This window comes from Halopseudomonas sp. Lyrl_26, assembly GCF_051948695.1.
Lineage (GTDB): Bacteria > Pseudomonadota > Gammaproteobacteria > Pseudomonadales > Pseudomonadaceae > Halopseudomonas > Halopseudomonas formosensis.
On the sequence record NZ_JAYJLH010000002.1, the window covers coordinates 115152 to 172039 of the forward strand.

The window sequence follows — 56888 nt, forward strand, 5'->3', positions numbered from 1 at the left end:
GGTGCCCGCACCAGCGAATCGCAGATCCACCGGGAGCTGGTCAGCGGCCTGGGCATGGCGGTGGGGTTCAAGAACGGCACCGACGGCAGCATGGGCATCGCCATCGATGCCATGCGCTCGGCGGCCGCCGCCCACCAGCATTTCGGCCTGGACGAGCTGGGCCGCCCGGCGCTGGTCGAGACCCGGGGCAACCCGGACACCCACCTGGTGCTGCGTGGCGGCAACCAGGGGCCGAACTTCGACGCCGCCAGCGTGGCCGCCGCGCGGTCAGCGCTGGATCAGGCCGGGGTGGATGCGGCCATCATGGTCGACTGCAGCCACGCCAACAGCGGCAAGGATCCCCTGCGTCAGCCCGCGGTGCTGCATGAGGTGATCGACCAGCGTCTGGCGGGAAATGACCGCCTGCGGGCGGTGATGCTCGAGAGTCACCTGTTCGACGGCAATCAGCCGTTGTCCGGCGAACTGCGGTATGGGGTGTCCATTACCGATGGTTGCCTGGGCTGGGCCGGGACCGAGCAGCTGTTGCTGGAGGCAGCGCAGCGGTTGCGGGGCTGAGCTGGGGCGCCGTGCTCCGGCTCGAGTCCTTCGCGCCGGGGGCGGCGCTCCTACAAAACCGAGCCATGGAGCACATTCACTGTGCGAGTGCCTTGGCGGGGAAAAAATACCAGCCCCCAGGCCAGAGCCTGCCAGCCGGCAGGCTCCCTCAGTAGTGATACCAGCGCAGCTGCAGCATCACCTCGTTGCGCGGCGTATCCAGCTGGCTGAACTGGCGCCGGGCGCTCAGGCGCAGGCCCAGATTGCGGTCCAGCTCCAGCTGCTGGGTCAGGCCGATATGGCGGCGGATCTCGCCGTTGTGAAAGTAGTCGGCGCTGGCCTCCAGCAGCAGGTTGCCAGCGCCATTGCGCCACAAGAGCCCCGCGTCAAAACCGGCGGCCGGGCTCAGGGCAGCAGCAAAATCCTGATGATGCTCGACCCGCAGGGTAGCCAGACTGTAGGCGAGCAGCTCGTCGTTCAGCCTCCAGCTGAAGCCTCCGCCACCATTAAGATGGCCCACCAGGCGCTGTCTGCCGTCCTTGCCGGCTACCCGCTCGAGCCCGGTTTCCACCTGCCATGACCAGGGCTTGAGCAGGGCGTGGCGCGGGGTCAGGGAGCGGATGCTGATCAGCCCGAGCTCCTGCAGTTGCCAGTGGTTGCCCTCGTACTGGCGAACCCGCAGTTTGCCCAGCTCGATCTGGGCCCCTAGCGGGAAGCCATCCAGATTGTCGTTGAGATCATGGTAGGCCATGCGCAGGCCGTACTCGGCAAAGTCCCGGCCATCCAGGCTGCCCAGTGCCAGTTGCCAGGTGCGTGACTCGTGACCGTCCTCGGGCAGCGGTGGGGTGGGGATCTCCAGTCGCGGCGGCGGGTTGCGGTTGATCGCCTGCAGCAGCTGGTAGCTGCGCGCCGCGTTATCCGAATCGCGCTCGCGGTTGACCGCCTGATAGCGCAGCAGCCGATAGCTGGTTTCCTGAATCAGCGCCTGCCGCTCGGCGGGCAGTTGCTGAAAGGCCGGGTCCTCCAGCAGCGCGGTATCCGCCGCCAGCTCCCGGGCCAGTACCAGCTCGCGGGATGACAGCGGCTGGGCCCGGGCCAGCAGTTCCTTTTCCCGGGAGGGACGGTAGTTCACGCTGCTGATCATGCCGGCGTCCTTCACTGCGCGTACCGTGTCGGCGGGAATGGCAGTGAGCGGGAACTGATCGATCAGCCGCAGCCCCGGCCGGGCGATTTCCAGCAGCTCCAGCAGCCGGTAGGAGCAGTTCTCGTCGAAGAAGAAATAGTCGAAGCGGATCTGCCGCAGTTCCCAGACATGCTCGACCAGGCGGCCGGTCTCCTCCGGGGTGAGATCGAGCCGGTATTCCCAGAGGTCGCGGTTCTCCAGGCTGCTGTATTCGCTGATCTTGTCCCGGTACGGCAGCAGCGAGAACTGGCCGGGATAACCGCCGGCCAGTCCCTTCCAGGCGTACAGCATGCTGTTGTCCATCTGCTCGACCATGGCGCCGAAATTCAGCGCATAGCTCAGCAGGGCGGTGCCGTTGTCCTGCATGTCGGGCGAGTCGATACGCAGCAGGGTATGCCCGAACATGGAGGAGGGGCTGTTCAGATAGGCGTCGGGAAACACCAGCACGGTACTGTGCGGGTCGATATCGGCATACCAGGCCGCATACTCGGCGCAGGTCACCGCGGGCAGCTCGGTCAGTGCCAGTTGTTCGCGCAGCCAGCGGGTGCGCGATGGGTAACGGCACTGGGCATGCTGGTCAGCCAGGCCAGGGTCGGCATGAAGCGCCTCCAGCGTGGCCTCGAGCTCCGCCAGTGGAGAATGTTCGCCCTGGTCAGAAAGGAAGAAGTCGGGGTCATCCACATAGCTGCGCCAGCCGCCGATCAGGGGCTTTTCATAGTGCCCCAGGGCAATCCAGTAGGGGTGTTCGGCAAGGGACCGCAAAGTGGCCGGGTCGGGATGGGGATTGGCCTGTGCGATGAGACTGCCAAAGGCCAGCAACAGGGAAAACAGGGCTCTGAACATGCGCACCGCTGAAAAACAGGAGGGGGCATCATGGCCCCGGACGGCCCTGCCCGTACTGCAGGCAGGGCGCAGGCGGGCCGATCAGGCCTGGTCGGCGTACTTGGCCAGAACCTCGTCACGCTCCATCACGGCCAGGGTGGCAGTGTAAACCTGCTCGGCGGTGACGTCGGCGGAGCTGAAGATCTCGTTGAAGTGCTCGCTGGTCACGGCGGCAAAGCGAGCGCGATCCTCGGCGGCTACACCCATGACGACGGCGTAGGTGGTCAGTGCTTCACCCTCACCGCGGGCCATGTCCTCGGACAGCTCGTTCATGATGCTGCTCAGTACCAGCATGGACTTGCCGTGGTAGGCCAGCTTGCCGCTGGTGTCACAGCCGTTGGTGCCGGAGGTCATGCCGAAGGTGGCGTTACCGGAGGTACCGTTGGTGATGGAAGCCACCAGGTGCGAGGGCAGGCCGCTCTGACCTTCGAACAGCATGTTACCCCAGCCGCAACCCGGGCCGCCCGGGGCGGTAGCGAAGGCGTTGAGGGAAGCGGCAGCCAGCAGAGATCCAATGAGAAGGCGTTTCATGACAGTTATCCATCTGTAGGGAAGAAGTCCAGAATCTAGCAACGCGCTTCGCTTATTGCAATTTGATTGCCGTCGTATGTGACAGGGCGGTCGGCAGCACCCCGGCTTCTGTGAAATGGATCACGTAGTGCCACCCTGCGATTTGTCTATGACGGCGCATACGGCTACTGGATTGCGCTTTGCTGATCGCGCTGGGAGAGTTAGGGTCAGGCTATCAATAACAACAATGAATCACCTGGAGGCGTGGTATGGCCGAGACTGCTCATCTACCCTGGCTGGACTCCTACCCCGAGAGCCTGCGCTGGGATACCGAACTGGCCACGGGGCCGGTGAACGAACTGCTGGACCAGAGCGCCCAGCGCTTCGCCGACAACCCCGCGATCGATTTTCTGGGCCACAAGATCAGCTACCGCGAGCTGGACCGACTGGTCAGCCGGGCCGCTGCCGGCCTGCAGCGACTGGGCGTCGGGCCGGGGGTGCATGTGGGTCTGTTCCTGCCCAATTCCCCGCACTACTTCATCGGCTTTTTCGGCGTGCTGCGCGCCGGTGGCACCGTGGTCAACTATTCCCCGCTGGACGCCGAGCGCACCCTGGCGCACAAGATCGAGGACAGCGAAACCGACATCATGCTGACGCTGGATCTGGAGTCGCTGTATCCGCGCATGGCCGGCATGCTGGGGAGCAGCCGCCTGCGGCATCTGGTGGTCGGTCAGCTTACCGAGTTCTGCGGCCCGGTCAGCGCGGCGGCGGCCGGTCAGCTCGGCCCGTCGGTGCCGGTGGCCATGGATGCGCAGACCCTGTCCTTTGCCAGCCTGCTGGACAATGACGGCGACTACCGGGCGCATCCCCAGGGGGATCCGGCGTCCAGCCTGGCGGTGCTGCAGTACACCGGCGGTACCACCGGGGTGCCCAAGGGCGCCATGCTGACCCACGCCAACATCACCGCCTCCTGCTCGCAGCTGGAAGCCATTCTGCGTGATGCACTGGAGCCGGGGCGCGAGCGGGTTCTGGCCGTGCTGCCACCTTTCCATATCTACGCGCTGATGGTGAACATGATCTTCGGCGTACGCATGGGGTCCGAGGTTTACCTGCATCCGCGTTTCGATGCGGAAAGCGTGCTGCGCGAGATCCATGACAACCGCATCACCACCTTCCCCGGGGTGCCGACCATGTTCATCGGGCTGGCGGCGCATCCGCTCACCGAGCAGCTGGACCTGACCTCGCTGAAACTGTGCAACTCGGGCGGCGCGCCCCTGCCGCTGGAAGTGCAGCAGCGCTACTCACAGATGGCCGGTTGCGCACTGCGCGAGGGCTGGGGCATGACCGAGACCACCACAGCGGGCACCTTCACCCCGCGCGATGGCGAACCGCGCCCCGGCTCCTGCGGCCTGCCGATCCCCGGCGCGATCATCCGCATCGCGCCGCTGGACGGCTCCCCCGGCAGCCTGCCGCCGGGCGAGTGCGGCGAGGTCTGCATCGCCGGCCCCAACGTCACTCCCGGCTACTGGAAACGGCCGGATGCCACCGCCGAGGCCATGACCGAGGACGGTTTCCTGCGCACCGGTGACGTCGGCTACATGGACGAGAAGGGCTGGGTCTATATCGTCGACCGCACCAAGGACATGATCCTGTGCAGTGGCTACAACGTGTATCCGCGGGTCATCGAGGAAGCCATCTACGAGCACCCCTCGGTGGAGGAGGTGGCGGTCATCGGGGTGGATGATCCCTGGCGCGGCCAGTCGCCCAAGGCCTTCATCAAGCTGCGCAGCGGTGCGCCCCGGCTGAGCTTCGAGGAGCTGCAGCGTTTCCTCGAAGGGCGTCTGGGCAAGCATGAGCGCCTGTCGGCCATGGAGCTGCGCGATGCCCTGCCACGCACGCCGGTGGGCAAGCTGTCGAAGAAGGATCTGGTGGAGGAAGAGCGGGCCCGCGCCAAGGCCAGCTGAGCGTTGGGGTGGGGCGGACTGACCGCTGATCCGGCGTATCGGTGAATGCGATCAGCTGCGGTATAATGTCGCAACTGATCGCCCTCCCGGTCCGGGCGACAGGCAGCTACAGAGTCAGGAATCACCCATGCTCGCCCAGCAGTCGGTACAACACATACCCTTTGCGCCCGGCCCCCTGCTCATTTCCCGATGCTTCGAGGAAGCGGCGGCCACGCTCAACGGCAACCTGTCGGAGTCACGTACCGTGCGTCCGCAGCGCCGTGGCGCCCATGCGGATATCCGCTTCACCCTGCGCCACCTGCCGAACATCAAGCTGTTCGGCGCCTACTGGGGCGAGGAGGCGGTGGCCGTCAGCTCGACACCGCTGAGTTCCTGGCACGGCATACTGCCGCTGGCCGGCGGCATCCGCGATCTGCACAGCGGGCAGCAGGTCAAGGCCGGTGAGATGGTCCTGTTCACCCCCGGCCATGAGATCGATATCGTCTGGGCGCCCGGCACCAAGGCCATCGTTGCCTCGCTGGAAGACCAGTTGCTGCGTAATCACGTCGAGTCCGCCTATGACATGAGCATGCCGACCCTGCCGGAGCGGGTGCTGCGCATCGAGCAGGAGCATCCGGCGCTGGTGAGCATGGACAACCTGCTGCGTCTGACCGATGCGGAATTTCGCCAGGGCGGTGGTCTGTTCGGCCTGCCGGTGGCGCAGCAGCAGTTGCAGTCGCTGTTCTGCGAGAACCTCCTGCAGCTGCTGCCGGTGCATCATCGGCTGAACGAGCGTCGTCTGCTGCCCCGCGCCCTGAAGCGGGCACTGGAATACATCCACGAGCATCTGGAACAGCCCTGGTCGATGGAGGAGCTGGTGCAGGCCAGCGGCGTGAGTCGCCGCAGTCTGGAGCAGGCCTTCCGCGACAATCTGCAGACCAGTCTGCTGCGCTATCTGCAGCAGTGCCGTCTGGAGCTGGCACGCGACTGTCTGCGCCGCGCCCGCCCGGGTGACCTGCAGCTGGTGGATCTGGCGCACCGCCTGGGCTTTGCCCAGCCCAGTCATTTCACCACCGCCTATAAGCAGGCCTTCGGCGAACTGCCCTCGGAAACGCTGGCACGCTGGTGATACCGTCCTGACCGTGTTGGTAATACGGAAAAACCTCGTTTTTTGGCGGTTCAGTGCCGGCCTCTGCGTCGATACGCCCCTGCCACGACACGCCGTGAACCCATCCATGGGGGCTCGTTGATGTCATCCCTGACATCAAACGGTCGTGTCAGGGGCGTCTCAACGCAACGGCGGAAACTTCTGAGTTGCTGTAAGAAAAAACCATCAGCGGCTCAGAAGTTTCCAGGCGGTCTGGGGTGCAGGGTTGTGCCGACCGTCGGTTTTCAGGGATGAAAACCGCGAGCCTACATGGAAGTATTCACGGCGTGTCGGCACGGCCCTGCACCCCAGCAAGCCCTCCCCAGTCTCTCAACATAACTGACACACCAGCGGCGCTTTGCAATAAACGCGCAAAAGAAAAGGGCTGGCCGGTGACCCGGACAGCCCTTTCTGGTCACCGCGCGCTGGATGTCTTACTTGAAGCAGCGGTCGTACAGGCAGGTGTCGAAGCCGTAGCGCAGATCGAACTCGCCCATCAGCACGTTGTTGCGTGCCACGTAGGCTTCCCAGTCCTTGAGCAGCTCGGCCAGCTTCTCCGGATGCCTGGCAGCCAGGTCGCGGCTCTCGGTCGGATCCTCGGCCAGGTTGTACAGCTGCCACTGGGCGGTGCCGTAGGGCGGGTTCATGTTGGCGATCTTCCAATCACCCTTGCGCAGTGCCTTGCGGCCGAACAGTTCCCAGCCGATGGCGCGCTCGGGCATGGCCTTGCCCTCGAGGATCGGGCGCATCGAGATACCTTCGATGGCAGCCACTTCCCGGCCGTTGAATGTGCCGGAGGGCTGCTCGATGCCGGCCAGTTCGAGGAAGGTCGGCATCACGTCCATGACGTGGGCCACTTCATGGGTGATGGTGCCGGGCTGGCTGACCTGCGGAGCGCGGATGATCGCCGGTACCTGGATACCACCCTGGCTGGTCAGGCCCTTGAAGAAGGGGAAGGGTGCGGTGCTGACCTGGGCCCACTGGGGACCGTAGGCGATGTAGGAGCCGCGGCGGCCCATGTTCTCCAGGCTGTTGTCGAAGTTTTCCTTCATCCACACATCGTTGCCGGGCAGGTCCTCGGGGTTGTTGCCGTCGGCGCCGTTGTCGGAGAAGAACAGGATGAAGGTGTTGTCGTATTCGCCGGTCTTCTTCAGGTAGTCGATGACCCGACCGATATGGTGGTCCATGTTATCGACCATGGAAGCGTAGAGCTCCATGCTGCGTGCTTCACGACGCTTCTGTTCGTCGGTCAGCTGATCCCAGCTGGGCAGGGCGCCGTCCATCGGTACGTTGGCCTCGACATTGGCCGGCAGCAGGCCCATTTCCTTCATGCGCGCCAGACGCTCCTGGCGGATGGCCTCGTAGCCGGCGGCGTAGCGGCCTTCGTACTTGTCCAGCCACTCGTCCGGCACATGCAGCGGCCAGTGGGGAGCGGTGTAGGACAGCAGGGCGAAGAAGGGCTTGCCGTTGCTGCGGCCCTGTTCGATGTACTCGAGCATGGTGTCGGTGTAGAACTGGCTGGAGAAGAAGCCCTCGGGTGCGCTGACCTGCTTGCCGTTCTCGCGGTAGATCGCCTTGGGATCGTTGCCGATGATGGCGAACTGGTCGTCGAAGTGGCTGGCGCCGCCCTGAACCAGGATGTAGGAGCGGTCGAAGCCACGGGCGGCGGGGCTGGTTTCCTCGGTGCGGCCCAGATGCCACTTGCCCACGGTATAGGTGTTGTAGCCACCGTCACGCAGGACCTCGGCCAGGGAGGCCACGCGCTCGTTGAGGTAGCCTTCGTAGCCCGGCTGGTTGCGCTGGAAGGGCTGGATCAGCTCACCCATGTTGCCCAGACCGGCCATGTGGCTGTCGGTACCGGACATCAGCATGGAGCGGGTCGGCGAGCAGGTCGGTGCCGCGTGGAAGTTGGTCAGCCGCACGCCCTCGCTGGCCAGGCTGTCGATGTTCGGGGTGTTGATCTCACCGCCGAAGCTGGTGATGTCGCTGTAGCCCAGGTCGTCGGCCAGGATGATCAGGAAGTTGGGCTGTTTGTCCTCGGCCTGGACGGCGGTGCCGACCAGGGCAGAGAGGCACAGGGCCCAGCTGAGTCGTCTGATGTTCATGGTTGTTTCCTCAGTTGCTGTATCAGATCGGCGGTACATGGCCGCCGGTGGCTGTTGTTGTTCAGAAGCGCATCGCGGTGCGCACTACCAGGGTGTTGTTGTCATGCCCGCCGGCGCGGGTGATCGCCCGTCCTGCTGCCAGGTGCATGGCATGCAGGTCGATGTTGAAGTTGGCGGTCGGCTGCCAGCGACCGGTGAACTGGTAGGTGGTGCCGATTTCCCGCGCCGAATTGTTCAGGGTGCCGGCCAGCGGACGCACGCCGGGGAGATAGACGTAATCATCGGTGGCATGCCGCCAGGTCTGCAGGATCGAGGAGTACACCTCGATGGTGCGCGCCGGCTTGAAGTTGAATGAGGGGCCGGCCAGGATCAGGTTCGACATGGTGGTCAGGTTGGCCTCCCCATAGGTGCCGTTGCGCGGGTAGAGGGCATCGAAGGTGCGGCTCTGCGAGGCGGACAGCGGATCGCCGCCGCTGGCCACATCCAGATGCAGGCCGAGCCGCGGGCGCAGACGGTTATCAAAGGTATAGCCGCTGTCGCTGCGGATAGCCCAGGCGCGGATATCCCGACCGGCATGTTCGCCGCCCTGCAGCATCAGGTCCCAGTTCCAGTCCAGCTGCTGCTGGCGGCCGAACAGGCGGGTGCCGAGGGTGTAACGCTCCTCCCGGCCGACGAAGCCCTGGAAGTTGCGCTCGTCCATGTCCCGGGCGAAGGCATAGAGATCCACGCCGCGCTGCGGGGCGAGATTCAGGCTGGCATAGAGGCCGAGCAGGCGGGTGTTGTTGTCGCTGCTGTCATCGAAGTTGTCTCTGTCGTAGAGGATCGGTCGCAGGGCCAGCAGGTCCACCTGGTGCTTGCCGGGCGTGGTCAGGCGCAGTATCGCGCCGTCGAAGGCCTGACGGATGTTCGGCTGCTCGCCGATATTGAGCAGCGCGCCCTGGCCGTACTGGATCTCCTGGCGACCGATACGGGTGGTTGCCTGCAGCGGGCCGAGGTCGAAGCGGGTATCGATGAAGGCCTGGGCCACATCGTTGCGGCTGCCGTCACGGGGCGCGGGAAACTGCTGATTCCAGCTGCGGGTGTTCTGCAGCTGGACGAAGGTGCGCACCCGGTTGTCCCACAGATGCAGGCTGGCATGGGCCTGGGCACGCTGCTGGATGTAATCGTCGTCGCCCTGGCCGCTGAGGTCGAAGGTGACGTTGTCCGCATGGGTAAAGGCGTAACGCAGTTCGCCCCCCAGCTGTAGCCAGGCGCTGTCGCCAAGGCGGTGGTAACGCAGCTCGTCGAGCGGATCGGTACGCCGGGCCGGGTCGTCGAGGAAGCGGTAATCCTCCAGTTGCCGCGAGGGGCCGGCCGGGAAGGGTCTGCTGTGCTCCATCGGGTTGGCGGACGGAGTATGGGCGTGACTGGCCGGGCTGATAGCAGAGGTGATCAGCAGGGCGGGCAGTGTCAGGGCTGTGATCAGTGTGCGCATGGGACAAACCGAGGTTGTTGTTATTGGCAGGCCAGTATCCGCAGACCAATGCAGCGACCGGTATCGGTATAGCGCAGGGGCTTGTGTGACAGCGCAGATTTTTCTGCGCCCGGGGTCGAAACCGCGGTGTCAGCCGACGAAATGCGGTAGGGTCGGGAATATTTCCCGAGCAGCGCAGCGTTGCTTCTGCCGGGATCGGGCCTTAAAGTCGCCGATAACCTTGTAGCCTGGCGCTGCGTCCCTACCCCGACAATAACTGGATCTGAACATGGCGGTACCCGGAAATGCCCCCCGCAGACGCTGGCGCTGGTTTGCGCTTGCCGTCGTGTTGCTGCTGGCTGCGGTGGTCGGCCTGCTGATCAGCCAACAGCCCCCGGGGCCGCCGGCGGCTCCTGCGCCCACCCCCCAGATATCGACGCCGGCACGACCGGCACCGCCGGTGACCGCCGGGTTTGTCGGCAGTGACAGTTGTGCCGGCTGCCACAGCGAGCAGCACAGCGCCTGGCGCCAGTCCCAGCACCATCACGCCATGGCCCATGCCGGCCCGGATACCGTGCTCGGCGACTTCGAGGACGCCCGCTTCGACTACGCTGGCGTGACCACCCTCTTTACCCGGCGCGGCGAGCGCTATTTCGTCACCACCGATGGCCCGGACGGCGAACTCGAGGAATTCGAGGTGCTCTACACCTTCGGGCTGGATCCCATGCAGCAGTACCTGGTGGATCTGGGCCAGGGCCGGCTTCAGGCGCTGTCGATCGTCTGGGATACCCGCCCGGCGGAGCAGGGTGGCCAGCGCTGGTTCCATCTGTACCCGGATGACGAGATCGGCCATGGCGACCCCCTGCACTGGACGGGCGCGGCGCAGAACTGGAACTTCATGTGCGCCGACTGCCATGTGACCGACTACCGCAAGGGTTTTGACGCAGACAAGGGCAGCTTCTCCCCGGCCTGGTCGGAGCTGGGCGTCGGCTGCGAGGCCTGCCATGGCCCCGGCAGCCAGCATCTGGCCTGGGCCGAGGGTGAGCACGGTCTGGCAGACAGGGGCCTGACGGTGTTGCTCGATGAGCGCCGCGGCATGCACTGGCTGCACGAGCTGGAGCGGGTCACTGCCCGGCGCAGCGAGCCGCTGCTCAGTGACCGGGAACAGCAGGTCTGTGCCCAGTGCCATTCCCTGCGCAGCGCCGTTGCCGAGGGCTATCACGCCGGGCTGCCGCTGCTGGACTTCTACCGGCCCGAGCTGCTCAGCGACCCGCTGTACTTCGCCGATGGTCAGCAGCGCGAGGAGGTCTTCATCACCGGCAACTTCGCCCAGAGCCGCATGCATGCGGCGGGGGTCACCTGCAGCGACTGCCATGAACCGCACAGTCAGGCCCTGCGGGCCAAGGGTAACGCCCTGTGTGGCAGCTGCCATCTGCCCAGCAACTTCGATCGCCCGGAACACCATCAGCATCCGGCAGGCTCCAGCGGCGCCCAGTGCGTCAACTGCCACATGCCGGAGCGCACCTACATGGTGATCGACCCCCGGCGGGACCACGGCATCAGCATTCCCCGTCCCGATCTGGGGCAGGCGCTGGGCATACCCGATGCCTGCAGCAGCTGTCACAGCGACCGGAGTGCCGACTGGGCGGCGCAGCAGGTCGCGGACTGGTTTCCCCAGGGCCGCTGGCGCCAGCCCTCCCACGCGAGTGTCATCGCCGCAGCGGATCAGGGCCAGCCGGCGGCGCAGCAGGATCTGGTCAAGCTGCTGGCGCAACCTGAGCTGGCGGCCATCGTGCGTGGCAGCGCGGCACAGCGACTGAACCCGGCGTTCGGGCCGGACCAGTTGCGCGCACTGGGGCAGGGATTGGCTGACAAGGATCCGCTGGTGCGTCTGGGCAGCCTGCGTGCCTTCGAGGACGCGGCACCTGAGCTGCGTGCCCGTTTCCTGGCCCCCCTGCTGGAGGACCCCCTGCGCAGCATCCGCAGCATGGCGGCCAGTCAGCTGGCGGATGTCACCCTGCCGGCCGAGCAGCAGCCGGCCTTTCAGCGCGCGCTGGAGGAATACGAAGCGGAGCTGGCGCTGCATGCCGACCGTGCCAGTCATCTGGGTCAGCTGGGGCTGCTGCGGCTGCGCCAGGGGCGGGTCGGGGAAGCCGAACAGGCCTGGGACAGGGCCATCCGTGCGGAACCTCGGGCCTCCGGCAACTATCTCAATCTGGCCGATCTGTACCGCCTGCAGGGACGAGAGAAGGCCGCCGAACGGTTGCTGCGTGATGCGCTGGAGCTGATGCCCGGCGACGGCATGCTGCATCACGCGCTGGGCCTGTCGCTGATCAGGCAGCAGCAGCGCGACGCTGCACTGGAGCACCTGCGTCGAGCCTGGGAGTTGCAACCGGAGAACCCCCGCACCGGCTATGTACTGGCCGTGGCGCTGGAGCCGAGCGCACCGCAGCAGGCCCTGGAGACACTGCGCAGCGGCATGGACCTGCACCCCCAGGATCGGGATCTGCTGTGGGCCGGCGCCAGCTTCGCCATCCGTCACGGCCAGCTCGAGCTGGCCACGGAGTTTGTCGATGCGCTGCTGCGCCGGGATCCCGTTGACCGGGAAGCGCGGCAGTTGCATGAACAACTCGGTCAGGCGGTCCGCTGATCAGCAAGGGCCGCAGGCGATGCACCGACCCGCCTGTCGGTCGCTTGCCCTGGCGCGGTGATTTTGCCGCTTCAGCGTCCGCGGGCATCTGGCTCCGGAAATGACTTTCACCCATACTGTGCGACCTGATCAGATTCGCTACTGCAGACACCAGTCCAGGAGATCATCCGAACACCATGAACGACGCTCTGTCCCAGACTCCGCAGCACAAGCCCCGCCCCTTCGTCGACCTGCTGGTCAGTATCGTGATCCCCTCGGTCATCCTGATGAAGTTCAGCGGCGAGGCCCACCTGGGGCCGCATCAGGCGCTGATCATGGCACTGGCCTTCCCGCTGGGCTGGGGGCTGTTCGAGCTGATCCGCTACCGCAAGTACAACTTCATCGCAGTGCTGGGCGTGGTCAGCGTCTTCCTCACCGGCGGCATCGGCCTGCTGCAGCTGGACCCGCAGTGGCTGGCGGTCAAGGAGGCAGCGGTGCCGGGGGTGATAGGGCTGGGGGTGCTGTTTTCCACCCGCACGCGCTTCCCGCTGATCCGCACGTTGCTGTACAACGAGAAGGTGCTTAACGTGAAGCGCATCGATGAGCGGCTGAAGGAGCGGGGTGTCAGCGAGGTGTTCGAACAGCGGCTGCTCAGGGCCACCTATTTCCTGGCCGGCACCTTCTTCTTTTCTTCCTTCATGAACTACATCATCGCCAAGTGGATAGTGGTCAGTCCCGCCGGTACCGAGGCCTTCAATGCGGAGCTCGGGCGCATGACCCTGGTCAGCTACCCGATGATCGCCATCCCCTCGATGATCATGATGATGGGCATACTCTTCTATCTGTGGCGGACCATCCATGGTCTGACCGGGCTGAAGATGGAAGAGATAGTCGCCCAGCCGCCGAAACAGGACTGAGGTGCTGCCCGGCCGGGCAGCGGTTCAGGCGGGCAGTGTCTGCAGTGCGTCACGCAGCCGCTGTACTGCGCCCTCCACGTCCATCAGCTTGTCCAGGCCGAACAGGCCGATCCTGAAGGTCTTGAAACCATCCGGCTCGTCGCACATCAGCGGCACGCCGCTGGCGGTCTGCAGCCCCTGCGCGGCGAAGGCGCGGCCGCTGTGGATGCCATCATCGGCGGTATAGCTGACGACCACGCCGGGGGCCTGGAAGCCGGGCGCCGCCACGCTGGCGAAGCCACGCTCCTGCAGCAGGTTGCGCACCGCCTGACCCAGTGCCAGCTGCTGCTGGCGCAGGCGTTCGAAGCCGTAATCCGCGGTTTCCCGCATGGTGTCGCGGAAGCGCTTGAGCGAGTCGGTGGGCAGGGTGGCATGGTAGGCGTGGCCGCCGTCTTCGTAGGCGCGCATGATCTGCAGCCACTTCCTGAGGTCGCAGGCGAAGCTGTTGCTGCTGGTATGTTCGATGCGCTCCAGAGCCAGAGTGCTGAACATCACCAGGGCGCACCCGGGTGAGGCGCTCCAGCCCTTCTGCGGCGCGCTGATGAGCACATCCACGCCGCAGGCCTGCATGTCCACCCAGAGCGCGCCGGAGGCGACACAGTCGAGAACAAAGAGGCCGCCCACCCCGTGCACGGCATCGGCCACCGCGCGCAGGTAATCGTCGGGCAGCAGGATGCCGGAGGCGGTTTCCACATGGGGAGCGAAGACCACGGCCGGCTTCTGCGTGCGTATGCTGGCGACCACCTCCTCGATGGGCGCGGGGGTGTAGGGTGCCTGGGCGCCGGGGCCGGTCGGACGGGCCTTGAGCACCAGCTCCTCGCTCGGCAGCTCTGCCATCTCGAAGATCTGCGACCAGCGATAGCTGAACCATCCGTTGCGCAGCACCATGCAGCGTTGGCCCCGGGCGAACTGGCGGGCTACCGCCTCCATGCCGTAGGTCCCACCGCCCGGCACCAGTGCCACGCCATCGGCGCCATAAACCTGGCGCAGGGTGGCGGAGAGGTCGCGCATGACCTGCTGGAACTCGACGGACATGTGATTCAGCGAGCGGTCGGTGAACACCACCGAGTATTCATACAGACCTTCGGGATCGATACTGGGAACCAGGCGGGACACGGGCAACTCCTCGGCAGAAAAGGGCATCGCCGGGCGAGCCGGCGATCTTATGGAACCCTACCCCAACGCCCCGGGAAAGCAAGTAGCTTCACTGGCGCTGCAGGTAGAAGACGTTGTGACCCTTCGTTTAACTGGTTGATGAAACACGGCACCCCGAAGGGTGCCGCAGGTTCAGGCCGGTGTGCGCTGGCGGCTGGTTTCTTCCGGTGGCGGCAGCTGACTGCGCTTGTCGGCGCGCCGGAAGATGAACCACACCAGCAGGGTAAATATGGACACAGCGAACAGGATGACACTGGCGATGGCGTTGATCTCGGGCTTCACGCCCAGGCGCACCGCTGAGAAGATCTCCATCGGCAGGGTGGTCGAGCCGGGCCCGGAGACAAAGCTGGCCAGTACCAGGTCATCCAGCGACAGGGTAAAGGACAGCAGCCAGCCCGCCACGATCGACGGCGCGATCATCGGCACGGTGATCAGCAGGAAGGTCTTCCACGGCGGGGCGCCCAGATCCATGGCTGCCTCTTCGATGGACTGATCCAGCTCGCCCAGGCGGCTGCTGACAACGATCGCCACATAGGCCACCGAGAAGGTGGTGTGGGCAATCCAGATGGTCAGCATGCCGCGGTCGAAGGTAACGCCGAGGAAGAACTCCAGTACCTGGGCCAGCGCCACGAACAGCAGCAGCAGTGACAGGCCGGTGATCACCTCGGGCATCACCAGCGGCGCGGTGACCATCCCCGAGAACAGGGTGCGACCGCGGAACTGCTGGATGCGGGTCATGGCAAAGGCCGCCAGGGTGCCCAGCGCCACCGCCGCGGTGGCGGTGTAGAAGGCGATCTGCAGACTGCGTTTGACCGCATTCATCAGCTGGGTGTTGTCCAGCAGACCCAGATACCAGTGGATCGACCAGCCACCCCATACCGTCACCAGCCGCGAGGCATTGAAGGAGTAGATGACCAGGATGACCATCGGCAGGTAGATGAACAGCAGGCCCAGCCACAGGACGACGCTGGAGAAATCGGGACGTCTCATCACTTCTTCTCCATCTCGCGAGCCTGGTTGTAGTGGAACAGCGTGATGGGGATCAGCAGTATGGCCAGCATCACGATTGCCAGCGCCGAGGCCACCGGCCAGTCGCGGTTGTTGAAGAACTCCTGCCACAGCACCTTGCCGATCATCAGGGTTTCCGGGCCGCCGAGCAGTTCGGGCACGACGAACTCGCCGACCACGGGAATGAACACCAGCATGGAGCCGGCGACGATACCGGCACGCGACAGCGGTACCGTCACTTTCCAGAATGCCTTGATGCGGCCGGCGCCGAGATCCTGCGCCGCTTCCAGCAGGGTCGGATCATGCTTGACCAGGTTGGCGTACAGCGGCAGCACCATGAAGGGCAGGTAGGCGTAGACCAGGCCGATATAGACCGCGGTATTGGTGTTGAGAATCTGCAGCGGCGTGCTGATCAGTCCGAGCGACATCAGCGTCGAGTTGAGCAGGCCGTTGGCGCTGAGAATGCCCATCCAGGCGTAGACGCGGATGAGGATCGCCGTCCAGGTCGGCATCATGATCAGCAGCAGATAGATCAGCTGGCGGTCCCGCGGCGCACGGGCGATGGCGTAGGCCATGGGGTAGCCCAGCAGCAGGCACACCAGGGTGGTGATCAGGGCGATCTTCAGCGACCCGAGGTAGGCAGCGTAGTAGAGGCTGTCCTGGGTCAGGAAGATGTAGTTGCCCATGTTCAGCACTATGGTCAGTGCCTGGTTGCTGTACTCGAACAGCCGCTCGTAGGGCGGGATGGCAATGGCCGCCTGGGAGAAGCTGATCTTCAGGACGATGACGAAGGGCAACAGGAAGAACAGGAACATCCACAGGTAGGGGATGCTGATGACCAGTGTCTTGCCGTTGGGCAGGGGCAGGCGTCTTCTCATGTCGGCAGTACCACGCCCCCGTCGTCATCCCAGCTGATGTAGACCTGATCTTCCCAGGTCGGGCGGGGCAGACGACGTTCCGAGTTGGCGAAGAAGGCCTGGACTATCTTGCCGCTGTCCAGCTTGATGTAATACATCGAATGGCCGCCCAGGTAGGCGATGTCGTGCACCACGCCGTGGGCCCAGTTGTATTCCTGTTCCGGCTGTTCGGTGGTGACGAAGACCTTTTCCGGGCGTACCGCGAAGATGGTGCTCTTGTCCTCGGCGCGGGTAGAGACCCCGTGGCCGATGTAGATATGCCGACCCAGCTGCGGACATTCGATGATTACATGGTCTTCCATGTCGGTGATGATCTGGCCCTCGAAGATGTTCACGCTGCCGACGAATTCAGCGACGTGGCGGTTGACCGGGCTCTCGTAGATGTCCATCGGCGTGCCGACCTGGACGATCCAGCCCTGATCCATGATGGCGATGCGCTGGGCCATGGTCATGGCCTCTTCCTGATCGTGGGTGACCATGATGCAGGTCACGCCGACCCGCTCGATGATCTCCACCAGCTCCAACTGCATCTGCGAGCGCAGCTTCTTGTCCAGGGCGCCCATGGGCTCGTCGAGCAGCAGCAGCTTGGGCCGCTTGGCCAGGGAGCGGGCCAGGGCCACGCGCTGCCGCTGGCCACCGGACAGCTGGTGCGGCTTGCGCTTGGCAAACTTGCTCATGTGCACCAGCTTGAGCATCTCGGCAACGCGCTCGGTGATTTCCTGCTTGCTGAGCTTGTCCTGTTTCAGTCCGAAGGCAATGTTCTGTTCCACCGTCATGTGCGGGAACAGGGCGTAGGACTGGAACATCATGTTGATCGGCCGCTTGTGCGGCGGCAGGTCGGTAATGTTCTGCCCATCCAGCAGGACCCGACCCTCGGTGGGTTTCTCGAAACCGGCGAGGATCCGCAGCAGGGTGGACTTACCCGAGCCGGACCCGCCGAGCAGGGCAAAGATCTCGCCCCGGTTGATGGTGAGGGTGACGTCATCCACGGCGACCGCATCATCAAACTGCTTGCTGACGCGCTCGATCTTGACGAACTCCACCTGCTCCTTCTTGGCCATGGCCTGCTTCATGGCCCCTGCTGCACCCACCATAATTCACTCCCCGGCAAAAGAGGGGCTGCAGTGCAGCCCCCGGTAAGGTTCAACGGCCCGACTTGATCCTGTTCCAGGCGCGGGTGATGATCCGTTGAGATGCCAGCGGGCGGGGTTTGGCCACATAGAGCTTGGCCATGACCTCGTCGGTGGGGTAGATCGCCGGGTCGTTCAGCACCTCGGGGTCAACAAACTCGTTGGCCGCCAGGTTCGGGTTGGCGTAGGCCACGTAGTCGGTGATCGGCGCTACCACCTCAGGACGCAGTATGTAGTTGATGAAGGTGTGGGCGTTGTCCGCGTTCGGCGCATCCTTCGGAATGGCCATCATGTCGAACCACAGGGCGGTACCTTCCTTGGGAATGGTGTAGCCGATGTTCACGCCATTCTCCGCTTCCTCGGCGCGGGCGGCAGCCTGGAACACGTCACCGGAGTAACCGGCGGCGACACAGATCTCACCGTTGGCCAGGTCGGAGATGTAGCGCGAGGAGTGGAAGTAGGCCACATGACCGCGCACGCTCATCAGCAGCTCTTCGGCCTTCTTCAGGTCATCGGCATCGTTGCTGTTGGGGTCCAGGCCCAGATACTGCAGGGCGGAGGTCAGCATCTCATCGCCGGAGTCGAGCATGGAGATACCGCAGCTGGCCAGCTTGGCCGCCACTTCCGGGTCGAACATCAGGTCCCAGGAGTCCAGCGGCGCGTCATCGCCGAGGATCGCCTGCACCTTGTCGATGTTGTAGCCGATGCCGTTGGTGCCCCACATGTAGGGGATGGAGTACTGGCTGCCCGGATCGATGCTTTCCATGTCATCCATCAACTCGGGGTTGAGGTTCTTCATGTTCGGCAGCTTGCTGTGGTCCAGCTTCTGGTACACGCCCGCTTCGATCTGCTTGGTCAGGTAGTGGTTGGAGGGCACCACGATGTCGAAGCCGGAGCGGCCGGTCAGCAGCTTGGCGTCCAGTACCTCGTTGGAATCGTAGACGTCATAGGTCACCTTGATGCCGGTTTCCTTCTCGAAATTGGCAATGGTGTCCTCGGCAATGTAGTCGGACCAGTTGTAGATTTTCAGCTCGCCCGCTGCATGGGCAGCTCCAGCGAACAGTCCGGTAACGGCCAAAGCCAGCAGAGTCTTGTGCAATGTCGGTTTCATGCGTTCTCCTTACGAACACCGTCCAGGGTGGACCGGTCAGTTCTCAATCGGGCCGATCGGACCGGCCGTTATCGGTGGATCAAACAACTTCCGGAAATATCCGGCATATCACTGGGAACCTTCCTTGCAGACGCTGGTTCGCCAGCGCCTAGTGTATTCAAGCTGTGTTCGCGCGGATAGGGGTACGGACCCCAATCAGCGCAGCTCTTCGGCAGCCATGTTCAGGGTGCGCCAGGCCTTGTCGAACAGCTCATCGATTTCCTGCGGTTGAATGACCAGCGGCGGTGACATGATCAGGGTGTCACCCACCGCTCGCATGACCAGACCGTTGCGGATGCACAGGTCGCGGCACAGGGTGCCGGCGGCGCCCTTGCCGGGAAAACGCTCGCGGGTGCGCTTGTCGCGCACCAGCTCCAGGGCGCCGAGCATGCCGACGCCGCGGACCTGACCCACCAGCGGGTGCTCGGCCAGGGCGGCGATCTTCTGCTGCAGATAGGGCGCGGCCTGTTCCCGGGCGTAGTCGACGATCCCTTCCTCGCGCAGGATGCGCAGGTTCTCCAGCCCCACGGCGGCGGCGACCGGGTGGCCGGAATAGGTATAGCCGTGGAAGAATTCGCCGCCCTGATCGATCAGGCAGGAGGCGACCCTGTCGCCGACGATCACCCCGCCCATCGGCAGGTAGCCGGAGGTCATGCCCTTGGCGATGGGCATCAGGTCCGGGCGGATGCCGTAGTACTGGCTGCCGAACCATTCGCCGGTACGGCCGAAGCCGCAGATCACCTCGTCGACCACCAGCAGGATGCCGTACTGATCGACGATGCGCTGGATCTCCGGCCAGTAGGTGGCCGGGGGCACTATCACGCCGCCGGCACCCTGGATGGGTTCGGCGATAAAGGCTGCAACCCTGTCCGCACCCAGCTCGAGGATCTTCTGCTCCAGCTGGCGCGCGGCCCAGAGGCCGAACTCGCCCTCTTCCATGTCGCCGCCCTCGCCGTACCAGTAGGGCTGGGGGATATGGACGATACCGGGAATCGGCAGGTCGCCCTGTTCGTGCATGGCGCTCATGCCGCCGAGGCTGGCCCCGGCGACGGTGGAACCATGGTAGCCGTTGATGCGGCTGATCACCGTCTTGCGCCGGGGCTGGCCCTGCAGGTCCCAGTAGCGGCGCACCATGCGCAGCACGGTATCGTTGGCTTCCGAGCCGGAGCCGGTGAAGAACACCCGGTTCATGTGTGCCGGCGCCTGTTCGGCGATGGCGCTGGCCAGCTCCACCGCCGGGGGATGGGTGCACTGGAAGAAGCTGTTGTAATAGGGCAGCTCGAGCATCTGCCGATGGGCCGCGTCGGCCAGCTCCCGCCGGCCGTAGCCGATATTCACGCACCAGAGCCCGGCCATGCCATCGAGCAGTTTGTTGCCCTCACTGTCCCACAGGTAGACGCCGGAGGCGCGCTCTATGATGCGGGTGCCGCGCCCCCCCAGGTCCCGGTGATCGGTGAAGGGGTGCAGGTGGTGGGCTGCGTCCAGCGCCTGCAATTGGGCCGTGTTGCGTTTGCCTGCTGTCATGCTCGGTACTCCCATGATCCGCGCCCCCGGGGGCGATGCCTAGACGGTGAGCAAAAGGAACTCCCGCTCCCAGGAGCTGATTACTCGCTTGTAGTTCTCGTTCTCCACCCGCTTGACCGCGATATAGCCGCGGCAGAACTTCTCGCCCAGCACCTCTTGGACATCCCGGCACTGTTCCATCCGCTCCAGCGCCGACTCGAGGGAGAAGGGCAGGCGCAGGTTGCGGCGCTCGTAGGCGCGGCCCTGCACCGGGGCGGAGGGGGCGATGCGCTTGACCATTCCCAGATAGCCGCACAACAGGCTGGCGGCAATGGCAATGTAGGGGTTGGCATCGGCGCCGGGCAGACGGTTCTCCAGGCGCATGTTTTGCGGCGTGGAATCGGGCACCCGCAGTCCGGCGGTGCGGTTTTCCACGCCCCATTCGACGTTGACCGGTGCCGAGGTGTCAGGCAGGAAGCGACGGAAGGAGTTCACGTTGGGAGCGAACATCGGCAGTACTTCCGGGATATAGCGCTGCAGCCCGCCGATATGGTTGAGGAACAGCTCGCTCATGCTGCCGTCGGGGTTGGAGAAGGTGTTCTCCCCGGTCCTGGCATCGACGATGCTCTGGTGCAGGTGCATGGCGCTGCCCGGCTCGTTGGTGATGGGCTTGGCCATGAAAGTGGCGGTCACGTCGTGCTTGAGCGCCGCTTCGCGCATGGTGCGCTTGAATACCAGTACCTGGTCGGCCAGGTGCAGCGGATCACCGTGACGGAAGTTGATCTCCATCTGCGCAGTGCCTTCCTCGTGGATCAGGGTATCCAGATCCAGTCCCTGGGCCTCGCTCCAGTCATACATATCCTCGAACAGCGGATCGAACTCGTTGGCAGCATCGATGGAGAAGGACTGGCGCCCGGTCTCCTGGCGCCCGGAACGACCGACCGGCGGCTGCAGCGGCAGGTCGGGATCGTCGTTGCGCTTGGTCAGATAGAACTCCATCTCCGGTGCCACCAGGGGCTTCCAGCCCTTTTCGGCGTACAGCCGCAGCACCTTCTTCAGCAGATTGCGTGGTGACATCTCGATCGGCACGCCGTGCTTGTCGTAGCAGTCGTGGATGATCTGGGCGGTGGGCTCGATGGCCCAGGGCACCAGGTAGATGCCGTCATCATCGGGCTTGCAGATCATGTCGATGTCCGCCGGGTCCAGCAGGTCGTAGTAGACATCATCATCGACATAGTCGCCGGTTACCGACTGCAGCAGGATGCTCTCGGGCAGGCGCATGCCCTTTTCCGACATGAACTTGGCGGTGGGCGCGATCTTGCCCCGGGCAATACCGGTGAGGTCGCTGACCATGCACTCGACCTCGGTGATCCTGTGTTCCTTCAGAAAGGCTTCAATCTTGTTCATACGGTCCTCTTGGGCCGGGCAGCGCGTGCCCGGCAGGCGTCACCAAACGCCTTGAATATACTCAGGTAGAACGGGTTTTCCATCACCTTCCATTCCGGGTGCCACTGCACGCCGAGGGCAAAGGTGCTCGCTGCCGACACGGAAAACGCCTCGATCAGTCCGTCGGGCGCCACGGCTTCGGGCTGCAACCCGGTGGCCAGACGATCCACGCCCTGATTGTGCAGGGAGTTGACCATTGCCGAGCTGCAGCCGGTAGCGCGATCGAGCAGGCCTCCAGGTTCGATGCGCACCTCATGGGCTGGCCCGTACTGCACCGGCAACGGCTGACTGGTGTCCTCCCGGTGCTCGAGCAGTCCGGGCACCTCGTTCAGGCGCTGGTGCAGGGTGCCGCCGAAGGCCACGTTCATTTCCTGGAAGCCGCGGCAGATCCCCAGCAGGGGTACCCCCAGCTTCACGGCGCGGCGGATCAGCGGCAGGGTGGTGGCATCTCGCCCGGGATCATGCTGGGTGCCGGGTGCACTGGCCGGGCCGGTGTAGTGATGGGGTTCCACGTTGGAGGGTGAGCCGGTCAGCAGCAGTCCGTCGAGCTGTTCCAGCAGGGCGTCCATGGGGATATGAGCGCCCACGGCGGGAATCAGCAGGGGGATGCCCCCGGCCCCCTGCAGGGCGCCAAGGATGTATTTCTCGCCGGCCATGTGGAAAGGATGCGGGCCAACGGTGGTGGTACAGCAGGAGATGCCGATCAACGGCTGACGGGTCTCGGACATGGTCTCGTCTGTGCGGTCACAGCTGCAGGGTCTTGTTCAATTTTTCATACAATAGCAGCAAAAAATCCCTATCACCAACTGCCGCCCCGCTGAGCCGCAGGGGGAATTCCGGAGCCGGTAAGCAGAGCCTTCGTCGGGCCAGTGCTGCCGGGCTTCGGGGCTCTATTGACTCGCCGGGGCCTTTCGGGATTTACTCTCAATCGTGAGAGTGATGGTTGATATATTTTACAAATAACAGGTGAAGAACATGCACTCCCCAGCCGATGTTCCGAGCGTCGGTAGCGAACCCGCCAAGGTGGTGAACCTTGACGCCGACGTGACCGCTCCCCATCCTCTGCATGAGCCGGAGAGCTTCCTAGCAACCTATCCTGACGTTCACTTCATCGACCTGCTGATTGCTGACATGAACGGCATCGTCCGGGGCAAGCGCATCGACCGTTCGGCGCTGACCCGTGCCTTCGAGAGGGGCATCGCGCTGCCGGCATCGCTCTTCGCCCTCAATATCCAGGGCACCACAGTGGAAGAGACCGGTCTGGGGATGGAAATCGGCGATGCCGACCGCATCTGCCTGCCGATCCCCGGCACCCTGTGCCTGGAACCCTGGCAGAAGCGCCCTACCGGGCAGCTGCTGATGACCATGTACGAGCTGGATCGCAAGACCCCCTTCTTCGCCGACCCGCGCTATGTCCTGCAGCGGGTGGTCGAGCGTTTCCGCGAACTGGGCCTCAAGCCGGTCTCGGCCTTCGAGCTTGAGTTCTTCCTGATCGACCAGGAAAACATCACCGGGCGCCCGCAGCCGCCGCGCTCGCCGATTTCCGGCAAGCGGCCGGCCTCGGTTCAGGTCTACTCGATGGATGATCTGGACGAATACGCCGAGTTTCTCGAGGACGTCATCGAAGCTGCCCACGAGCAGGGCATCCCCGCTGACGCCATCGTCGCCGAATCCGCGCCCGGCCAGTTCGAGGTCAACCTCCATCACGTGGAGGACCCGGTCAAGGCCTGCGACTATGCGGTACTGCTCAAGCGGGTGATCAAGAACGTGGCCTATGACCATGAGATGGACACCACCTTCATGGCCAAGCCCTACCATGATCAGGCCGGCAACGGCATGCATGTGCATATCAGTCTGGAGCGCGACGGCCACAACGCCTTCGCCCCGGATGAACAGGGCAATCTGTCGGACCACCTGCGCTGGGCCATCGGCGGGCTGCTGGAGGTGCTGCCCCAGTACATGGCCTTCCTCTGTCCCAACGTCAACTCCTACCGCCGGTTCAGTCCCAACTTCTATGTTCCCTGTTCTCCGACCTGGGGTATCGACAACCGCACGGTGGCGGTGCGGGTACCCGGCGGCGATGCCGAGAACATGCGGATCGAACACCGGCTGGCTGGCGCCGACGCCAACCCCTACCTGCTGATGGCAGCACTGCTGTCGGCCATCCACTACGGCATCACCAACCGCATCGAGCCGCCGCCAATGACCGAGGGCAATGCCTATGAACAGCACGAGCCATCGCTGCCTACCAACCTGCGCGACGCCCTGCGTCAGCTGGAAGGGTCGGAGATGATGAAGGACTACATCGGCGAGGAGTATCTGGACGTCTTCGTGCTGTGCAAGGAAAACGAGCTGGAGGAGTTCGAGCGCACCATCTCCGATCTGGAGTACATGTGGTATCTGCACACCGTATAGCAGGTAGCGATAACCCGGGATGGAGTCAGGCCATTGATGATGCGGTCGCGTTTGTCCGATTGTTGAAGGTGCGCCGATAGTTGGACGGGGAGGTGCCGAGCTGCGCTGCGAACTGCTGACGGAGCGCCAGGGGCGTACCGAAACCCACCGCCGAGGTGATGCGCTCGATCGACAGGTCGGTGGTCTCCAGCAGCTGCTGGGCTCGGGTTACCCGCTCGGCGTTCAGCCATTTGGTGACGGTAGTCCCGGTAGCCTCCCGGAAGCGCCGGGTAAAGGTGCGCCGACTCATTTTTGCCACCTCGGCGAGGGCGTCGACGGATAGCGGCTGCGCCAGATTTGCCCGCGCCCATTCCAGCACTCCCGGCAGCCGGTTGTCGTTGGCACACCGCGGTACCGGCCGCTCGATATATTGCGCCTGACCGCCGTCCCGGTGCGGAGGGGTGACCAGCAGGCGCGCCACATGGTTGGCCGCCTCGGATCCATGGCGCTCGCGCAGCAGGGCCAGGCAACAGTCGATGGCGGCCACCGTGCCAGCCGATGTGACGATATTGCTGTCGGCGACATACAGCACATCGGGGCGGAACAGGGTGCGCGGGAAGCGTTCGGCAAACATCTCGCGCGATGCCCAGTGTGTCGTGGCAGCGCGGCCGTCCAGCAAGCCCGCATGGCCCAACGCAAAGGCACCCAGACACAGACCAACGATCAATTTACCCTGCCCATTGGCCTGTTGCAGTGCCGCAGTGAGTTCGGAGGAGGTGGGCTCTCGGGGATCGCTCCAGGCCGGCACTATGATGATGTCGGCCGCGGCCATGGCATCGAGACCATGCTTCACTTCGATCATCATGCCTTGATCGCTGCGGATCAGGCCCGGCTCCTGTGCGCAGTACAGTACTTCATAGCGAGGCAGGGCGGTGCCATCATCCGCACCGAAAACCATGCCGGGTACGGAAAGGTGGAACAGGCTTACACCATCAAAAGTCAGAACGACTACGCGAATAGGGGGCATGGACTTACCTCATAGGTGAAGCACAAGCGCGGAATGCTTGGGTTGCCCAAATTTATCCTATAGGGTGTATTGGGTCAAAGTGCTGCTTCCTACGGTTACTGCAGGGTTGGCCCGTTTATATCGAATATTGTCGTATAGGCCACTTTTTCGGGGGGGCTGCGGGGGCCGACAATGGCGCTCACGTTCATTGGCTATTCCCCTGGAGAAACTCATGACCATCAAAACCTTAGCCAGCTCGCTTGCTGTGGCCCTGAGCCTGGGCATCGCTGCCGCATTTGCCCAGGCGCAACCGGCAAGCGCACCTGATACAGCCGACGCTACCGAAGCCGTGCAACTGCAGCAGATCCGTAATGCCACGGTGAAGATCACCTACGGCGACACCACCTTTCTCGTCGACCCCATGCTGTCGAAAAAAGGCAGCTATCCAGGGTTTGAAGGTACCTATCGCAGTAACCTGCGCAATCCGCTGGTGGATCTGCCCATGTCCGAGAAGGAGGTTATTGCCGGCGTCGATGCGGTGATCGTCACCCATACCCATCTCGATCACTGGGACGAGGCTGCCCAGCAGTTGCTGCCGAAGGACATCCCGTTGTTCGTGCAGAACCTGGCAGATGCGCTGATGATCCGCGGGCAGGGCTTTACCAACGTGCGCGTCCTTTCCAAAGCCGAGTTCCAGGGCGTGACCCTGAGCCAGATCGGCGGCCAGCATGGCACTGATGAAATGTATGCCGTGGCGGAAGTTGCTGCCGCCCTCGGCGAAGCCATGGGTGTGGTATTCCAGTCACCAGGTCATGACACATTGTACCTGGTAGGCGACACTATCTGGCGCGATGAAGTCGATATGGCGCTGGCGGACTACGCGCCGCAGATCGTCCTGATCAACGCTGGCTATGCGGTGATGGATGGTTTTGATGGGTCGATCATCATGGGCAAGGAAGATGTACTGCGGGCGACCAAGGCGGTGCCGGATGCCACCATCGTTGCCACGCATATGGATGCCATCAACCACATGGCGCTGACCCGCGAAGAGCTGAAAGACTATGTGCAGCAGAAGGGTATCGCGGATCGGGTTGAAATCCCGGAAGATGGCGCGACGCTCAGTTTCTGAGGGTGGAAAAGCCAAGATCAAGCCCGGCTGCCTAACGCAGCTGGGCTTTTCTTGTGCTTGGGCTCCGCTGGCGCCCGGGTGCCGAACAGCATGCTATTGTGATGCCGAAACATCACAGGAGAACCGACATTTCCAAGACAGGTTCGGGTTGGTGGCAGCGCCTGCGTCACTGGCGCGAAGACCGCCGGCTGCGTCGGCTGGACATCACCGCCGGGCAATGGCAGCAGGCGCTGGGCAATTGGGGTGTCTATCAGCGTTATACCCCGGCGCAGCAGCGACGGATCCATGAGCTGGCCCTGCGGCTGCTGCTGCGCAAGCATCTGGTCCCGGTCAACGGCGCGGAGCTGGACGATATCCTGCGCCTGCGCATTGCCGGTATGGCCGTGGTTCCGGTGCTGGAGCTGGGGCTGGACTGGTACGACCGCTGGCAGACGCTGATCCTGTACGAAGGCCCCTTCGTTGCTGAGCACAGCTGGGAAGATGAGTTCGGTATCGTCCATCACGAGGTCAGCGAGCGCAGCGGGGAAGCCTGGGAGCGTGGCCCGGTGGTGCTGTCACTGGAGGATGTGCGGCACTCGGGGCGAGGCGATGGTTACAACGTGGTCATTCATGAACTGGCGCATACCCTGGACATGCGCGACGCCAGCGCCAATGGCGCGCCACCGCTGCATCCGGGCATGGACGCCAGGGCCTGGCAGCAAGACATGCAGGACGCCTGGGATGACCTGGCCCAGCGCGCTGAGCTTGGTCAGCCGCTGCCAGTGGATGAATACGCGCTGGAAGATCCGGCGGAGTTCTTTGCCGTGCTGTCGGAGACCTTTTTCGAACGGCCTGAACCGTTGCGGGAGGCGTGGCCGAAGGTGTATGGGCATCTGGCGGGGTTCTATCGGCAGGATCTGTTGCTTGGGGAGTGAGTCGCAAACCCGTCGAATTCCACGGGTTTAATTTCCGGTGATATCCAAACCCATCGAATTCGATGGGTTTGGATCGATAGGGTATGCTCTAGCTACACCCGACCACCGGAGAATGCCATGCCCCGCCTCGTTACCGTCGCCGCCACCCAGATGAGCTGCAGCTGGGATCGCCAGGCCAATATTGCCAAGGCTGAACAGCTGGTGCGCCAGGCTGCCGCGCAGGGTGCGCAGATCATTCTGATTCAGGAACTGTTCGAGACGCCGTATTTCTGCCAGAAGCCCAATCCTGAATATCTGCAGATGGCGACGCCTACGGATGAAAACCCGGCCATCAAGCATTTCCAGGCAATTGCCAGGGAGCTGCAGGTGGTGCTGCCGATCAGCTTCTTCGAGCTGGCCGGTCGGGCCCGCTTCAACAGTATCGCCATCATCGACGCCGACGGCAGCAATCTGGGTGTCTATCGCAAGAGCCATATCCCCGACGGCCCCGGTTACCACGAGAAGTATTACTTCAACCCCGGCGATACCGGTTTCAAGGTGTGGAAGACTCGTTTCGCCACCATTGGGGTGGGTATCTGCTGGGATCAGTGGTTCCCGGAGTGCGCCCGGGCGATGGCGCTGCAGGGGGCGGAGATTCTCTTCTATCCCACCGCCATCGGCAGCGAGCCCCATGATGCGTCCATTACTTCCAAGGATCACTGGCAGCGGGTGCAGCAGGGCCATGCTGGGGCCAACCTGATGCCGCTGGTGGCCAGCAACCGGGTAGGGCGGGAGGAGCAGGATGGCTACGACATCACCTTCTACGGCGCCTCCTTTATCGCCGATCAGTTCGGCGAGAAGGTCCAGGAGGCCAACGGCACCGACGAGACGGTGCTGGTGCAGCAGTTCGATCTGGACCAGCTGGAGCATATTCGCGCTGCCTGGGGCGTATTCCGCGATCGCCGGCCGAACCTGTACGGTCCGCTGAAAACCCTGGATGGTTCGCTGGAGTCCTGATTCATGTACACCCTGCACAGCACGCCCCGCGCCGACGGTTTCTACATGCCCGCGGAGTGGGCGCCCCACAGTCAGACCTGGATGCTCTGGCCCGAGCGGCCGGACAACTGGCGCCTTGCAGGCAAGCCGGCGCAGTCCGCTTTTGCCGAGGTGGCCCGGGCGATCGCCGGCTTCGAGCCGGTGACCGTCGGAGTCTCGGCCGCGCAGTACGCCAATGCCAGTGCGCAGCTGGATCATCCGGCGATCCGGGTAGTGGAAATCAGCAGCAATGATGCCTGGGTTCGGGATACCGGGCCGACCTTCGTCATCAACGGCCAAGGTGGGCTGCGTGGTGTGGACTGGATGTTCAACGCCTGGGGTGGTCTGGACGGCGGCCTGTATTCCCCCTGGGATCTGGATGATCAGGTAGCCGACAAGGTGCTCAGCATGGAGCGTTGCCCGCGTTACCGCACCGAAGGCTTCGTCCTCGAAGGCGGGGCTATCCATGTGGACGGCGAGGGCACCCTGATCACTACCGAGGAGTGTCTGCTCAACCCCAACCGCAACCCGCACCTGCACCGGCACGAGATCGAGCAGACGTTGCGCGACCATCTCGGGGTGGAGCGTATCATCTGGCTGCCCCAGGGGCTCTACAGCGACGAGACCGATGGCCATGTGGACAACTTCTGCTGTTTCGTGAAGCCCGGGGAGGTGCTGCTGGCGTGGACCGATGACACGGATGATCCCAACCATGCTCGCTGCCAGGCGGCCTTGAGCGTGCTGGAGCAGGCCACCGACGTCCGGGGGCGATCGTTGACGGTGCACCGCATTCCACTTCCCGGCCCCATCAGCGCCACCGCGGAGGAGTGTGCAGGGGTAGAGCCGGTGCCGGGCACCCAACCGCGCAGTCCGGAGATTCGTCTGGCCGGCTCCTACGTGAACTTCCTGATCGTCAACGGCGGCATCATCGCCCCGGCGTTCGGTGATCCGCAGGATGACAGCGCCCGGCAGGCTCTAGAGCGGCTGTTCCCCGATCGTCGCGTGGTGATGGTGCCTGGGCGGGAGATACTGCTTGGCGGGGGCAATATCCACTGCATCACCCAGCAGCAACCGGCGGTGTGAATCAAGCCTGCGCAAGGGGAACAATTCGTAATATAGTCTGTCGGCTGGCTCGTCGATCTTTGATGTTCCGGGCAAGCATCCCCTATTACGAGCAAAAAAGGATTCTTCATGCGCATCACCCCTCGTGCGATAGCCCTGCCCCTGGCAGGCGTGGTGATTCTCCTGTCTGGCTGTAACGAACCGGGTGCTACGGCTTCCAGTGCCCCGGTCAAGGATATGCCCGCAACCCTGACCGGTGAGCTGACCAGTCAGAGCGCGGTCAACCTCAATGACGGCTCCCGCAACCAGAGCTTCGATCTGCAGCTCAAGGGCGGCACTCTGTATCGGGTGACCAGCAGCGGCAGTCTGCAGCAGCCGAAGCTCGCCCTGCTGTCCGGCGACAATCAGCTGATTGACGGCCCGCGAACCGAGCAGCTGTTCCTGCAACCGGAACAGGACGGCGTCTACCGTCTGGCGATCAGTGCAGGCAGCGCCAAGGACTTCGGTCCTTTCCGTCTGGAGCTGAGCACTGCCGAAGCGGTGAATGACGGCGAGCTGGAGTCCGGGGCGGACATTCTCGGTCAGCTGCAGCCCAAGACCAGCAGTGGCGGCAACCGCTACACCTTCAAGGTGAGCGAGAGCGGGCCGTATGAAATTGTCCTGCGTTCCGGTGAGTTCGACGCCGTGCTCAAGCTGCGCGGCAAGGACGTCAACCAGACCGATGACGACAGCGGCGGCGGTACCGATGCGCGGCTGCTCGCCACCCTGCAGGAAGGCAGCTACCAGCTGATCGCGGGCGGTATCGACTCGGCTGATGAGGGTGTCTACAGTCTCAGCATCAAGCCCTTGGAGCTGCCGGAGGGCGTCAACCTCGCCGATGGCGCCGAACTGACGCCGGGTGAGGAGTACACCGGCATGATGATGGGCCAGCCCCAGACCTATACCCTGACCGTGGCGCAACGCGGGCTGCTGCGCCTGAGCATGCGCTCTGGTGACCTGGACAGCATGCTGGAGCTGAGTGGACCGGGTACCAGCGTCAGTGACGATGACAGCGGTGGCGGTCTGGATGCCCTTATCAGCACCGTGGTCGAGCCGGGTACCTACCGGATCAAGGCCAACAGTTACAGCAGAGGGGAAGGGATGTTCACCCTGCAGGCCGAACTCGGCGAGGCGCAGATGCTCGAAGGCAACATTGCTCCCGGTGAAAGCCGCATCGGTCGGCTGACCTCGGGCGACTCGGTCACCAGCGTGCTGTCCATCAGCGAGCCCGGCCATTATCGTGTCACCCTCAGTTCTTCCCAGTTTGACGCTCTGCTGAGCCTGGCGGGGCAGGGGCTGGAGGAGCAGGATGACGACAGCGCCGGTGGAACCAATGCGCAGCTGGAGTTATGGCTGGAGGCCGGCGACTATCAGTTGACCAGCGGTAGTTACGCCGATCAGGGTGCCGGCAGCTTCGAGCTGTCGGTCAGTTCGGCGCTGTAGTTTTCCGCCGGGTCATGTTCATCCTGTGCCAGCTCATCCAGTTGGCACAGGGTGCAGTCACCTCGCTCGGGGTGACTGGTTTCCACATAGCGCACCCGGCGCACCGCCGACCGGCGGTCGGCGCTGACACGATAACGGGGGCGTTGTACAGGCTGGCTCATGGTCAGTTGCCCAGCAATTCCCGACCGCGCTGCACCGCAGCCCGTACCTGAGCAGGGGCGGTACCCCCGATGTGGTCACGGGCATTGACCGAACCTTCCAGCGTCAACACCTCGAACACATCCTGCTCGATCTGATCACTGAAGCGGCGCAGCTCCTCCAGGCTCATTTCGGCCAGGTCCTTGCCGCTGTCCACGCCGTACTTCACCGCGTGGCCGACGATTTCGTGGCAGTCGCGGAACGGCAGGCCCTTGCGCACTAGGTAGTCGGCCAAGTCAGTGGCGGTGGAGAAGCCGCGGCGGGCGGCCTCGCGCATCACCTCAACCCGCGGCTGGATCGCCGGAATCATGTCGGCGAAGGCACGCAGACTGTCGCGCAGGGTATCGGCGGCGTCGAACAGCGGCTCCTTGTCTTCCTGGTTGTCCTTGTTGTAGGCCAGCGGCTGGCTCTTCATCAGGGTCAGCAGCCCCATCAGGTGGCCGTATACCCGGCCGGACTTGCCGCGCACCAGTTCGGGCACGTCCGGGTTCTTCTTCTGCGGCATGATGGAGGAGCCGGTGCAGAAGCGGTCGGGCAGCTCGATGAAGTTGAACTGGGCGCTGGTCCACAGCACCAGTTCTTCCGAGAAGCGCGACAGGTGCATCATGGCCAGCGAGGCCGCCGCACAGAATTCGATAGCAAAGTCGCGGTCGGACACGCCGTCCAGCGAGTTGCCAGACACCGCCTCGAAGCCCAGCAGCTCACAGGTCAGCTGGCGATCGATGGGGTAGGTGGTACCGGCCAGAGCCGCCGAGCCCAGCGGCATGCGGTTGACCCGCTTGCGGCAGTCCAGCAGACGCTCGCGGTCGCGGCAGAGCATCTCGAACCAGGCCAGCAGGTGATGACCGAAGGTCACCGGCTGGGCGGTCTGCAGGTGGGTGAAACCGGGCATGATCACGTCCGCATGCTGTTCGGCCTGATCCAGCAGGCCGCGCTGCAGGCGCTCCAGCTCGGCGACGATGATGTCGATCTCCTCGCGCAGCCACAGGCGGATGTCGGTGGCCACCTGATCATTGCGCGAACGGCCGGTGTGCAGCTTCTTGCCGGTGATGCCGATGCGCTCGGTCAGTCGCGCCTCGATGTTCATGTGCACGTCTTCCAGATCCACCCGCCAGTCGAACTGGCCGGCCTCGATCTCGCCCTGGATGGCGCGCAGGCCATCGATGATGCTGTCGCGCTCGGCATCGTTCAGCACGCCGACCCTGGCCAGCATGGTGGCATGGGCAATGGAGCCCTGGATGTCGTGCTTGTACAAGCGCTTGTCGAAGTCGACCGAAGCAGTGAACCGGGCAACAAAGGCGTCCACCGGCTCGCTGAAACGGCCGCCCCAGGATTGGTTGGTAGTCTGATCTTGGCTCATGGGTCGGTCGGTCCGCTGCAGTAATCTGAAAAGGCGCATAGCATAGCATCTTCATACTTGCATGATGGCGCCCGGCTGACGGAGACTGCAGCAATGAAGAATGGATTCTGGTCATTACTGAGCAAGCCGCAGGAGGGGGAGGACTTCTTTCTCCCGGATCTGTGCTCCTCCGTCGCGGTGTTCACCCTGGTGGTGCTGGCCGAGCTCATGGTGCTGGTCTGGGTGCTCGCGCAGCCGGCAGCCGAGGGATTCGACTGGCTGCAGCTGGCGCTGGCGTCGCTGTTCGTGCAATGGATAGTGCTGCTGTCCGCGGGCCTGCTGTGCCGACTGCGCCCCTGGATGCAGGCCCGTCCGCTGGGCCTGGCAATCGCCTGCTGCTACGCGGTGGTGGTGGGGCTGACCTTGGTGTTTACCGTCCTCGCCGAATGGGTGCTCTACCAGGGCATGGCCGAACGTTTCCTGCTGCCGAGTGATCCGCTGCTGCGCCACGGTCTGATCGCCCTGATCATGACCAGCCTGCTGCTGCGCTATTTCTACCTGCAGCAGCAGTGGCAGCTGCATAACCAGGCCGCCCTGCAGGCGCGGCTGCAGTCGTTGCAGTCGCGCATCCGCCCACATTTCCTGTTCAACAGTCTCAACAGCATTGTCAGCCTGATAGGCACCCAGCCGGACAAGGCCGAGAACGCCGTGCTGGACCTGGCAGACCTGTTTCGAGCCAATCTCGGCGAGGCCGATGCCGTGGCGACCTGGGCAGATGAGTATCGGCTGTGCCAGGGGTATCTGCGGATCGAGCAGTATCGTCTGGGGGATCGCCTGCGCGTGACATGGCAAGTGGACGAACTGCCGCCGAACCTGCCCATGCCGCTGCTGACCCTGCAGCCGCTGCTGGAAAATGCCATCCTCCACGGGCTGCAGCCCAGCGTCAGCGGGGGCGATATACAGGTGGTCGGCCACTATCGGGAGGGGCGCGTTGAACTGCTGGTGTCCAACAGCTGTCCACAGCAGTCCGAGCACCGTGGAGCCTGCATGGCGCTGAACAACATCCGCGCCCGCCTGGCGGCTCTGTTCGGGGCTTCAGCGCGGGTAGAAGCCTGGCAGGAAGGGACGCGCTACTTCAGCAGGCTGGTCTATCCTTGTAAGCAACCTTCCACATAACGCACAGGAAGTCATTCAGGCATGAAAGTACTGATCGCCGATGATGAACCTCTTGCCCGGGAGCGACTGGCCAGACTGGTGTCAGCGCTGCCCGGCCATACAGTCCTGCCGGAGATGGCAGCCACAGGCCAGGAGGCGCTGGAGCTGGTGGAGAAGCTGCATCCCGACATTGTCCTGCTGGATATCCGCATGCCCGGCATGGACGGTCTTCAGGCTGCCGCCCGCCTCTGCGAGATGTCCGACGCTCCGGCCGTGATCTTCTGCACCGCCCACGGGGAATACGCGCTGGAGGCCTTCGACGTCAGCGCTGTGGGCTACCTGCTCAAACCGGTACGCAGCGAGGACCTGGCCAGTGCCCTGGGCAAGGCCCAGAAACTCAACCGGGTACAGCTGGCCAGTCTCGGCAAGGCCGGCATTGCCAGCGAGACCCAGCAGGCGCGCAGCCATATCAGCGCACGAACCCGCAAGGGCGTGGAGCTGGTGCCGATCGAGGATGTGCTCTATTTCATCGCCGACCACAAGTACGTGACCCTGCGTCACACCGGTGGCGAGCTGCTGCTGGATGAGCCGCTGAAGGCGCTGGAAGACGAGTTCGGTGACCATTTCGTGCGCATTCACCGTAATGCGCTGGTGGCCCGGGACCGGATCGGCCGTCTGCAGCGCACCTCCATGGGGCATTTCCACCTGTACCTCAAGGGCCTCGCGGATGAGGCGCTGACCGTCAGCCGCCGCCATGTGCCCGGGCTGCGCCGGCTGATGGAGGAGCTCTAGAATCCGCCGCCGGAGGGCTGCCGCCGACGGCCGGTGGCGCGGCCCGGGCCGGACTGACGCATGGATGATAACCGGGGCATGGCGTATCATGCCGGTTGGAACAGGATGAGAAACCCATGAGTCGACATCTGCGAATCGCCACCCGCAAGAGCGCATTGGCCCTGTGGCAGGCCGAGTATGTAAAGGCGCGTCTTGAACAGTTGCATCCCGGGCTGCAGGTCAGCCTGGTACCCATGGTCAGCCGCGGTGACAAGCTGCTCGACGCGCCCCTGGCCAAGATCGGCGGCAAGGGGCTGTTCGTCAAGGAGCTGGAAGCGGCGCTGCTGGCCAACGAGGCGGACCTGGCCGTGCACTCCATGAAGGATGTGCCGATGCACTTTCCCGAAGGCCTCGGTCTCTACGTGATCTGCGAACGCGAGGATCCCCGCGACGCCTTCGTGTCCAATACCCATGAATCCATAGATGCGCTGCCCCCGGGCAGCGTGGTCGGCACCTCCAGTCTGCGCCGCCAGGCCCAGCTCATGGCCCGCCGCCCGGATCTGCAGATCCGCTTCCTGCGTGGCAACGTCAATACCCGCCTGGCCAAGCTGGATGCCGGCGAATACGACGCCATCATTCTCGCCGCTGCCGGTCTCAAACGCCTCGGCTTCGATGACCGCATCCGCAGTGCCATCGCCCCCGAGCTGAGCCTGCCCGCCGGTGGCCAGGGCGCGGTAGGCATCGAGTGCCGGACCGATGATACCGAGCTGCACCAGCTGCTGGCGCCGCTGAACGATCTGGACAGCGCCCTGCGGGTGCGCGCCGAGCGGGCGCTGAACAACCACCTCAATGGTGGCTGTCAGGTGCCTATCGCCTGTTACGCCGAGCGCAGCAACGGAGAACTCTGGCTGCGTGGCCTGGTCGGTGAGCCAGACGGCAGCAGGCTGCTGACCGCGGAAGCCCGCGGCCCCGAGGCCGAGCCCGAGCAGCTGGGTGTGGCGGTGGCCGAGGATCTGCTGCGTCAGGGGGCTCGGGAGATTCTCGAGGCGGTGTACCGGGAGGCCGACGGCCAGTGAGTCGGGTGCTGCTGACGCGCTCGGAGGAGGACAACCGGCGTCTGGGCAGCCGCCTGCAGCAACTGGGCATGAAGGCCTGCAGTCTGCCGCTGCTGCAGATCGAGCCGCTGGAGGAGACGCCCCAGCAGCGCAGCATGATGCTGGATCTGGACCGCTACCATGCGGTGATGACGGTCAGCCCCATCGCCGCCCGGCTGGGCCTGCAGCGGTTGGATGAGTACTGGCCCCAGCCGCCGGTGGGGTTGCACTGGTTTGCGGTGGGCGCAGGTACAGCTGCGGTACTGGAAGATTACGGGTTGTCCGTGCAGTACCCCCGCGACGGCCAGGACAGCGAAGCGCTGTTGCGTTTGCCGATCTGGGATGAGCTGCTGAGCCTGCCCGATCTGCGGGTACTGATCTGGCGGGGGCTGGGCGGTCGGGAACACCTGTCCTCCACCATCCGCCAGGCCGGTGGCCGGGTGGATCTGCTGGAGCTGTATCGCCGGGGGCAGCCCCCGGGTCTGGCTGACGCTCTGGCGGCGCTGGCCGGGGATTGTCGGGGAATAGTCATACTCAGTGGTCAGGCACTGCAGCACTGGCGTCAGGCCGCCGGAGCCGCCTGGGAGCAGCAGCGGCACTGGCGCTGCTGGGTGCCGGGAACGAGGGTGGCGGCGCTTGCCGCAGAGCTGGGCTGCACCGACGTCGTGATCTGTGATGGTGCCGATGACGACAGCGTGCTCGCCGCGATAGGCGCGCACCCAATCACGCCATAAGGGGAAAAGCGTGGAATCGAAAAACGATAACAACCAGAACACCAGCCCGGAAGACAGTGCACCGGCCGCCAGCGCGGCAGTGACCCCGGGCGCGGAGCACAAAGCTGCCGCAGCGGACAAGAACACCGCCTCCCGTACGCGGAACAAACCACGCAATGCCGGCGGTGGCCGTGGACCGGCCCTGCTGGCGCTGGTAGTTGCCGTCGCTGCGCTGGGGCTGTCGGGCTGGCAGTGGTACCAGGGCCAGCAGCAGGTCGGCGCCGGACAGAGCACACTCAGCCAGCTGGAAAACCGCATCACCGAGCTGGCCAATGCCCAGCGCCAGAACCAGAACACTCTGGGACAACGTCTCGATGGGCTGCCCTCGGCCGATCAGTGGCAGCAGGAGCAGCGCCTGATCGCCGACCTGCAGCGCAGTCAGCAGGCCCTGGGCCAGCGGCTGGCGGATCTGCAGGGTGACGCCCGGGCAGACTGGAAGCTGGCCGAGGCCGAGTACCTGCTGCGCCTGGCCTCTCTGCGTCTGCTCGCGGCCCAGGACGTACGCTCGGCCCGGGAGCTGCTGGAGGCGGTGGACGGTATCCTGCAGGAGCAGCCCGATAGTGGCGTCTTTGCCGTGCGCGAGCAGCTGGCGCGTTATCAGGCCCAGCTGGATGCGCTGCCCGTGGTCGACCGTGCCGGCATCTACCTGAAACTGGCTGCGCTGCACGGCCAGGTGGCTGATCTGGTCGCCCTGCCGGTGCCGGTATTCGATCCCGACGAGGTCACCCCGGAGGAGGAGTTCGAGGACAGGCTGGCCCGACGCACCCGCGGCGAACGCATGCTGATGCGTCTGGAGCGCTATGTGCGGGTCGACTTCCAGCGTGGCAAGGTGATCACGCCCCTGCTCGACGAGGCGGAGATGCAGCGGGTGCGCCGCACTCTGCAGCTGACCCTGGAGCAGGCCCAGTGGGCGGTATTACGCAGCGAGGGTGAGGTGTACCGGGTGAGCATCGAGCGGGCCGCCGACATGCTCGAGCAGTTCTTCGAGATGGACAATCCCCAGGTTCAGGCCATGCGCACTCGGCTGAACCAGCTCGCCGGCGAGCGCGTGACCCTGGTCCCGCCGGACCTGGCGCCGCTGCAGCAGAGCCTGACGGCCTACATCCAGAGTCGCCAGCACCGAGCCCCTGCGGCGAGCACGGGGGAAAGCAGCGATGAGTAAGAGCTATATCGCGGTACTGGTGGTTCTGCTGATCGCCGCCCTGCTCGGCATGGCGGTGGCCGAAGACCCCGGTTACCTGCTGATTGCCTGGCGCAACGTGTCGGTGGAAACCAGCATCTGGGTCGGTCTGGCCTTCCTGCTGGCGCTGTGGTTGCTGGTTGCCCTGCTGCGCGCCGTGGTGCGCCTGATCAACGCCTCCAGCCGCCGGGTCAATCCCTGGTCCCGGCGCAATCGCGCCCGCCGCGCCAGCCAGGTCACCACCCGGGGCCTGCTGGAGTTCGCCGAGGGGCACTGGGCCAATGCCCAGCGCCTGCTGCGCCGTGCGGCGCCCCATGCCGAGCAGCCGCTGATCAACTACCTGGCCGCCGCCCGCGCCGCCCATGAGCAGGGAGAGTACCGCGAGTCCGACGACCTGCTGCGCGAAGCCTATGAAACCACCCCGGATGCGGATGTCGCCATTGCCGTGACTCAGGCCCAGCTGCAGATCTCCCGCGGCCAGCTGGAACAGGCCCTGGCTACCCTGACCCGGGTACGCAAGGAACATCCCCGGCATCTCTATGCGCTCAAGCTCATGGGCCAGCTCTACCTGCGGCTGGAGGACTGGGAGCGACTCGAGCAACTGCTGCCGGAGCTGCGCCGCCACCATCTGCACACGGAAACCGAACAGCTCGAGCTGGAACGCCGGGTCTACGGCGCCCTGCTGGTGCAGGCGGGGCAACGGGCCCAGGGGGTGGAGCCGGGCGCGGCCAATCCGGTGACCGGCACCTGGGAGCGAGTGCCCAGGCAGCTCAGGCAGGACCCCGCCCTGGTGGAGACCTACGCGCTGCAACTGCGCGCCGCAGGGGCCGAATCCCACGCGGAGAAGGTCCTGCGCGAGGCGCTTGGACATGCCTTCAATGATCGGCTGGTGCACATCTACGGACTGGTCCGTGGTTCCGACCCGGCACGCCAGCTGGCGACTGCCGAACGCTGGCTGGACGGCCATCCCCACGACGCTACCCTGCTGCTGGCCCTGGGACGCCTGTCGCTGCGCAACGAGCTGTGGGGCAAGGCACGGGAATACCTGGAGGCGAGCTACGCCAACCGGCGGGATATCCAGACCTGCGCCGAGCTGGTGCGGCTGCTGGAGCACATGGATGAGCAGGCGGCGGCGCAGAAGGTGCTGCGCCAGGGCTTTGGTCTGATGGTCAACGACCTGCCGGAGCTGCCGCAGCCGCGCAGGCACTGAGGGCGGGCGAGCGTCAGCTCGCCGGCGGCCTACACCCCGTCCCGCGGCGCGTAGGCGAAGACGTCGGAGTGGACCTGCTCCTGCACCGCGCCTGCTGCCAGCAGCGCGTCCAGGGTGGCGTAGACCATGGGTGGTGAGCCGCACAGGTAGATTTCGTAGTCCGCCAGACTGGTCAGGTCCTCGCAGACCGCTTCGCAGAGCATACCCTGACGTCCTTCCCATTCCGGCGTATCGCTGACCACCTGATGCAGATAGACCTGGGGCTCCTGCTGCCACTGCTGCCAGTGCGGCGCCCGGTAGAAATCATCGGGGTGGCGTACGCCCCAGTACAGGTGCAGGGGCAGGCTGAAGCCCTCGTGCAGGCAGAATTGCGCCATGCTCTGCATCTGCGCCAGTCCGGTGCCGGCGGCAATCATTACCAGCGGTCGCTCCGGCACGCGGGGCAGGCAGCAGTCGCCCAGCGGCGCACGCACCCGGGCCAGGCGCTGGGTGCGCAAATGCTCCACCAGCTCCCGGGGGCTCGGCTCCCGGGTCAGGATATGCAGCTCCAGCAGGCGCTCCTCATGGGGCGCCGAAGCGATGGAGAAGGCCGACAGCTCGCCGTCCGGCCGCTCCAGCAGCAGGTACTGGCCGGCGTGGTAACGCAGGGGCTTGCCGGCGGGGGTACGCAGCAGCACCCGGCAGACGTCGCCGCCGACGTCCTCGATGTCGGTCACCTGGCAGGCCAGCTGGCGCAGCGGCAGCTCATCCGGGGCCAGCACCCCCTGCCATTCCACCTCGCAATCCTCCAGCGGTTCGGCGATACAGGTAAACAGCTCGCCGCGACTGCGTTCGGTGCCATGTTGCAGCACCCGACCGCTGATCAGGTTGGCTGCACAGATATGGCAGTTGCCGTTGCGACAGCTCTGGGGCGCGTCGTAACCCAGGCGTCGCACCGCATCGATGATGCGCTCGCCGGGCAACAGCTCGATGATATGCCCGGAAGGCTGCAGGGTTACCTTCATCAGTCGATTCCCAGCTCGGACCAGATGGCGTCGATGCGCTGCTGCACCGCCGGGTCCTGAGTGATGGCGGTACCCCACTCGCGGCTGGTTTCGCCCGGCCACTTGTTGGTCGCATCCAGGCCCATCTTGCTGCCCAGACCGGAAACCGGCGAGGCAAAGTCCAGATAGTCGATCGGTGTGTTGTCGATCATCACGGTATCGCGCTTGGGGTCCATGCGCGTGGTGATGGCCCAGATGACGTCATTCCAGTCCCGGGTGTTGATGTCGTCGTCGACCACGATGACGAACTTGGTGTACATGAACTGGCGCAGAAAGCTCCACACCCCCAGCATCACGCGCTTGGCATGGCCCGGGTACTGCTTCTTCATCGACACCACGGCCATGCGGTAGGAGCAGCCCTCCGGGGGCAGATAGAAGTCGGTGATTTCCGGGAACTGCTTCTGCAGGATGGGCACGAACACTTCGTTCAGGGCCACGCCCAGCACCGCCGGTTCATCCGGCGGACGGCCGGTGTAGGTGCTGTGGTAGATGGGTTTTTCCCGCTGGGTAATGCGCTCGATGGTGAATACCGGAAAGCGGTCGACCTCGTTGTAGTAGCCGGTGTGATCGCCGAAGGGGCCCTCATCGGCCATCTCGCCCGGGTGGATCACCCCCTCCAGCACTATCTCGGCACTGGCCGGCACCTGCAGCTCGGAACCACGGCACTTCACCAGTTCGGTGCGCTGGCCGCGCAGCAGCCCGGCAAAGGCGTATTCGGACAGGGTGTCAGGTACCGGGGTAACGGCTCCCAGGATGGTGGCCGGGTCGGCGCCCAGCGCCACGGCAACCGGGAAGGGCTCGCCTGGGTGCTTCTCGCACCACTCACGGAAGTCCAGGGCGCCGCCGCGGTGGCTGAGCCAGCGCATGATCACCTTGTTGCGGCCGATCACCTGCTGGCGATAGATACCCAGATTCTGGCGATCCTTGTTCGGTCCACGGGTGATCACCAGCCCCCAGGTGATCAGCGGGCCGGCATCGCCGGGCCAGCAGGTCTGTACCGGGATGCGCGACAGGTCAACATCGTCGCCCTCGATGACGGTGGCCTGGCAGGGCGCATCGCGCACCACCTTCGGCGCCATGGAGATCACCTTCTTCACCAGTGGCAGCTTGGACCAGGCGTCCTTGAGCCCCTTCGGCGGGTCGGGTTCCTTGAGGTAGGCCAACAGTTTGCCGATCTCGCGCAGCTGACTGACGCTCTCGGCACCCATGCCCATGGCGACCCGCTCCGGAGTGCCGAACAGGTTGCCCAGCACCGGCATGTCGTATCCGGTGGGGTTCTCGAACAGCAGTGCCGGGCCGCCCCGGCGCAGGGTGCGGTCGCAGACTTCGGTCATTTCCAGCACGGGGGAGACGGGGGTCTGGATGCGCTTGAGTTCACCGCGCTGTTCCAGTCCCTTGATGAAATCGCGAAGATCGGAATATTGCATCTGAGCTTCAAGCCTCAAGCAGCAAGCTGTAAGCAATCGGAGGAATGCCGCAGCTCGAATGTCTGGTCAGAAGCGGTGCCGACAGCGGCTTGCCCCGCAGGACAGTCTGATCGCCATAAGCTGCAAGCAGTATCGAACTGCCTGCAGCTTGCCGCTTCCGGCTGGGGGTCAGTTCTTGGCGCGCTTCATCGACTGGAAGAATTCGTCGTTGGTCTTGGTGTCCTTCAGACGATCCAGCAGGAATTCGATGGCGGCGATCTCGTCCATGGAGTGCAGGATCTTGCGCAGGATCCACATCCGCTGCAACTCATCCTCGCTGGTCAGCAGCTCTTCACGACGGGTGCCGGAGCGGTTGATGTTGATTGCCGGGAATACGCGCTTCTCGGCAATCTTGCGATCCAGGTGGATCTCCATGTTGCCGGTGCCCTTGAATTCCTCGTAGATCACTTCGTCCATCTTCGAGCCGGTATCGACCAGCGCGGTGGCGATGATGGTCAGGCTGCCGCCTTCCTCGATGTTCCGCGCAGCACCGAAGAAACGCTTGGGCTTCTCCAGGGCGTGGGCGTCGACACCACCGGTCAGCACCTTGCCGGAGCTGGGGATCACGGTGTTGTAGGCACGGGCCAGACGGGTGATGGAGTCGAGCAGGATGACCACGTCCTTCTTGTGTTCGACCAGGCGCTTGGCCTTCTCGATCACCATCTCGGCTACCTGCACGTGGCGGGCCGGCGGCTCGTCGAAGGTCGAGGCTACCACTTCGCCGCGCACGGTGCGCTGCATCTCGGTCACTTCTTCGGGGCGTTCATCGATCAGCAGGACAATCAGGTGGCATTCGGGGTTGTTGCGGGCAATGTTGGAGGCGACGTTCTGCAGCATCAGGGTCTTGCCGGCCTTGGGCGGTGCCACCAGCAGGCCGCGCTGGCCCTTGCCGATTGGGGCACACAGGTCGATGATGCGTGCGGTCAGATCCTCGGTGGAGCCGTTGCCGGCTTCCATCACCAGGCGCTCGTCGGGGAACAGCGGGGTGAGGTTTTCGAAGAGGATCTTGTTCTTGGTGTTCTCGGGGCGGTCGAAGTTGATCGAATCGACCTTCAGCAGGGCAAAGTAGCGTTCCCCATCCTTCGGGGGCCGGATCTTGCCGGAGATGGTATCGCCGGTGCGCAGGTTGAAGCGGCGGATCTGGCTGGGAGAAACATAGATATCGTCGGGGCCTGCCAGATAGGACGAGTCGGCTGAGCGCAGAAAACCGAAACCATCCTGCAGAATCTCCAGGACGCCGTCGCCGTGAATGTCTTCACCGCCTTTGGCGTGCTTCTTCAGAATGGCAAAGATCACATCCTGCTTGCGCGAACGCCCCATGTTTTCCAGGGCCATCTGCTCGGCGAGTTCGAGAAGTTCGGTTATGGGTTTTTGCTTGAGTTCTGTCAGATTCATAGGTTCGGTGAGTAGTGAGATGTCTATCGGCAGGATGGGTTCGTAATAGCCGCCAAGTGGGTGTTGGGGCAGTGATCTGGCAAGTAGGGAAGCCAATTGCCGCAGGGTGCGGCAGGGAGTTGGAACGCAAATCTAGCACCGCACGCGGGCGCCGTCTACATCTGTGGCCAACAAAACCGCTCTCCGGATGACCGGAGAGCGGTGGGTGAATCAGATATTGCTGTCGAGGAAGGCTGCCAGCTGGGACTTGGACAGGGCGCCGACCTTGGTCGCTTCAACATTGCCGTCCTTGAACAGCATCAGCGTGGGGATACCACGGACGCCGTACTTGGGCGGAGTGTCGGTATTCTCGTCGATGTTCAGCTTGCAGATCTTCAGCTTGCCTTGGTAGTCGCGGGCGATATCGTCCAGAACCGGGGCAATCATCTTGCACGGGCCACACCATTCGGCCCAGTAATCGACCAGAACAGGGCCGTCGGCCTTCAGCACTTCAGACTCGAAGCTGCTATCGGTCACGTGCACGATCAAATCACTCATGAGTATCTCCAGAAAAGGTTCGCGGTCGCGGATTGCACGGATGATAGCATCCCCTCGGGCAACTGTGAAACGCGCCACGGGAATTGCGACGAGCCCAGTTTGTCGCATGGGGCGGACACCCGGCGTGCTTAATGGGTAGAATTCCCCGATGCCGAACAGGGGACAAGCGCATGGCGCAGATAGAACAGGCGGATATGCCACTGGTGGCGACCATAGATCTGGGTTCCAACAGCTTCCATATGGTGCTGGCCCGGGTGGATCACGGAGAGATCCGGATTCTGGAGCGACTGGGCGAGAAGGTGCAGCTGGCCAGCGGTCTGGATGAGGACGACAACCTCTCCGAGGAGGCCATCCAGCGCGGGCTGGAGTGCCTGCGGCGGTTCGCCCAGCTGATCAATGGGCTGCCGCCGAATGCGGTGCGCATCGTGGCCACCAATACCCTGCGGGTGGCGCGCAATCGCGCGGACTTCATCCGACAGGTCAAGGAGATCGTCGGCCACCGGGTGGACGTGATATCCGGGCGCGAGGAAGCGCGACTCATCTATCTGGGCGTGGCCTACACTCTGGCCGATGATCGAGGCAAGCGCCTGGTCGTCGACATCGGTGGCGGCAGCACCGAGTTCATCGTCGGCGAACGTTTCGAATCCCTGTTGCGTGAAAGCCTGCCGATGGGCTGCATATCCTTCGCCCGCCGATTCTTTGCCGACGGCAAGATCACCGAGCGTGCCTGCCGGCAGGCCTACACCGCGGCACGTCTTGAACTGATGCCGATCGAGCAGGGCATTCAACGGCTCGGCTGGCAGGAGGCGGTAGGAGCCTCGGGGACCATCCGCACAGTCGGCCAGTGCATCCGTGGCGCCGGACTGAGCAACGGCGAGGTCACCCGCGAGGGGCTGCAGTGGCTCAAGCGCAAGATCCTCAAGGCCGGCCATGTGGATCGGCTGAACCTGGAAGGACTCAAGGAGGAGCGTCGGGGCATCCTGCCGTCCGGGCTGGCTATCCTTGAGGCCCTGTTCGACGCTCTGGACGTGCAGACCATGGTCCACTCGGAGGGGGCGCTGCGTGAAGGGGTGTTGTACGAACTGCTGGGACGTCATCATCATGAGGATGTGCGCGAGCGCTCCCTGACCGCCCTGGCCGAACGCAGTCATGTGGATCATGAACAGGCGGCCCGGGTCGAGAGCAAGGCCATCAGTCTGCTGGAACGGGTGGCGCCCGCCTGGGAGCTCACCGATCCCAAGCATGCCTGCCTGCTGCGCTGGGCCGCCCGGGTACACGAGGTGGGGCTGGATGTGGCGCACCATCATTATCACAAGCACGGTGCCTATCTGATCGAACACGCCGATCTGGCGGGCTTCTCCCGTCAGGAGCAGCAGTCCATCGCCCTGCTGGTACGCGGGCACAGGCGCAACCTGCCCAACGACGCGCGGGTGGCCGAGGTGGGCGAGGATGGGCCGGCCCTGCGCCGGCTGTGCATGCTGCTGCGTCTGGCCATCCTCTATCATCACATCCGCGGCTACCAGCAGATGCCGGAGCTGGAGGCCGAAGCCGACGACCACGGGCTGACTCTGACCTTCCCGCCGGGCTGGCTGGAGGAAAACCCGCTGACCCAGGCCGACTTCGAGCAGGAAGCCGGCTACTGGGCGAAGATCGGCTACAGGCTGACGGTACGCTGAGGCGAGCTGGCCAGCTTGTCCAGCAGGGTGAGCTGGGCGCTGCGCGGGTTCTGGTTGCCGGTCGGGCTGCAGCGCACATAGCTGCCGTCGGACTGCAGAAGCCAGGCCTGGGTGTTATCGTTGAGATGGACCAGCAGTTCCTGTTTGGCGCGGCTGACCAGCTTCTTGCCCTCCAGCGGGAAACAGGTCTCGACCCGCTTGTCGAGGTTGCGCTCCATCATGTCCGCGCTGGACAGCCAGATCTGCTCCTGACCCTCGCTGAGGAAGTAGTAGACCCGGCTGTGCTCGAGGAAACGGCCGATCACCGAGCGTACCGTGATGTTGTGCGACACCCCGGGGATGCCGGGGCGCAGACAGCACATCCCGCGAATGATGAGATCCACCTTCACCCCCGCCTGTGACGCCTTGTACAGTGCCTTGATCACCTTGACGTCGGTCAGTGAGTTGGCCTTGGCGATGATGTGTGCCGGCTTGCCGGCCTGGGCCGCCAGGGTTTCGCGGTTGATCAGCTCGAGCAGTTTGCGCTTGAGGGTGAAGGGTGCCTGCAGCAGCTTCTTCATGCGCTGGGCCTTGCCCATGCCGATCAGCTGGTTGAACAGCTTGTGCACGTCCTCGGTGATGGCCAGGTCTGAAGTGAGCAGGCTGTAGTCGGTATACAGGCGGGCGTTGCCGGCGTGATAGTTGCCGGTGCCCAGATGGGCATAACGGCGCAGTTCCTCGCCTTCGCGGCGCAGGATCAGCATCATCTTGGCGTGGGTCTTGAAGCCCACCACCCCGTAGATGACCACGGCGCCGGCCTGCTGCAGTCGGCTGGCCAGCTGCAGGTTGGACTCCTCGTCGAAGCGCGCCCGCAGCTCGATCACCACGGTCACTTCCTTGCCGTTGCGCGCGGCGTCGACCAGCGCGTTGACGATCTCCGAGTTGGCCCCGGTACGGTACAGGGTCTGCTTGATCGCCAGCACGCCGGGGTCCTGTGCCGCCTGGCGCAGCATGTCCACCACCGGGCTGAAGGACTCGTAGGGGTGCAGCAGCAGGATGTCCTGCTTGCGCACGGCCTGGAACAGGTTGTCCGCATTGGTCAGGGGCTTGGGGATGCCCGGGGTGAACGGCGGGAACTGGAGTTCCGGATGGTTATCCATGGTGGTGATGGAGAACAGTCGGGTCAGGTTGACCGGGCCGTTGACCTCATACAGCTCCGATTCGCCGAGGCCGAACTGCTTGAGCAGGAAATCCGACAGCTTCTTCGGGCAGTTGTCCGCCACCTCCAGGCGCACCGCATCACCGTAGCGGCGCGACAGCAGCTGACCACGCAGCACCCGGGCCAGGTCGTCGGCCTCATCGGGGTCGACCTCCAGGTCGGCGTTGCGGGTCAGGCGGAACTGGTAGCAGCCGCGCACCTGCATGCCCGGGAACAGATCGTCGGCATGGGCGTGGATCATCGACGAGAGGAACACGAAGTTGTCGCCGCCATCGCAGAGTTCGTCCGGCACGCGGATCAGTCGGGGCAGCGAGCGCGGTGCGGGAATGATCGCCAGACCGCTGTCCCGGCCAAAGGCATCGACCCCTTCGAGTTCGACGATGAAGTTCAGGCTCTTGTTCACCAGCAGGGGGAAGGGGTGGGTCGGATCCAGTCCGATGGGGCTGATGATGGGCGCAATCTCGTTGCGGAAGAAGCGGCGCACCCACAGGGTCTGCTTGTAGGTCCACTGGCGACGGCGCAGAAAGCGGATCTTCTGCCGGGCCAGTTCGGGCAGCAGTACGTCATTGAGAATGCTGTACTGGCGGGCCACCTGCTGATGCGCTATTTCGCTGATCTTGGCCAGTACCTGATGCGGCTGCAGGCCATCCGGGCCGGTCTGCTCACGGGCGAAGGCGATCTGCTCCTTGAGTCCGGCCACGCGGATTTCGAAGAACTCGTCCAGGTTGCTGGAGAAGATCAGCAGGAACTTCAGGCGCTCCAGCAGCGGATAGGACTCGTCCAGCGCCTGTTCCAGCACGCGGATATTGAACTGCAGCTGGGACAGCTCCCGGTGGATGTAGAGTTCCGGGGAATCCAGCGAGAGCACGGGCTCGACGGGCGATGCCGGCGCGTCGTTCTCGTTGCGCCCGGCCTCAGCGGGGGTGGATTGGATGGTGTCCTGAGCCAGCTCCGGCTCGTTGTCTGGATCCCGCATCATGTCCTCTGGAGTCTGCCTGTTGATCCGGCCACAGGGGGGGCCGGCAAGGTCCTGTTATACCCCGGCAGTATGACCGAAATGCAGCAGCAAGCGTAGGGGAGGGCAGTGTGCGGAGTGCGGGGCAGCCGAGGCCGCCCCGTTGCCGAGTCAGAGGCCGCGCAGCTGGCGGGCGGCGTGCTTGGCGTAGTAGGTGAGGATGGCATCGGCGCCGGCGCGCTTGATCACGGTGAGCGATTCCATGATCACTGCCTCGCTCAGCCAGCCGTTGGCAATGGCCGCCTGGTGCATGGCGTACTCGCCACTGACCTGATAGACGAAGGTCGGCACCTTGTGGTGTTCCTTGACCCGCTGGACGATATCCAGATAGGGCATGCCGGGCTTGACCATGACCATGTCGGCGCCCTCGGCCAGGTCCATGGCGACCTCGTGCAGGGCTTCGTCGCTGTTGGCCGGGTCCATCTGATAGGTGGCCTTGTCCGCCTTGCCGAGGTTGGCGGCGGAACCGACCGCATCACGGAATGGACCGTAGTAGGCGCTGGCGTACTTGGCGGAGTAGGCCAGGATGCGGGTATTGATGTAGCCGGCATCCTCCAGTGCCTCGCGGATGGCCAGGATGCGGCCGTCCATCATGTCCGACGGCGCGACTATGTCGGCACCGGCCTCGGCATGGGACAGCGCCTGGCGCACCAGCGCCTCGACGGTGACGTCGTTCAGCACGTATCCCTGCTCGTCGATGATGCCGTCCTGACCGTGGGTGGTGAAGGGGTCCAGTGCCACATCGGTGATCACCCCCAGCTGCGGGAAGTGCTGCTTGAGCGCCCGGGTGGCGCGCTGCGCCAGGCCTTCGGGGTTCCAGGCTTCGGCAGCATCCAGCGATTTGGCCTCGGTCGGGGTCACCGGGAACAGCGCCACCGCGGGGATCCCCAGCTCTACCAGTTCCCTGGCTTCCTCCAGCAGCAGGTCGATCGACAGCCGCTCGATACCGGGCATGGAGGCCACCGGCTCGCGCTGGCCGGTTCCCTCCAGCACGAACACCGGATAGATCAGATCGTCCGTGGTCAGGCGGGTCTCGCGCATCAGGCGGCGGGAGAAGTCGTCCTTGCGCGAACGGCGCATGCGGGACAGGGGGAACGGGCGGGGGGCTGGCTGAAAGGTCACTTCGACTCCCTGGGTGCGTGCAGCACCGAAGACAGTGGGCAGAACGGAAGGCGGCGCTGCCGCTCTTCCTCAGACGTCGAGATTATGACGGAATTGGGAGAGTAAACGTAGGGCCACGTTGTCGCGCAGCTCGTCACCGGACTCGGTGCTGACCTCCACGCGGTTGCGCCCCATCGCCTTGGCCCGGTACAGCGCGGCATCCGCCGCAGCGATCAGCGCATCGAAATCGTGGCCGTGGGTGCAGGTGCCGGCGACGCCGACACTGACGCTGAGGGTGATTGCCTGATCGGAGATGATGTCGGTGTGGCTGTGTACCGCCTGGCGGATGCGTTCGGCCACATCCAGGGCGGTGCTGGCGTCCAGACCGGGCAGCAGCAACACGAATTCTTCCCCGCCGAAGCGGCCCAGCAGATCGTCGGAGCGCATGTGGTGGCGTATGCGGCTGACCAGATGGCAGAGGACCGCGTCCCCGGTCTGGTGTCCGAATTCGTCATTGATCCGCTTGAAATGGTCGGCGTCGACCATCAGCAGGGTGGCCGGCAGGCCCCGTTGGCAGGTTATTTCCAGCACCGCACGGGCCTGCTCGAGCATGCTGCGCCGATTCAGGGTGCCGGTCAGGGCGTCGTGCTCGGAAAGGCGTTGCAGGGCCATCATGGTGCGGTAATGGGTCATCAGGATGAAGCCGCTGGCCATGCCGATCTGGGCTACCATCACGCCCAGCAGCGTGGCATGTTGCAGTCCCTGGGTATCGGCCCCGGTCATCTGGGGGTCGCTGGCACTGAGCGCCGCACGCAGCAGCAGTCCCACACCGCTGAGGAGCATGATGCCGCCGGTGAACCAGTAGGCCCGGCGCAATGGTGCGCGGGCCGGGACCAGCAGCTCCCGTGCTGACAGCAGTGCCAGCACACCGAGGCAGGCGCCGACGCTCGCCTGCCTGGCTGCGGGGTTGTCATCCACGTAGTGGAACCAGGCAAGCAGCGACATGATCAGCAGCGCCGCCATCAGTGGCCCGGCCTGTGGCTGGCTGGCGCCCTTGAAGGCACGCACTCCCAGCCAGATCACCCCCAGGCCCAGGGCCATGAGCCCGGCGGCAAGAATCTGGGAAAGGCTGTGGTGCAGCAGCCCCTGGCTGATGTTCAATACCAGACCCATGGTCAGGGCCAGGTTGCCCAGTGCCCAGTGACGCAGACCTTTCTCGCTGCCGGAATGCCAGGCGGCCATGATCAGCACCAGGGTCATGCCCAGGGTCACCAGCACCAGCGCCAGGGCCAGGGAATATGTGTTCAACTCGGTATGCATGGTGCGGATAGTCCTTGTCCGACTCCATGGGGCAGCGCAGCGTCGGAGCAGCAGCTCCAGCGTGACCGACAAGACTATGTTGCGCGTGCAGCGGAGAAAAGCATCACCTGCGCAGGATGTGCGGAGGTTGGCATACAACTTTTATGGCACTGCGCCATTATAGGCTCAGGGCAGGCGGGGATCGCAATGGAAAAACAAACCGGCATGGCTGACTGGCGTCGCCGGCTGCTGTGGAGCCTGGCTCTGGTCTGGGCTGCGGGGCTGGTCTGGGCATGGTGGTGGATGGACGGGCGGCACGGACAGGTATTCGAGCGCCCGGCCTATTTTGCCGGCGACCAGGTGCCCGGGCCGTTTCCCGCCGGGCAGATTCAGGTGGTACACGTGTGGCAGAGTGGCTGCCCCTGCAATGCCGGGCATGAAGCCTATATCCGCGAGATGACCGAGCGCTTCAGTGCCCGGGGGGTGCGGTTCGCCCGGGCCGGCAGTCTGCCCGGGGGGCGTGGCGATGTGCTCGGCGAGCTACCCCACTGGCGGTTGCCCGCCAGCTGGGCCGACTGGCCAGGAGGTCCATCGGTCGCCATCTGGGATGCCAGCGGCCAGCTGGCCTATGTAGGCCCCTACAGCGACGGCGCCAGTTGCAATCAGGACAGCAGCTTTATCGAGCCGGTACTGCGTGCGTTGCTGGCAGGTCGGGCAGTCAATGCAGCCCGCTATGACACCCTGGCCTGTCTCTGTGAACTGGATGAGGAGGCGTTCGCTCCCTGAAATGGCAGGGCAGGCCAGCGCTCGGCGCCGGGACGGTACATAAGCTGGCGTTGCGCGGGTGCGCTGCACCCCGGCAGACGCGCTACTTGCCCAGTCCCTTGGCCAGCAGCCGATCCAGCGCGTTGGCGAAGGCCTGCTTGTCCTTGTCACTGTAGGGTGCCGGGCCGCCGCGACCGGCCAGACCGGCGCCGCGCAGCTCGTCCATCAGATTGCGTACCGCCAGTCGCTCGCCGATGCTGCCGCTGTCATAGACCTCGCCGCGCGGGTTGATGGCGGTGATACTGCGTCGTACCAGCCCGTCCGCCAGGGGAATGTCCGCGGTGACCACCAGATCATTGGGCTCGGCGTGCTCGATGATATAGAGATCGGCGACATCGGCGCCGCCAGGTACCACCACCTGGCGCACGCCCGGGGCCGGCGCCAGGCCCAGCGAGCTGTTGGCCACCAGCACCAGCTGCAGCTGCCGGCGCTTGGCAGCGCGCAGCATGATGTCACGCACCGGGCGCGGGCAGGCGTCCGCGTCTATCCACAGGGTCATGGTGCCTCCGCCAGTTCGGCCTGCAGCTGCTCCAGGGCCTCGTGGGCCTCCAGCCACTGCATTTCCAGTTCATCTATCTGCTGGCGGCAGGCTGCCTGCCGGGCCAGCAGAGTCTTCAGCCGATCGCGCTGACTGTCGGTGTACAGGTCGTTGTCCGCCAGTTCGGCTTCGATGCCGGCCATTTCCTGCTGCGCCCGGTCCAGTTGCTGCTCCAGCCGGTCGGCTGCCTTCTTCAGCGGGGCCAGACGCTGGCGCTGCTCGGCGGCCAGGCGGCGCTGGGCCTTGGGGTCGATGCGCGTGGAGGGGGTGGGCTCGGGGGCGCCGGCGCTGTTCTGCTGTTGGCGGAACTGGGCGAGCCAGCGGGTGTAGCTGTCCAGATCATCCTCGTAGACGCGCAGTCGCCCATCGGCCACCAGCCACAGCTCATCGGTGGTGTCCCGGATCAGCGCACGGTCGTGGGACACCAGCAGCATGGCGCCCTCGAAGTTCTGCAGCGCCAGGGTCAGCGCGTGGCGCATTTCCATGTCCAGGTGGTTGGTCGGCTCATCGAGCAGCAGCAGGTTGGGTTTCTGCCAGGCGATCAGGGCCAGGGCCAGTCGCGCCTTCTCGCCGCCGGAGAAATGCAGCACGGGCTCCTCGGCACGGCTGCCATGGAAATCGAAGCCACCGAGGAAGTTGCGCAGATCCTGCTCCCGGGTCTGGGGCGCCAGGCGTGCCAGATGCAGCAAGGGGCTGGCCTGCGGGTCCAGACTGTCCAGCTGGTGCTGGGCAAAGTAGCCGATGGCCAGATGTTCACCGGTCTTGAGCTCGCCGGCGATCAGCGGCAGGGCGCCGGCCAGGGTCTTGATCAGGGTGGACTTGCCAGCGCCGTTGGGCCCCAGTACGCCGATCCGTGCCCCGGGGGCCAGACGCAGTTCCACCTGTTCCAGCACCGCCTTGCCCTGGTAACCCAGGGTGCCACCGGTCAGGTCGAGCAGCGGGTCGGACTGGTTGTCGGCCTCGCGGAAACTGAAGCTGAAGGGCGAGTCGACATGGGCCGGGCCGAGCAGTTCCATGCGCTCCAGGGCCTTGAGTCGGCTCTGGGCCTGGCGCGCCTTGGTCGCCTGGGCGCGGAACCGGGCAATGTACTTCTGCATGTGCTCGCGTTGGGCCTGCTGCTTCTCGTAGGCGGCCTGCTGCTGGCTCAGGCGTTCGGCACGGGTCCGTTCGAACTGGCTGTAACCGCCACGGTAGAGGGTCAGCTTCTGTGATTCGACGTGGACTATGTGCTCCACCACCGCATCCAGAAAGTCCCGGTCATGGGAAATCAGCAGCAGGGTGCCGGGGTAGCTGCGCAGCCAGTCTTCCAGCCAGAGAATGGCGTCCAGATCCAGGTGGTTGGTCGGCTCGTCGAGCAACAGCAGGTCTGACGGGCACATGAGTGCCTGGGCCAGGTTCAGGCGCATGCGCCAGCCCCCGGAGAAGTCACCGACCCGGGCCTCGCACTGATCCGGGGTGAAGCCCAGACCGGCCAGCAGGGTGCGAGCGCGGCTGTCGGCACTGAAGCCGCCATGGGCCTCCAGTTCGGCGTAGAGGGTGCCGAGCTGGGTGGCGTCCTGGCGTTGCTCGGCCTCGGCCAGCTGGCGCTGGATCTGGCGCAGCCGCTGATCACCGTCGAGCACGTAATCCACGGCAAGGCGTTGGAGGTCATCTATTTCCTGACGCATGTGGGCGATGCGCCAGTCCGGCGGCAGGGAGCAGTCACCGGCGTCCGGTGTCAGTTGCCCGAGCAGCAGGGCGAACAGGCTCGACTTGCCGGCACCATTGGTGCCCAGCAGGCCGACTTTCTGACCGGCGTGCAGGGTCAGACTGGCGTTCTCCAGCAGGCGCAGGGGGCCGCGTTGCAGGGTCAGGGATTCGATCTTTATCATGGCGCGGAGTATATCAGCGTCGAGGGTACAAGCGATGACCGGCCTGACCGATTACGCCGGCTGGTTGTATGCGCAGCCGGAGGTGCAGGAGCTGCTGCTGGGGCTGCAGGATGAGCACGGCGAGGATGTGCTGTTGCTGCTGACCGCCTGCTGGCTGGGCACGCATGGACTGCAAGCCGATCCCGCTCTGTGGGGCGAGCTGAAGGCCGTGCAGCAGCCTTGGCGGGATGAGGTGATAGTGCCGCTGCGCCAGGTGCGCCGGCGCCTGGCCGGCGACAGTGCCTGCCGGAGCCTGTACGAGCAGGTCAAGGCCTGTGAGCTGGCAGCCGAATGGCGGCAGCTCGGTGTGCTGGAGGCCTTGTGTGAGCGGCGCAACCTGGCCGCCGCGGGCAGGCGGACTGTCGGCGAACACCTGAGTCTGGGTGCCGAAGCGCCGACGCAGGAGTTGGAGCGGGTCGCGGTCGGGCTCGGGCAGGGTAGCCTCTAGGGGGGCCTCCGTTCCGGGCCCTGGGCGTGCTGTGCACGCCGTTCGCAGCGGGGGCGCTGCTCCTACGGGTGGTGGGGTGTGGGGTGGCTTGCGCTGGTTTTGTAGGAGCCCCCGCCCCGGGGGGGCGAAGGGGTTGGCCCTGGGGCGTGCTGGGCACGCCGTTCGCAGCGGGGGCGCTGCTCCTACGGGTGGTGGGGTGTGGGGTGGCTTGCGCTGGTTTTGTAGGAGCCCCCGCCCCGGGTGCGAAGGGTGGCGTTTGGGGCGTGCTGTGCACGCCGTTCGCAGCGGGGGCGCTGCTCCTACGGGTGGTGGGTTTGGGGTGGCTTGCGCTGGTTTTGTAGGAGCCCCCGCCCCGGGTGCGAAGGGTGGCGTTTGGGGCGTGCTGGGCACGCCGTTCGCAGCGGGGGCGCTGCTCCTACGGGTGGTGGGTTTGGGGTGGCTTGCGCTGGTTTTGTAGGAGCACCCGCCCCGGGTGCGAAGGGTGGCGTTTGGGGCGTGCTGTGCACGCCGTTCGCAGCGTGGGCGCTGCTCCTACGGGTGGTGGGTTTGGGGTGGCTTGCGCTGGTTTTGTAGGAGCACCCGCCCCGGGTGCGAAGGGTGGCGTTTGGGGCGTGCTGGGCACGCCGCTCGCAGCGGGGGCGCTGCTCCTACGGGTGGTGGGGTGTGGGGTGGCTTGCGCTGGTTTTGTAGGAGCCCCCGCCCCGGGGGCGAAGGGTTGGTTCGGGGCGTGCTGTGCACGCCGTTCGCAGCGTGGGCGCTGCTCCTACGGTTCAGAGGTGGCGGGCGGTGCTGCGCTTGCTCCTACTGTTCGGGGGCTGGTTCGCTGTCGTTGTTGCGACGACCGCGGGATCGCCGGGAGGAGGGGCGCTTTTCCGTGGTGGCGGTCGGGTTGTTGCGCTTTTCGATGGCCTGGCCGGCCTGGGCATCAATCCGCGCCAGTCCCTTGGCCAGGCGCAGAGTCTGGCGCACATCGCTGTTGAGCTGCCGTGCATAGCTCTGCGCTTCATCATGGGCCTGAGCGACGACGGCCAGTTGCTCCCTGAGCTCGCTCAGTTTGCCGTCGAGCTTCTCCAGCTTGTCCGTACTGCCACCGCTGGCCCGGGCCTCGGCCAGTCGGGCCTCGGCCTGGGCGGTTTTCTCATCGAGACGGGCACGCTTCTGCGCCAGCTTGTCCAGCACCTTCTGCGCATCTTCCTCGGCCCGCTGACAGGCCTCGGCAAGATGCTCGTTCAGCGTCCGGGTCAGCCCCTGGAGCAGGTGCAGGGGAGTCGGGACCGGGCTGGCCGGTGATTTGCGTTGCTCTGCCATGGTCACCCCACCGTCGCAGTCGCCTGCTGGGGCTGGCGATGGGCATTGTGCAGAACCTCGATCAGGCAGTCCTCGAGCTCGAAACGCTCGTCCAGCAGGCCGCCCATCTTGAGCAGGCGTGAGCGCATGACATCCTCCTTGAGCACGCGTTTGGTCCTGGCCCCGTAGTAGTCATTGAACAGCACGGCGAACTGGGTGATGGTCTCTATCCGCGGCATGACCCGAGCCATCAGCTCCAGCGCCCGGTCGTCACCGGCTTCCTCGGCGCCGCGCACCAACTGTTCGTAGACGGAAAAATGCCCTGCTGACACGTAATCAAGCAGGGCACTGCAGAAGAGGTTGAGTTGTTCCTGAACGCTGCGACCCTCATGGGTCTGATCACGCAGCGCAATATACTGGTCCACGAGTTCCTTTCGATCAGCCAGCCAGCGGTCAATGAGCCTGTCGACTCCGCCCCAGCGTTCCTGGGCATTCTTGTATTTCTCCAGCATGATCCACCTCGTTTTGCCTTGTGAGCCCGGGATCGGGACTGCTGTTCCCATGGATCCGACAGAATAGGTCAGTCCGGCAGGTGGTATCAAGCGGGCATAGTGCCAGTATCAGTCCTCGCTGCGCACCAGCTGGACGAGACCGAACAGGGCAAAACCGATGAAGGCCAGCAGGGTGCATTCAGCGATGCTCAGACCGAGGAAGGTCCAGGTGACCTTGGCGCAATCCGCCGTTCCGCTGAACAGCAGGGTGAGCATCTCCAACACCGGCAGTACATCGATCATGTAATCCAGGCTGGGCAGGCAAGAGGGCAGCTGATCCGAAGGCTGGTGCTGCAGCCAGACCTGGCGCCCGGCGGTGGCGGCACCGAAAGCGGCGAGCAGGGTCACGCCCACGGCGTAGGCACGGGCGGCAATGGCGCGGTGGCGACCCGGACGGGGCTGGGGGTTATGCAGCACTGCGGCCAGGCAGGTCAGGCCGATGAGAAGGAATGCCGCCCGTTGCACCAGGCACAGCGGACAGGGCAGCAGCTCCATCACGTATTCCATGTAATAGGCGGTTGCCAGCAGCAGTACACAGACGATGAAGGCAAACAGATACAGGGGGCGTGAGGCAGGCAGGGTCATGCGTGGGTCCGGTGGCTGGATGAGCGACGGAATACATTAGATGAGCCGCAGGCGGCTGACAAGCGTGGGTACACCGCCGGCACCCGGCCGGCGGTGTGGACGATCAGGCGTCGGCCTGCTGCCCTTCGGCCATGCGGCGCTGTTCGGCCTGGGCGAACAGGGCATCGAAGTTGACCGGCGACAGCATCAGGGGAGGGAAGCTGCCGCGGGATACCAGATTGTCGATCGCTTCGCGGGCGTAGGGGAACAGGATGTTCGGGCAGAAGGCGCCCAGGGTGTGGCGCATGGACGCCTCATCCAGTCCGTTGATGGCGAAGATACCGGCCTGTTGTACTTCGGCGATGAAGGTGACTTCGTCATTGCCGTTGGTCACGGTTGCGGACAGGCTCAGCACCACCTCGTGGATACCTTCCTGCAGCTGGCTGTGACGGGTGTTCAGATCCAGACTGACCTGCGGGTTCCACTGGCTCTGGAATACCGCCGGGGACTTCGGCGACTCGAAGGACAGGTCCTTCACGTAGATGCGCTGCAGGGCGAATTGTACCTGCGGCTGGTTGGCGCCATTGGCGGCGGTGTTGTTCTGTTGCTCTTCAGCCATGTTCAGTCCTTGTTGGTGCCGGTGGTATGGAAAATCCACAAGGCGCCCTTGGCCCCGAGCGGATTTCCTGAGTGATCAGGGCAGTCAGCCTGCCAGCATTCTATCGAGTTTGCCAGAGCGATCCAGTGCCATCAGGTCGTCGCATCCGCCTACATGGGTGTCATTGATCCAGATCTGCGGGACCGAGGTGCGCCCGGCCAGACGGGCCATTTCGGCACGAACGGCGGGTTTGCCATCAACGACGATTTCCTGATAGTTCACGCCCTTGCTGTTCAGCAGCTGCTTTGCACGGATGCAGAAGGGGCAATAGTCGCTGCTGTAGATGGTGATATCTGCCATGGGTTATTTGACCAGAGGTAGGTTGTCTGCGCGCCAACCACTGATTCCATGTGCCAGCCGATTGACATTGGCATAACCGGCAGCCTTGAGTTGCTTGGATGCGGCGCCGGCATGCTGGCCGTTGGCGCAGGCCAGAATGATGGGTTTTTCCCTGTGCTTGTCCAGTTCGACCATGCGAGTGGCGAAACTGTCCAGGGGAATATTGATCGAATCGACAATATGCCCGGCGGCGAAGTCCTTCTTGGGACGGATATCCACCAGCACGGCATTTTCCCGGTTGAGCAGGACGGTGGCCTGCTGGGAGGTCAGAGCCTTGCCGGCCTTGCGGCCCTCGGTGACGATCAGCAGTACCAGCACGACCAGGAAGGCCCCGGACAGCAGATAGTGATTGGCTATGAACTCTATAAGGTGTTGTACGAACTGCATGGAGGTATCATTCCGCGACCAGTAAAGCCCGCCAGTATACACAGCCGATCCCGGCTGCAGTACTACCACCGGGCATGACACGCCGACGCCGGCCAAGTAAACTTGCCGGCATGCCTGCCACCGCCGGCAGGGGTTCCCTTACCTCTTCTACTACAGCGAGTAATCGGATGACAGCAGCTCCCAAACCCGTGGTATTGATGATTCTGGATGGCTTCGGATACAGCGAGTCACCGGACTCCAACGCCATCATGGCGGCCAATACGCCCGTATGGGATCGCC

Annotated in this window: 51 protein-coding genes (2 of these 51 cut by a window edge); 21 read left to right on the forward strand and 30 right to left on the reverse strand. The window is 64.5% G+C overall.

Annotated elements, in window-relative coordinates; genetic code table 11:
• Positions 1-555, forward strand: partial view of a 3-deoxy-7-phosphoheptulonate synthase gene (locus tag VF673_RS03885; RefSeq protein WP_440290966.1) — the 3' portion only. 537 nt of this gene lie to the left of the window's left edge; only the last 555 of its 1092 coding nucleotides appear in the window; its start codon lies beyond the left edge, outside the window; the stop codon is at positions 553-555.
• A gap of 148 nt (positions 556-703) precedes the next feature.
• Here the strand turns inward: VF673_RS03885 and VF673_RS03890 are convergent, their stop codons facing one another.
• Together VF673_RS03890 and VF673_RS03895 are read right to left on the reverse strand one after the other, a co-directional pair.
• A complete protein-coding gene (locus VF673_RS03890) occupies positions 704-2560 on the reverse strand; it encodes an Lnb N-terminal periplasmic domain-containing protein (protein ID WP_440290967.1) in 1857 nt (618 codons plus the stop codon).
• Between the two features lie 81 nt (positions 2561-2641).
• Positions 2642-3130, reverse strand: a complete 489-nt coding sequence (locus VF673_RS03895) for a DUF3015 domain-containing protein (protein ID WP_440290968.1) — start codon at positions 3128-3130, stop codon at positions 2642-2644.
• Positions 3131-3378: 248 nt separating this feature from the next.
• Between VF673_RS03895 and VF673_RS03900 the strand changes: the two genes are divergently transcribed.
• Positions 3379-5073 carry a long-chain-fatty-acid--CoA ligase gene (locus VF673_RS03900; RefSeq protein WP_440290969.1) on the forward strand — a complete coding sequence of 565 codons (1695 nt, stop codon included), beginning with the start codon at positions 3379-3381 and terminating at the stop codon, positions 5071-5073.
• A 127-nt stretch (positions 5074-5200) separates the two neighbouring features.
• On the forward strand, positions 5201-6181 hold the full coding sequence (locus VF673_RS03905; RefSeq protein WP_440290970.1) for a helix-turn-helix transcriptional regulator: 981 nt from the start codon (positions 5201-5203) through the stop codon (positions 6179-6181).
• A gap of 452 nt (positions 6182-6633) precedes the next feature.
• Here VF673_RS03905 and VF673_RS03910 read toward each other — a convergent pair whose 3' ends face one another.
• Both VF673_RS03910 and VF673_RS03915 read right to left on the reverse strand, forming a co-directional pair.
• A complete protein-coding gene (locus VF673_RS03910) occupies positions 6634-8304 on the reverse strand; it encodes an arylsulfatase (protein ID WP_440290971.1) in 1671 nt (556 codons plus the stop codon).
• A 61-nt stretch (positions 8305-8365) separates the two neighbouring features.
• A complete protein-coding gene (locus VF673_RS03915; RefSeq protein ID WP_440290972.1) occupies positions 8366-9778 on the reverse strand; it encodes an alginate export family protein in 1413 nt (470 codons plus the stop codon).
• Between the two features lie 268 nt (positions 9779-10046).
• Between VF673_RS03915 and VF673_RS03920 the strand changes: the two genes are divergently transcribed.
• Together VF673_RS03920 and VF673_RS03925 are read left to right on the forward strand one after the other, a co-directional pair.
• Positions 10047-12407 (forward strand): tetratricopeptide repeat protein, encoded by a 2361-nt coding sequence (locus VF673_RS03920; RefSeq protein ID WP_440290973.1) that lies wholly within the window; start codon positions 10047-10049, stop codon positions 12405-12407.
• Positions 12408-12583: 176 nt separating this feature from the next.
• Positions 12584-13303 carry a VC0807 family protein gene (locus VF673_RS03925; protein ID WP_440290974.1) on the forward strand — a complete coding sequence of 240 codons (720 nt, stop codon included), beginning with the start codon at positions 12584-12586 and terminating at the stop codon, positions 13301-13303.
• Between the two features lie 24 nt (positions 13304-13327).
• Here the strand turns inward: VF673_RS03925 and VF673_RS03930 are convergent, their stop codons facing one another.
• From VF673_RS03930 to VF673_RS03965, 8 genes are all read right to left on the reverse strand, one after another.
• A complete protein-coding gene (locus VF673_RS03930; protein WP_440290975.1) occupies positions 13328-14458 on the reverse strand; it encodes an aminotransferase class V-fold PLP-dependent enzyme in 1131 nt (376 codons plus the stop codon).
• Positions 14459-14629: 171 nt separating this feature from the next.
• On the reverse strand, positions 14630-15487 hold the full coding sequence (locus VF673_RS03935; RefSeq protein WP_440290976.1) for an ABC transporter permease subunit: 858 nt from the start codon (positions 15485-15487) through the stop codon (positions 14630-14632).
• A complete protein-coding gene (locus VF673_RS03940; protein WP_090538862.1) occupies positions 15487-16383 on the reverse strand; it encodes an ABC transporter permease subunit in 897 nt (298 codons plus the stop codon). The genes VF673_RS03935 and VF673_RS03940 overlap by 1 nt, the downstream gene beginning before the upstream one ends.
• On the reverse strand, positions 16380-17516 hold the full coding sequence (locus tag VF673_RS03945) for an ABC transporter ATP-binding protein (protein ID WP_440290977.1): 1137 nt from the start codon (positions 17514-17516) through the stop codon (positions 16380-16382). Before VF673_RS03945 ends, VF673_RS03940 begins: the two co-directional genes overlap by 4 nt.
• Positions 17517-17565: 49 nt before the next feature.
• On the reverse strand, positions 17566-18663 hold the full coding sequence (locus VF673_RS03950; protein WP_440290978.1) for a polyamine ABC transporter substrate-binding protein: 1098 nt from the start codon (positions 18661-18663) through the stop codon (positions 17566-17568).
• A gap of 195 nt (positions 18664-18858) precedes the next feature.
• Positions 18859-20226 carry an aspartate aminotransferase family protein gene (locus tag VF673_RS03955; RefSeq protein WP_440290979.1) on the reverse strand — a complete coding sequence of 456 codons (1368 nt, stop codon included), beginning with the start codon at positions 20224-20226 and terminating at the stop codon, positions 18859-18861.
• A 39-nt stretch (positions 20227-20265) separates the two neighbouring features.
• Positions 20266-21612: a glutamine synthetase family protein gene (locus VF673_RS03960; RefSeq protein WP_440290980.1), complete on the reverse strand. Its 1347-nt coding sequence runs from the start codon at positions 21610-21612 to the stop codon at positions 20266-20268.
• The gene (locus VF673_RS03965; protein WP_440290981.1) at positions 21609-22379 is read right to left on the reverse strand and encodes a gamma-glutamyl-gamma-aminobutyrate hydrolase family protein; all 771 of its coding nucleotides are present in this window, start codon (positions 22377-22379) and stop codon (positions 21609-21611) included. Before VF673_RS03965 ends, VF673_RS03960 begins: the two co-directional genes overlap by 4 nt.
• 247 nt (positions 22380-22626) lie before the next feature.
• Between VF673_RS03965 and VF673_RS03970 the strand changes: the two genes are divergently transcribed.
• Positions 22627-24066 (forward strand): glutamine synthetase family protein, encoded by a 1440-nt coding sequence (locus VF673_RS03970; RefSeq protein ID WP_273126913.1) that lies wholly within the window; start codon positions 22627-22629, stop codon positions 24064-24066.
• A 25-nt stretch (positions 24067-24091) separates the two neighbouring features.
• Here the strand turns inward: VF673_RS03970 and VF673_RS03975 are convergent, their stop codons facing one another.
• Complete coding sequence (locus VF673_RS03975) at positions 24092-25072, reverse strand: GlxA family transcriptional regulator (RefSeq protein WP_440290982.1); 981 nt, start codon at positions 25070-25072, stop codon at positions 24092-24094.
• A gap of 211 nt (positions 25073-25283) precedes the next feature.
• Here VF673_RS03975 and VF673_RS03980 point away from each other — a divergent pair, with 211 nt between their 5' ends.
• The 5 genes from VF673_RS03980 to VF673_RS04000 all read left to right on the forward strand — a co-directional run bounded on the left by VF673_RS03980 (position 25284) and on the right by VF673_RS04000 (position 30652).
• Positions 25284-26180: an MBL fold metallo-hydrolase gene (locus VF673_RS03980; RefSeq protein WP_440290983.1), complete on the forward strand. Its 897-nt coding sequence runs from the start codon at positions 25284-25286 to the stop codon at positions 26178-26180.
• Positions 26181-26281: 101 nt separating this feature from the next.
• Positions 26282-27094: a zinc-dependent peptidase gene (locus VF673_RS03985; RefSeq protein ID WP_440290984.1), complete on the forward strand. Its 813-nt coding sequence runs from the start codon at positions 26282-26284 to the stop codon at positions 27092-27094.
• Positions 27095-27211: 117 nt separating this feature from the next.
• Complete coding sequence (gene aguB / locus VF673_RS03990; protein WP_090538844.1) at positions 27212-28090, forward strand: N-carbamoylputrescine amidase; 879 nt, start codon at positions 27212-27214, stop codon at positions 28088-28090.
• A 3-nt stretch (positions 28091-28093) separates the two neighbouring features.
• Positions 28094-29191 carry an agmatine deiminase gene (aguA, locus tag VF673_RS03995; RefSeq protein WP_440290985.1) on the forward strand — a complete coding sequence of 366 codons (1098 nt, stop codon included), beginning with the start codon at positions 28094-28096 and terminating at the stop codon, positions 29189-29191.
• 108 nt (positions 29192-29299) lie between these two features.
• Positions 29300-30652: a hypothetical protein gene (locus VF673_RS04000; protein WP_440290986.1), complete on the forward strand. Its 1353-nt coding sequence runs from the start codon at positions 29300-29302 to the stop codon at positions 30650-30652.
• Here the strand turns inward: VF673_RS04000 and VF673_RS04005 are convergent.
• Complete coding sequence (locus VF673_RS04005; protein ID WP_440290987.1) at positions 30607-30813, reverse strand: hypothetical protein; 207 nt, start codon at positions 30811-30813, stop codon at positions 30607-30609. The two genes, VF673_RS04000 and VF673_RS04005, sit on opposite strands and share 46 nt — an antisense overlap.
• A 2-nt stretch (positions 30814-30815) precedes the next feature.
• Positions 30816-32210 carry an argininosuccinate lyase gene (gene argH / locus VF673_RS04010; RefSeq protein WP_090538961.1) on the reverse strand — a complete coding sequence of 465 codons (1395 nt, stop codon included), beginning with the start codon at positions 32208-32210 and terminating at the stop codon, positions 30816-30818.
• 93 nt (positions 32211-32303) lie between these two features.
• Here argH and VF673_RS04015 point away from each other — a divergent pair, with 93 nt between their 5' ends.
• The 6 genes from VF673_RS04015 (at position 32304) to VF673_RS04040 (ending at position 38372) form a co-directional block, all read left to right on the forward strand.
• Entirely contained in the window at positions 32304-33365 is a 1062-nt protein-coding gene (locus VF673_RS04015) for a sensor histidine kinase (RefSeq protein ID WP_440290988.1), read from the forward strand.
• 21 nt (positions 33366-33386) lie between these two features.
• Positions 33387-34136: a LytR/AlgR family response regulator transcription factor gene (locus tag VF673_RS04020; protein ID WP_090538839.1), complete on the forward strand. Its 750-nt coding sequence runs from the start codon at positions 33387-33389 to the stop codon at positions 34134-34136.
• Between the two features lie 116 nt (positions 34137-34252).
• The gene (gene hemC / locus VF673_RS04025; protein ID WP_320330576.1) at positions 34253-35191 is read left to right on the forward strand and encodes a hydroxymethylbilane synthase; all 939 of its coding nucleotides are present in this window, start codon (positions 34253-34255) and stop codon (positions 35189-35191) included.
• Positions 35188-35943, forward strand: coding sequence for a uroporphyrinogen-III synthase (locus tag VF673_RS04030; RefSeq protein ID WP_440290989.1), 756 nt, complete (start codon positions 35188-35190; stop codon positions 35941-35943). The genes hemC and VF673_RS04030 overlap by 4 nt, the downstream gene beginning before the upstream one ends.
• A 10-nt stretch (positions 35944-35953) precedes the next feature.
• Positions 35954-37144, forward strand: coding sequence for a uroporphyrinogen-III C-methyltransferase (locus tag VF673_RS04035; protein WP_440290990.1), 1191 nt, complete (start codon positions 35954-35956; stop codon positions 37142-37144).
• A complete protein-coding gene (locus VF673_RS04040) occupies positions 37137-38372 on the forward strand; it encodes a heme biosynthesis HemY N-terminal domain-containing protein (RefSeq protein WP_273123501.1) in 1236 nt (411 codons plus the stop codon). The genes VF673_RS04035 and VF673_RS04040 overlap by 8 nt, the downstream gene beginning before the upstream one ends.
• A 29-nt stretch (positions 38373-38401) precedes the next feature.
• On the opposite strand, the gene VF673_RS04045 is transcribed toward VF673_RS04040, so the two are convergent.
• The 4 genes from VF673_RS04045 to trxA all read right to left on the reverse strand — a co-directional run bounded on the left by VF673_RS04045 (position 38402) and on the right by trxA (position 42813).
• On the reverse strand, positions 38402-39376 hold the full coding sequence (locus VF673_RS04045; RefSeq protein ID WP_440290991.1) for a 2Fe-2S iron-sulfur cluster-binding protein: 975 nt from the start codon (positions 39374-39376) through the stop codon (positions 38402-38404).
• A complete protein-coding gene (gene ubiD, locus VF673_RS04050; protein WP_440290992.1) occupies positions 39376-40842 on the reverse strand; it encodes a 4-hydroxy-3-polyprenylbenzoate decarboxylase in 1467 nt (488 codons plus the stop codon). The genes VF673_RS04045 and ubiD overlap by 1 nt, the downstream gene beginning before the upstream one ends.
• A gap of 168 nt (positions 40843-41010) precedes the next feature.
• The gene (gene rho, locus VF673_RS04055) at positions 41011-42276 is read right to left on the reverse strand and encodes a transcription termination factor Rho (RefSeq protein ID WP_090538832.1); all 1266 of its coding nucleotides are present in this window, start codon (positions 42274-42276) and stop codon (positions 41011-41013) included.
• Between the two features lie 210 nt (positions 42277-42486).
• Positions 42487-42813 (reverse strand): thioredoxin TrxA, encoded by a 327-nt coding sequence (gene trxA, locus VF673_RS04060; protein ID WP_090538831.1) that lies wholly within the window; start codon positions 42811-42813, stop codon positions 42487-42489.
• A gap of 170 nt (positions 42814-42983) precedes the next feature.
• Here trxA and ppx point away from each other — a divergent pair, with 170 nt between their 5' ends.
• Positions 42984-44489, forward strand: coding sequence for an exopolyphosphatase (ppx, locus tag VF673_RS04065; RefSeq protein ID WP_440290993.1), 1506 nt, complete (start codon positions 42984-42986; stop codon positions 44487-44489).
• Here the strand turns inward: ppx and ppk1 are convergent.
• From ppk1 to VF673_RS04080, 3 genes are all read right to left on the reverse strand, one after another.
• A complete protein-coding gene (ppk1, locus tag VF673_RS04070) occupies positions 44468-46666 on the reverse strand; it encodes a polyphosphate kinase 1 (protein ID WP_440290994.1) in 2199 nt (732 codons plus the stop codon). The genes ppx and ppk1 overlap by 22 nt on opposite strands.
• Positions 46667-46813: 147 nt before the next feature.
• A complete protein-coding gene (hemB, locus tag VF673_RS04075; RefSeq protein ID WP_440290995.1) occupies positions 46814-47824 on the reverse strand; it encodes a porphobilinogen synthase in 1011 nt (336 codons plus the stop codon).
• A gap of 69 nt (positions 47825-47893) precedes the next feature.
• Entirely contained in the window at positions 47894-49123 is a 1230-nt protein-coding gene (locus tag VF673_RS04080) for a GGDEF domain-containing protein (RefSeq protein WP_440290996.1), read from the reverse strand.
• A 186-nt stretch (positions 49124-49309) separates the two neighbouring features.
• Between VF673_RS04080 and VF673_RS04085 the strand changes: the two genes are divergently transcribed.
• Complete coding sequence (locus VF673_RS04085; RefSeq protein WP_440290997.1) at positions 49310-49888, forward strand: DUF6436 domain-containing protein; 579 nt, start codon at positions 49310-49312, stop codon at positions 49886-49888.
• Positions 49889-49970: 82 nt separating this feature from the next.
• On the opposite strand, the gene VF673_RS04090 is transcribed toward VF673_RS04085, so the two are convergent.
• The gene (locus VF673_RS04090) at positions 49971-50426 is read right to left on the reverse strand and encodes a YaiI/YqxD family protein (RefSeq protein ID WP_440290998.1); all 456 of its coding nucleotides are present in this window, start codon (positions 50424-50426) and stop codon (positions 49971-49973) included.
• The gene (locus VF673_RS04095; protein WP_440290999.1) at positions 50423-52336 is read right to left on the reverse strand and encodes an ATP-binding cassette domain-containing protein; all 1914 of its coding nucleotides are present in this window, start codon (positions 52334-52336) and stop codon (positions 50423-50425) included. Before VF673_RS04095 ends, VF673_RS04090 begins: the two co-directional genes overlap by 4 nt.
• Positions 52337-52370: 34 nt before the next feature.
• Here VF673_RS04095 and VF673_RS04100 point away from each other — a divergent pair, with 34 nt between their 5' ends.
• On the forward strand, positions 52371-52823 hold the full coding sequence (locus tag VF673_RS04100) for a TIGR02444 family protein (RefSeq protein WP_273128555.1): 453 nt from the start codon (positions 52371-52373) through the stop codon (positions 52821-52823).
• An 801-nt stretch (positions 52824-53624) separates the two neighbouring features.
• Here the strand turns inward: VF673_RS04100 and VF673_RS04105 are convergent.
• The 6 genes from VF673_RS04105 to VF673_RS04130 form a co-directional block, all read right to left on the reverse strand.
• The gene (locus VF673_RS04105; protein WP_440291000.1) at positions 53625-54131 is read right to left on the reverse strand and encodes a hypothetical protein; all 507 of its coding nucleotides are present in this window, start codon (positions 54129-54131) and stop codon (positions 53625-53627) included.
• 2 nt (positions 54132-54133) lie between these two features.
• Complete coding sequence (gene rsd / locus VF673_RS04110; protein ID WP_090538821.1) at positions 54134-54622, reverse strand: sigma D regulator; 489 nt, start codon at positions 54620-54622, stop codon at positions 54134-54136.
• 108 nt (positions 54623-54730) lie between these two features.
• The gene (locus tag VF673_RS04115; RefSeq protein WP_090538820.1) at positions 54731-55246 is read right to left on the reverse strand and encodes a disulfide bond formation protein B; all 516 of its coding nucleotides are present in this window, start codon (positions 55244-55246) and stop codon (positions 54731-54733) included.
• A 103-nt stretch (positions 55247-55349) separates the two neighbouring features.
• The gene (gene secB, locus VF673_RS04120) at positions 55350-55844 is read right to left on the reverse strand and encodes a protein-export chaperone SecB (protein ID WP_090538819.1); all 495 of its coding nucleotides are present in this window, start codon (positions 55842-55844) and stop codon (positions 55350-55352) included.
• 84 nt (positions 55845-55928) lie between these two features.
• Complete coding sequence (gene grxC / locus VF673_RS04125; protein ID WP_090538818.1) at positions 55929-56183, reverse strand: glutaredoxin 3; 255 nt, start codon at positions 56181-56183, stop codon at positions 55929-55931.
• 3 nt (positions 56184-56186) lie between these two features.
• The gene (locus tag VF673_RS04130) at positions 56187-56609 is read right to left on the reverse strand and encodes a rhodanese-like domain-containing protein (RefSeq protein ID WP_090538817.1); all 423 of its coding nucleotides are present in this window, start codon (positions 56607-56609) and stop codon (positions 56187-56189) included.
• Positions 56610-56776: 167 nt separating this feature from the next.
• On the opposite strand from VF673_RS04130, the gene gpmI reads away from it, so the two are divergent.
• A protein-coding gene (gene gpmI, locus VF673_RS04135) for a 2,3-bisphosphoglycerate-independent phosphoglycerate mutase (protein ID WP_440291001.1) crosses the window boundary here: on the forward strand, positions 56777-56888 show its 5' portion. 1427 nt of this gene lie beyond the right edge of the window; 112 of the gene's 1539 nt are visible here — the first part of the coding sequence; its start codon is at positions 56777-56779; its stop codon lies beyond the right edge, outside the window.

Bases quoted from the DNA above. Each gene is read 5' to 3' on its own strand.
- rsd (WP_090538821.1), bottom strand. From the start codon at position 54,622: ATGCTGGAGAAATACAAGAATGCCCAGGAACGCTGGGGCGGAGTCGAC.
- grxC (WP_090538818.1), bottom strand. From the start codon at position 56,183: ATGGCAGATATCACCATCTACAGCAGCGACTATTGCCCCTTCTGCATC.
- aguB (WP_090538844.1), top strand. From the start codon at position 27,212: ATGCCCCGCCTCGTTACCGTCGCCGCCACCCAGATGAGCTGCAGCTGG.
- rho (WP_090538832.1), bottom strand. From the start codon at position 42,276: ATGAATCTGACAGAACTCAAGCAAAAACCCATAACCGAACTTCTCGAA.
- VF673_RS03975 (WP_440290982.1), bottom strand. From the start codon at position 25,072: ATGCCCCCTATTCGCGTAGTCGTTCTGACTTTTGATGGTGTAAGCCTG.
- VF673_RS04000 (WP_440290986.1), top strand. From the start codon at position 29,300: ATGCGCATCACCCCTCGTGCGATAGCCCTGCCCCTGGCAGGCGTGGTG.
- VF673_RS04040 (WP_273123501.1), top strand. From the start codon at position 37,137: ATGAGTAAGAGCTATATCGCGGTACTGGTGGTTCTGCTGATCGCCGCC.
- VF673_RS03935 (WP_440290976.1), bottom strand. From the start codon at position 15,487: ATGAGACGTCCCGATTTCTCCAGCGTCGTCCTGTGGCTGGGCCTGCTG.
- VF673_RS03970 (WP_273126913.1), top strand. From the start codon at position 22,627: ATGCACTCCCCAGCCGATGTTCCGAGCGTCGGTAGCGAACCCGCCAAG.
- VF673_RS04130 (WP_090538817.1), bottom strand. From the start codon at position 56,609: ATGCAGTTCGTACAACACCTTATAGAGTTCATAGCCAATCACTATCTG.
- VF673_RS03940 (WP_090538862.1), bottom strand. From the start codon at position 16,383: ATGAGAAGACGCCTGCCCCTGCCCAACGGCAAGACACTGGTCATCAGC.
- VF673_RS03915 (WP_440290972.1), bottom strand. From the start codon at position 9,778: ATGCGCACACTGATCACAGCCCTGACACTGCCCGCCCTGCTGATCACC.
- VF673_RS04090 (WP_440290998.1), bottom strand. From the start codon at position 50,426: ATGACCCTGTGGATAGACGCGGACGCCTGCCCGCGCCCGGTGCGTGAC.
- VF673_RS04100 (WP_273128555.1), top strand. From the start codon at position 52,371: ATGACCGGCCTGACCGATTACGCCGGCTGGTTGTATGCGCAGCCGGAG.
- VF673_RS03905 (WP_440290970.1), top strand. From the start codon at position 5,201: ATGCTCGCCCAGCAGTCGGTACAACACATACCCTTTGCGCCCGGCCCC.
- VF673_RS03890 (WP_440290967.1), bottom strand. From the start codon at position 2,560: ATGTTCAGAGCCCTGTTTTCCCTGTTGCTGGCCTTTGGCAGTCTCATC.
- ppx (WP_440290993.1), top strand. From the start codon at position 42,984: ATGGCGCAGATAGAACAGGCGGATATGCCACTGGTGGCGACCATAGAT.
- secB (WP_090538819.1), bottom strand. From the start codon at position 55,844: ATGGCTGAAGAGCAACAGAACAACACCGCCGCCAATGGCGCCAACCAG.
- VF673_RS03965 (WP_440290981.1), bottom strand. From the start codon at position 22,379: ATGTCCGAGACCCGTCAGCCGTTGATCGGCATCTCCTGCTGTACCACC.
- VF673_RS03955 (WP_440290979.1), bottom strand. From the start codon at position 20,226: ATGACAGCAGGCAAACGCAACACGGCCCAATTGCAGGCGCTGGACGCA.
- ubiD (WP_440290992.1), bottom strand. From the start codon at position 40,842: ATGCAATATTCCGATCTTCGCGATTTCATCAAGGGACTGGAACAGCGC.
- hemC (WP_320330576.1), top strand. From the start codon at position 34,253: ATGAGTCGACATCTGCGAATCGCCACCCGCAAGAGCGCATTGGCCCTG.
- VF673_RS03910 (WP_440290971.1), bottom strand. From the start codon at position 8,304: ATGAACATCAGACGACTCAGCTGGGCCCTGTGCCTCTCTGCCCTGGTC.
- VF673_RS03985 (WP_440290984.1), top strand. From the start codon at position 26,282: ATGCCGAAACATCACAGGAGAACCGACATTTCCAAGACAGGTTCGGGT.
- VF673_RS04095 (WP_440290999.1), bottom strand. From the start codon at position 52,336: ATGATAAAGATCGAATCCCTGACCCTGCAACGCGGCCCCCTGCGCCTG.
- VF673_RS04115 (WP_090538820.1), bottom strand. From the start codon at position 55,246: ATGACCCTGCCTGCCTCACGCCCCCTGTATCTGTTTGCCTTCATCGTC.
- VF673_RS04005 (WP_440290987.1), bottom strand. From the start codon at position 30,813: ATGAGCCAGCCTGTACAACGCCCCCGTTATCGTGTCAGCGCCGACCGC.
- VF673_RS03900 (WP_440290969.1), top strand. From the start codon at position 3,379: ATGGCCGAGACTGCTCATCTACCCTGGCTGGACTCCTACCCCGAGAGC.
- VF673_RS04080 (WP_440290996.1), bottom strand. From the start codon at position 49,123: ATGCATACCGAGTTGAACACATATTCCCTGGCCCTGGCGCTGGTGCTG.
- VF673_RS03895 (WP_440290968.1), bottom strand. From the start codon at position 3,130: ATGAAACGCCTTCTCATTGGATCTCTGCTGGCTGCCGCTTCCCTCAAC.
- VF673_RS03950 (WP_440290978.1), bottom strand. From the start codon at position 18,663: ATGAAACCGACATTGCACAAGACTCTGCTGGCTTTGGCCGTTACCGGA.
- argH (WP_090538961.1), bottom strand. From the start codon at position 32,210: ATGAGCCAAGATCAGACTACCAACCAATCCTGGGGCGGCCGTTTCAGC.
- aguA (WP_440290985.1), top strand. From the start codon at position 28,094: ATGTACACCCTGCACAGCACGCCCCGCGCCGACGGTTTCTACATGCCC.
- VF673_RS04105 (WP_440291000.1), bottom strand. From the start codon at position 54,131: ATGGCAGAGCAACGCAAATCACCGGCCAGCCCGGTCCCGACTCCCCTG.
- VF673_RS03945 (WP_440290977.1), bottom strand. From the start codon at position 17,516: ATGGTGGGTGCAGCAGGGGCCATGAAGCAGGCCATGGCCAAGAAGGAG.
- VF673_RS03960 (WP_440290980.1), bottom strand. From the start codon at position 21,612: ATGAACAAGATTGAAGCCTTTCTGAAGGAACACAGGATCACCGAGGTC.
- VF673_RS03920 (WP_440290973.1), top strand. From the start codon at position 10,047: ATGGCGGTACCCGGAAATGCCCCCCGCAGACGCTGGCGCTGGTTTGCG.
- VF673_RS04045 (WP_440290991.1), bottom strand. From the start codon at position 39,376: ATGAAGGTAACCCTGCAGCCTTCCGGGCATATCATCGAGCTGTTGCCC.
- trxA (WP_090538831.1), bottom strand. From the start codon at position 42,813: ATGAGTGATTTGATCGTGCACGTGACCGATAGCAGCTTCGAGTCTGAA.
- VF673_RS03980 (WP_440290983.1), top strand. From the start codon at position 25,284: ATGACCATCAAAACCTTAGCCAGCTCGCTTGCTGTGGCCCTGAGCCTG.
- VF673_RS03925 (WP_440290974.1), top strand. From the start codon at position 12,584: ATGAACGACGCTCTGTCCCAGACTCCGCAGCACAAGCCCCGCCCCTTC.
- VF673_RS04085 (WP_440290997.1), top strand. From the start codon at position 49,310: ATGGAAAAACAAACCGGCATGGCTGACTGGCGTCGCCGGCTGCTGTGG.
- VF673_RS04020 (WP_090538839.1), top strand. From the start codon at position 33,387: ATGAAAGTACTGATCGCCGATGATGAACCTCTTGCCCGGGAGCGACTG.
- VF673_RS04015 (WP_440290988.1), top strand. From the start codon at position 32,304: ATGAAGAATGGATTCTGGTCATTACTGAGCAAGCCGCAGGAGGGGGAG.
- ppk1 (WP_440290994.1), bottom strand. From the start codon at position 46,666: ATGATGCGGGATCCAGACAACGAGCCGGAGCTGGCTCAGGACACCATC.